General features: G+C 53.2%; 62 protein-coding genes, 2 tRNA genes and 6 pseudogenes (2 of these 70 running past the window's edge). 16 read left to right on the top strand and 54 right to left on the bottom strand.

Annotated elements, in window-relative coordinates; translation table 11 throughout:
- From SYMBAF_RS02375 to SYMBAF_RS02260, 24 genes are all read right to left on the bottom strand, one after another.
- On the bottom strand, positions 1–11 hold the 5' portion of the coding sequence (locus SYMBAF_RS02375; protein ID WP_040264937.1) for a DUF935 domain-containing protein. The gene continues 1,570 nt to the left of window position 1, outside the view; only the first 11 of its 1,581 coding nucleotides appear in the window; the start codon lies at positions 9–11; its stop codon lies off the left edge, out of view.
- A complete protein-coding gene (terL, locus tag SYMBAF_RS02370; protein WP_040264936.1) occupies positions 11–1,651 on the bottom strand; it encodes a phage terminase large subunit in 1,641 nt (546 codons plus the stop codon). The genes SYMBAF_RS02375 and terL overlap by 1 nt, the downstream gene beginning before the upstream one ends.
- Before the next feature lie 30 nt (positions 1,652–1,681).
- The gene (locus SYMBAF_RS02365) at positions 1,682–1,900 is read right to left on the bottom strand and encodes a hypothetical protein (RefSeq protein ID WP_040264935.1); all 219 of its coding nucleotides are present in this window, start codon (positions 1,898–1,900) and stop codon (positions 1,682–1,684) included.
- On the bottom strand, positions 1,897–2,097 hold the full coding sequence (locus tag SYMBAF_RS02360; RefSeq protein ID WP_040264934.1) for a hypothetical protein: 201 nt from the start codon (positions 2,095–2,097) through the stop codon (positions 1,897–1,899). The genes SYMBAF_RS02365 and SYMBAF_RS02360 overlap by 4 nt, the downstream gene beginning before the upstream one ends.
- Positions 2,090–2,590, bottom strand: a complete 501-nt coding sequence (locus SYMBAF_RS02355) for a DUF1804 family protein (RefSeq protein ID WP_040264713.1) — start codon at positions 2,588–2,590, stop codon at positions 2,090–2,092. The genes SYMBAF_RS02360 and SYMBAF_RS02355 overlap by 8 nt, the downstream gene beginning before the upstream one ends.
- Entirely contained in the window at positions 2,590–2,817 is a 228-nt protein-coding gene (locus SYMBAF_RS02350; RefSeq protein ID WP_040264712.1) for a hypothetical protein, read from the bottom strand. Before SYMBAF_RS02350 ends, SYMBAF_RS02355 begins: the two co-directional genes overlap by 1 nt.
- An 11-nt stretch (positions 2,818–2,828) precedes the next feature.
- The gene (locus tag SYMBAF_RS02345; RefSeq protein WP_040264933.1) at positions 2,829–3,071 is read right to left on the bottom strand and encodes a hypothetical protein; all 243 of its coding nucleotides are present in this window, start codon (positions 3,069–3,071) and stop codon (positions 2,829–2,831) included.
- The gene (locus tag SYMBAF_RS17470; protein WP_052447691.1) at positions 3,061–3,678 is read right to left on the bottom strand and encodes a hypothetical protein; all 618 of its coding nucleotides are present in this window, start codon (positions 3,676–3,678) and stop codon (positions 3,061–3,063) included. Before SYMBAF_RS17470 ends, SYMBAF_RS02345 begins: the two co-directional genes overlap by 11 nt.
- Entirely contained in the window at positions 3,650–3,907 is a 258-nt protein-coding gene (locus SYMBAF_RS02335; protein WP_040264711.1) for a hypothetical protein, read from the bottom strand. The genes SYMBAF_RS17470 and SYMBAF_RS02335 overlap by 29 nt, the downstream gene beginning before the upstream one ends.
- The gene (locus tag SYMBAF_RS02330; protein ID WP_040264710.1) at positions 3,907–4,380 is read right to left on the bottom strand and encodes an N-acetylmuramoyl-L-alanine amidase; all 474 of its coding nucleotides are present in this window, start codon (positions 4,378–4,380) and stop codon (positions 3,907–3,909) included. Before SYMBAF_RS02330 ends, SYMBAF_RS02335 begins: the two co-directional genes overlap by 1 nt.
- An 84-nt stretch (positions 4,381–4,464) precedes the next feature.
- A complete protein-coding gene (locus SYMBAF_RS02325; RefSeq protein WP_040264709.1) occupies positions 4,465–4,914 on the bottom strand; it encodes a hypothetical protein in 450 nt (149 codons plus the stop codon).
- A gap of 1 nt (position 4,915) precedes the next feature.
- Complete coding sequence (locus SYMBAF_RS02320) at positions 4,916–5,311, bottom strand: gp16 family protein (RefSeq protein ID WP_040264708.1); 396 nt, start codon at positions 5,309–5,311, stop codon at positions 4,916–4,918.
- 9 nt (positions 5,312–5,320) lie between these two features.
- Positions 5,321–5,587, bottom strand: coding sequence for a hypothetical protein (locus SYMBAF_RS02315; protein ID WP_040264707.1), 267 nt, complete (start codon positions 5,585–5,587; stop codon positions 5,321–5,323).
- Between the two features lie 67 nt (positions 5,588–5,654).
- The gene (locus tag SYMBAF_RS02310) at positions 5,655–6,146 is read right to left on the bottom strand and encodes a DUF4406 domain-containing protein (RefSeq protein ID WP_040264706.1); all 492 of its coding nucleotides are present in this window, start codon (positions 6,144–6,146) and stop codon (positions 5,655–5,657) included.
- A complete protein-coding gene (locus tag SYMBAF_RS02305; protein WP_006709448.1) occupies positions 6,143–6,361 on the bottom strand; it encodes a hypothetical protein in 219 nt (72 codons plus the stop codon). Before SYMBAF_RS02305 ends, SYMBAF_RS02310 begins: the two co-directional genes overlap by 4 nt.
- A 5-nt stretch (positions 6,362–6,366) precedes the next feature.
- Positions 6,367–7,068, bottom strand: coding sequence for a DUF7168 domain-containing protein (locus SYMBAF_RS02300; protein WP_040264705.1), 702 nt, complete (start codon positions 7,066–7,068; stop codon positions 6,367–6,369).
- 92 nt (positions 7,069–7,160) lie between these two features.
- On the bottom strand, positions 7,161–7,352 hold the full coding sequence (locus tag SYMBAF_RS02295; protein ID WP_040264704.1) for a hypothetical protein: 192 nt from the start codon (positions 7,350–7,352) through the stop codon (positions 7,161–7,163).
- Positions 7,349–7,561: an ANR family transcriptional regulator gene (locus SYMBAF_RS02290; RefSeq protein ID WP_040264703.1), complete on the bottom strand. Its 213-nt coding sequence runs from the start codon at positions 7,559–7,561 to the stop codon at positions 7,349–7,351. Before SYMBAF_RS02290 ends, SYMBAF_RS02295 begins: the two co-directional genes overlap by 4 nt.
- 1 nt (position 7,562) lies before the next feature.
- Positions 7,563–8,192 (bottom strand): DUF3164 family protein, encoded by a 630-nt coding sequence (locus SYMBAF_RS02285; RefSeq protein WP_040264702.1) that lies wholly within the window; start codon positions 8,190–8,192, stop codon positions 7,563–7,565.
- Entirely contained in the window at positions 8,182–8,466 is a 285-nt protein-coding gene (locus tag SYMBAF_RS02280) for a hypothetical protein (RefSeq protein WP_040264701.1), read from the bottom strand. The genes SYMBAF_RS02285 and SYMBAF_RS02280 overlap by 11 nt, the downstream gene beginning before the upstream one ends.
- An 11-nt stretch (positions 8,467–8,477) precedes the next feature.
- A complete protein-coding gene (locus tag SYMBAF_RS02275; protein WP_082026896.1) occupies positions 8,478–8,768 on the bottom strand; it encodes a hypothetical protein in 291 nt (96 codons plus the stop codon).
- A gap of 14 nt (positions 8,769–8,782) precedes the next feature.
- Entirely contained in the window at positions 8,783–9,706 is a 924-nt protein-coding gene (locus SYMBAF_RS02270) for an AAA family ATPase (protein ID WP_040264700.1), read from the bottom strand.
- A 9-nt stretch (positions 9,707–9,715) separates the two neighbouring features.
- Positions 9,716–11,764 (bottom strand): Mu transposase C-terminal domain-containing protein, encoded by a 2,049-nt coding sequence (locus tag SYMBAF_RS02265; protein WP_040264699.1) that lies wholly within the window; start codon positions 11,762–11,764, stop codon positions 9,716–9,718.
- A gap of 2 nt (positions 11,765–11,766) precedes the next feature.
- A complete protein-coding gene (locus SYMBAF_RS02260) occupies positions 11,767–12,003 on the bottom strand; it encodes a helix-turn-helix domain-containing protein (RefSeq protein ID WP_040264725.1) in 237 nt (78 codons plus the stop codon).
- A 183-nt stretch (positions 12,004–12,186) separates the two neighbouring features.
- Here SYMBAF_RS02260 and SYMBAF_RS02255 point away from each other — a divergent pair, with 183 nt between their 5' ends.
- The 3 genes and pseudogenes from SYMBAF_RS02255 to SYMBAF_RS02245 all read left to right on the top strand — a co-directional run.
- Entirely contained in the window at positions 12,187–12,744 is a 558-nt protein-coding gene (locus SYMBAF_RS02255; RefSeq protein WP_040264698.1) for a hypothetical protein, read from the top strand.
- 215 nt (positions 12,745–12,959) lie between these two features.
- Positions 12,960–13,888 (top strand): annotated as a pseudogene (locus SYMBAF_RS02250) (IS256 family transposase); the annotation flags it as partial.
- Positions 13,889–14,368: 480 nt separating this feature from the next.
- Positions 14,369–14,857 (top strand): annotated as a pseudogene (locus tag SYMBAF_RS02245) (reverse transcriptase domain-containing protein); the annotation flags it as partial.
- A gap of 112 nt (positions 14,858–14,969) precedes the next feature.
- On the opposite strand, the gene cysQ reads toward SYMBAF_RS02245, so the two are convergent.
- Both cysQ and SYMBAF_RS02235 read right to left on the bottom strand, forming a co-directional pair.
- Positions 14,970–15,710, bottom strand: coding sequence for a 3'(2'),5'-bisphosphate nucleotidase CysQ (gene cysQ, locus SYMBAF_RS02240; protein ID WP_040264724.1), 741 nt, complete (start codon positions 15,708–15,710; stop codon positions 14,970–14,972).
- A gap of 337 nt (positions 15,711–16,047) precedes the next feature.
- Complete coding sequence (locus tag SYMBAF_RS02235) at positions 16,048–16,668, bottom strand: BamJ family beta-barrel-assembly machinery protein (RefSeq protein WP_040264697.1); 621 nt, start codon at positions 16,666–16,668, stop codon at positions 16,048–16,050.
- Between the two features lie 440 nt (positions 16,669–17,108).
- Here SYMBAF_RS02235 and SYMBAF_RS18270 point away from each other — a divergent pair, with 440 nt between their 5' ends.
- Positions 17,109–17,243 carry a hypothetical protein gene (locus SYMBAF_RS18270; RefSeq protein WP_404829913.1) on the top strand — a complete coding sequence of 45 codons (135 nt, stop codon included), beginning with the start codon at positions 17,109–17,111 and terminating at the stop codon, positions 17,241–17,243.
- 132 nt (positions 17,244–17,375) lie between these two features.
- Here SYMBAF_RS18270 and rplI read toward each other — a convergent pair whose 3' ends face one another.
- The 20 genes from rplI to orn form a co-directional block, all read right to left on the bottom strand.
- A complete protein-coding gene (rplI, locus tag SYMBAF_RS02225; RefSeq protein WP_040264696.1) occupies positions 17,376–17,828 on the bottom strand; it encodes a 50S ribosomal protein L9 in 453 nt (150 codons plus the stop codon).
- 39 nt (positions 17,829–17,867) lie between these two features.
- Positions 17,868–18,095 (bottom strand): 30S ribosomal protein S18, encoded by a 228-nt coding sequence (gene rpsR, locus SYMBAF_RS02220; protein WP_000135199.1) that lies wholly within the window; start codon positions 18,093–18,095, stop codon positions 17,868–17,870.
- A gap of 4 nt (positions 18,096–18,099) precedes the next feature.
- Complete coding sequence (gene priB, locus SYMBAF_RS02215; protein ID WP_071837559.1) at positions 18,100–18,417, bottom strand: primosomal replication protein N; 318 nt, start codon at positions 18,415–18,417, stop codon at positions 18,100–18,102.
- Positions 18,418–18,425: 8 nt separating this feature from the next.
- Positions 18,426–18,824, bottom strand: a complete 399-nt coding sequence (rpsF, locus tag SYMBAF_RS02210; RefSeq protein WP_040264695.1) for a 30S ribosomal protein S6 — start codon at positions 18,822–18,824, stop codon at positions 18,426–18,428.
- 209 nt (positions 18,825–19,033) lie between these two features.
- A complete protein-coding gene (gene rlmB, locus SYMBAF_RS02205) occupies positions 19,034–19,801 on the bottom strand; it encodes a 23S rRNA (guanosine(2251)-2'-O)-methyltransferase RlmB (protein ID WP_040264694.1) in 768 nt (255 codons plus the stop codon).
- A gap of 65 nt (positions 19,802–19,866) precedes the next feature.
- Positions 19,867–22,353, bottom strand: coding sequence for a ribonuclease R (rnr, locus tag SYMBAF_RS02200; protein WP_040264693.1), 2,487 nt, complete (start codon positions 22,351–22,353; stop codon positions 19,867–19,869).
- Positions 22,354–22,411: 58 nt separating this feature from the next.
- Positions 22,412–22,837 (bottom strand): nitric oxide-sensing transcriptional repressor NsrR, encoded by a 426-nt coding sequence (gene nsrR, locus SYMBAF_RS02195; RefSeq protein ID WP_006708858.1) that lies wholly within the window; start codon positions 22,835–22,837, stop codon positions 22,412–22,414.
- Between the two features lie 258 nt (positions 22,838–23,095).
- Positions 23,096–24,394 (bottom strand): adenylosuccinate synthase, encoded by a 1,299-nt coding sequence (locus SYMBAF_RS02190; protein ID WP_040264692.1) that lies wholly within the window; start codon positions 24,392–24,394, stop codon positions 23,096–23,098.
- A 98-nt stretch (positions 24,395–24,492) separates the two neighbouring features.
- Positions 24,493–24,693 carry a DUF2065 domain-containing protein gene (locus SYMBAF_RS02185; RefSeq protein WP_082026895.1) on the bottom strand — a complete coding sequence of 67 codons (201 nt, stop codon included), beginning with the start codon at positions 24,691–24,693 and terminating at the stop codon, positions 24,493–24,495.
- Between the two features lie 62 nt (positions 24,694–24,755).
- On the bottom strand, positions 24,756–25,760 hold the full coding sequence (hflC, locus tag SYMBAF_RS02180; RefSeq protein ID WP_006708861.1) for a protease modulator HflC: 1,005 nt from the start codon (positions 25,758–25,760) through the stop codon (positions 24,756–24,758).
- A 3-nt stretch (positions 25,761–25,763) separates the two neighbouring features.
- Positions 25,764–27,023, bottom strand: coding sequence for an FtsH protease activity modulator HflK (hflK, locus tag SYMBAF_RS02175; protein ID WP_040264691.1), 1,260 nt, complete (start codon positions 27,021–27,023; stop codon positions 25,764–25,766).
- 82 nt (positions 27,024–27,105) lie between these two features.
- On the bottom strand, positions 27,106–28,386 hold the full coding sequence (gene hflX, locus SYMBAF_RS02170; protein ID WP_040264690.1) for a ribosome rescue GTPase HflX: 1,281 nt from the start codon (positions 28,384–28,386) through the stop codon (positions 27,106–27,108).
- Between the two features lie 98 nt (positions 28,387–28,484).
- On the bottom strand, positions 28,485–28,793 hold the full coding sequence (hfq, locus tag SYMBAF_RS02165) for an RNA chaperone Hfq (RefSeq protein WP_006708864.1): 309 nt from the start codon (positions 28,791–28,793) through the stop codon (positions 28,485–28,487).
- 115 nt (positions 28,794–28,908) lie between these two features.
- Positions 28,909–29,844 carry a tRNA (adenosine(37)-N6)-dimethylallyltransferase MiaA gene (gene miaA / locus SYMBAF_RS02160; RefSeq protein WP_040264688.1) on the bottom strand — a complete coding sequence of 312 codons (936 nt, stop codon included), beginning with the start codon at positions 29,842–29,844 and terminating at the stop codon, positions 28,909–28,911.
- On the bottom strand, positions 29,837–31,699 hold the full coding sequence (gene mutL, locus SYMBAF_RS02155) for a DNA mismatch repair endonuclease MutL (RefSeq protein ID WP_040264687.1): 1,863 nt from the start codon (positions 31,697–31,699) through the stop codon (positions 29,837–29,839). Before mutL ends, miaA begins: the two co-directional genes overlap by 8 nt.
- A 22-nt stretch (positions 31,700–31,721) precedes the next feature.
- Positions 31,722–33,422, bottom strand: a complete 1,701-nt coding sequence (gene amiB, locus SYMBAF_RS02150) for an N-acetylmuramoyl-L-alanine amidase AmiB (protein ID WP_040264686.1) — start codon at positions 33,420–33,422, stop codon at positions 31,722–31,724.
- A 13-nt stretch (positions 33,423–33,435) separates the two neighbouring features.
- Positions 33,436–33,900 carry a tRNA (adenosine(37)-N6)-threonylcarbamoyltransferase complex ATPase subunit type 1 TsaE gene (tsaE, locus tag SYMBAF_RS02145; RefSeq protein ID WP_040264685.1) on the bottom strand — a complete coding sequence of 155 codons (465 nt, stop codon included), beginning with the start codon at positions 33,898–33,900 and terminating at the stop codon, positions 33,436–33,438.
- A gap of 639 nt (positions 33,901–34,539) precedes the next feature.
- Positions 34,540–34,615: transfer RNA gene (locus SYMBAF_RS02140), tRNA-Gly, on the bottom strand.
- Positions 34,616–34,668: 53 nt separating this feature from the next.
- A tRNA-Gly gene (locus SYMBAF_RS02135) sits at positions 34,669–34,744 on the bottom strand.
- A gap of 188 nt (positions 34,745–34,932) precedes the next feature.
- A complete protein-coding gene (gene orn / locus SYMBAF_RS02130; protein ID WP_006708869.1) occupies positions 34,933–35,478 on the bottom strand; it encodes an oligoribonuclease in 546 nt (181 codons plus the stop codon).
- A gap of 284 nt (positions 35,479–35,762) precedes the next feature.
- On the opposite strand from orn, the gene rsgA reads away from it, so the two are divergent.
- From rsgA to mscM, 3 genes are all read left to right on the top strand, one after another.
- The gene (gene rsgA / locus SYMBAF_RS02125; protein ID WP_040264684.1) at positions 35,763–36,812 is read left to right on the top strand and encodes a small ribosomal subunit biogenesis GTPase RsgA; all 1,050 of its coding nucleotides are present in this window, start codon (positions 35,763–35,765) and stop codon (positions 36,810–36,812) included.
- Between the two features lie 72 nt (positions 36,813–36,884).
- Positions 36,885–37,781 carry an archaetidylserine decarboxylase gene (gene asd, locus SYMBAF_RS02120; RefSeq protein WP_040264683.1) on the top strand — a complete coding sequence of 299 codons (897 nt, stop codon included), beginning with the start codon at positions 36,885–36,887 and terminating at the stop codon, positions 37,779–37,781.
- Positions 37,782–37,794: 13 nt separating this feature from the next.
- Positions 37,795–41,133, top strand: a complete 3,339-nt coding sequence (mscM, locus tag SYMBAF_RS02115) for a miniconductance mechanosensitive channel MscM (protein ID WP_040264682.1) — start codon at positions 37,795–37,797, stop codon at positions 41,131–41,133.
- 176 nt (positions 41,134–41,309) lie between these two features.
- On the opposite strand, the gene epmA is transcribed toward mscM, so the two are convergent.
- Positions 41,310–42,287, bottom strand: coding sequence for an elongation factor P--(R)-beta-lysine ligase (gene epmA, locus SYMBAF_RS02110; protein WP_040264681.1), 978 nt, complete (start codon positions 42,285–42,287; stop codon positions 41,310–41,312).
- A 325-nt stretch (positions 42,288–42,612) separates the two neighbouring features.
- Here epmA and frdA point away from each other — a divergent pair.
- The 4 genes and pseudogenes from frdA to frdD all read left to right on the top strand — a co-directional run.
- Positions 42,613–44,396, top strand: a pseudogene (gene frdA, locus SYMBAF_RS02105) (fumarate reductase (quinol) flavoprotein subunit).
- Entirely contained in the window at positions 44,389–45,123 is a 735-nt protein-coding gene (locus tag SYMBAF_RS02100) for a succinate dehydrogenase/fumarate reductase iron-sulfur subunit (protein WP_040264680.1), read from the top strand. Before frdA ends, SYMBAF_RS02100 begins: the two are co-directional and overlap by 8 nt.
- Positions 45,124–45,138: 15 nt before the next feature.
- The gene (gene frdC / locus SYMBAF_RS02095) at positions 45,139–45,531 is read left to right on the top strand and encodes a fumarate reductase subunit FrdC (RefSeq protein WP_040264679.1); all 393 of its coding nucleotides are present in this window, start codon (positions 45,139–45,141) and stop codon (positions 45,529–45,531) included.
- Between the two features lie 12 nt (positions 45,532–45,543).
- A pseudogene (gene frdD, locus SYMBAF_RS02090) lies at positions 45,544–45,741 on the top strand (fumarate reductase subunit FrdD); the annotation flags it as partial.
- Between the two features lie 10 nt (positions 45,742–45,751).
- On the opposite strand, the gene sugE reads toward frdD, so the two are convergent.
- Together sugE and efp are read right to left on the bottom strand one after the other, a co-directional pair.
- On the bottom strand, positions 45,752–46,069 hold the full coding sequence (gene sugE / locus SYMBAF_RS02085) for a quaternary ammonium compound efflux SMR transporter SugE (RefSeq protein WP_040264678.1): 318 nt from the start codon (positions 46,067–46,069) through the stop codon (positions 45,752–45,754).
- Positions 46,070–46,648: 579 nt separating this feature from the next.
- Positions 46,649–47,215 (bottom strand): elongation factor P, encoded by a 567-nt coding sequence (gene efp / locus SYMBAF_RS02080; protein ID WP_040264677.1) that lies wholly within the window; start codon positions 47,213–47,215, stop codon positions 46,649–46,651.
- A gap of 41 nt (positions 47,216–47,256) precedes the next feature.
- On the opposite strand from efp, the gene epmB reads away from it, so the two are divergent.
- Positions 47,257–48,285, top strand: a complete 1,029-nt coding sequence (epmB, locus tag SYMBAF_RS02075; protein ID WP_040264676.1) for an EF-P beta-lysylation protein EpmB — start codon at positions 47,257–47,259, stop codon at positions 48,283–48,285.
- A 219-nt stretch (positions 48,286–48,504) separates the two neighbouring features.
- Here epmB and SYMBAF_RS02070 read toward each other — a convergent pair whose 3' ends face one another.
- From SYMBAF_RS02070 to SYMBAF_RS02055, 4 genes are all read right to left on the bottom strand, one after another.
- Complete coding sequence (locus tag SYMBAF_RS02070; protein WP_040264675.1) at positions 48,505–48,849, bottom strand: DUF4156 domain-containing protein; 345 nt, start codon at positions 48,847–48,849, stop codon at positions 48,505–48,507.
- Positions 48,850–49,127: 278 nt separating this feature from the next.
- Positions 49,128–50,783, bottom strand: a complete 1,656-nt coding sequence (groL, locus tag SYMBAF_RS02065) for a chaperonin GroEL (protein ID WP_040264674.1) — start codon at positions 50,781–50,783, stop codon at positions 49,128–49,130.
- A gap of 44 nt (positions 50,784–50,827) precedes the next feature.
- Positions 50,828–51,121, bottom strand: a complete 294-nt coding sequence (locus SYMBAF_RS02060; protein ID WP_006708881.1) for a co-chaperone GroES — start codon at positions 51,119–51,121, stop codon at positions 50,828–50,830.
- Between the two features lie 193 nt (positions 51,122–51,314).
- Entirely contained in the window at positions 51,315–51,806 is a 492-nt protein-coding gene (locus SYMBAF_RS02055) for an FxsA family protein (RefSeq protein WP_040264673.1), read from the bottom strand.
- A 366-nt stretch (positions 51,807–52,172) separates the two neighbouring features.
- Between SYMBAF_RS02055 and SYMBAF_RS02050 the strand changes: the two are divergent.
- Positions 52,173–52,496, top strand: a pseudogene (locus SYMBAF_RS02050) (lyase family protein); the annotation flags it as partial.
- 6 nt (positions 52,497–52,502) lie between these two features.
- On the opposite strand, the gene SYMBAF_RS02045 reads toward SYMBAF_RS02050, so the two are convergent.
- A protein-coding gene (locus SYMBAF_RS02045) for an IS3 family transposase (protein WP_152609075.1) occupies positions 52,503–53,671 on the bottom strand; the annotation gives its coding sequence in 2 pieces (ribosomal slippage) (positions 52,503–53,422 and positions 53,422–53,671; 1,170 coding nt in all).
- A 74-nt stretch (positions 53,672–53,745) separates the two neighbouring features.
- Between SYMBAF_RS02045 and aspA the strand changes: the two are divergent.
- From aspA to SYMBAF_RS02030, 3 genes and pseudogenes are all read left to right on the top strand, one after another.
- Positions 53,746–53,895: pseudogene (gene aspA, locus SYMBAF_RS02040) on the top strand (aspartate ammonia-lyase); the annotation flags it as partial.
- Positions 53,896–54,172: 277 nt separating this feature from the next.
- The gene (locus SYMBAF_RS02035) at positions 54,173–54,373 is read left to right on the top strand and encodes a divalent-cation tolerance protein CutA (RefSeq protein WP_006708884.1); all 201 of its coding nucleotides are present in this window, start codon (positions 54,173–54,175) and stop codon (positions 54,371–54,373) included.
- A gap of 71 nt (positions 54,374–54,444) precedes the next feature.
- Positions 54,445–55,829, top strand: partial view of a protein-disulfide reductase DsbD gene (locus SYMBAF_RS02030; RefSeq protein WP_040264671.1) — the 5' portion only. It continues 307 nt past the right edge of the window; 1,385 of the gene's 1,692 nt are visible here — the first part of the coding sequence; the start codon lies at positions 54,445–54,447; its stop codon lies off the right edge, out of view.

Below are 55,829 nucleotides of genomic sequence, written 5' to 3'. Positions count from 1 at the left end.
AATGTAGGCATCACCAGCCTCCTTTAGAAAAACCACCGCGCCCACGACGGCCACGGGATGAAGTAGCGGAACGGTACTCAAATGACGGTGTACTGCTGACCGCCAGGCTCCACAGCATATGCAGGGCATCCGGGCCGTCGTCATGGTCTGCTTTGGGAAAATGGCGCAACTGCTGGATCAGCGTGTTCTGCGTGGCGTGCAGGCGGATCAAGCCGTTCTCCATATGGGGTTGCAGGGTCTCGATACGCAGCAGCTTATCCGCGTGGGGAATGATGGCCCGCGCCGGAACGGGATACCCCAGCGCCGCCGAACGCTTGACCAGCTCGGTGCGCAGGAACTCCTGGAACTGCACCGATTCGATGCCCCAGACCAGGCAGCGGTATTCGATGTGCAGGTCGATGATGTCGCTGATTATCTTGTCCGGCAGACGTTTGCGGATTTGGGCTTCGACCACGTCCAGAATGCCGGTCGCGCGGTTGAAACCGCCCACCAGAAGCGCCGACGGGTCACGGCTGGCACCGGCCTTGCCCAGGCTGGGGTCGCATACGCCGTAAAACAGCCATTCGTTGAGCCGGTTAACCCAGAATTGAAGGCAATGGGCAAATATCGCCCCTTCACCACTGACCGGGTCGTTCTGGTACTCGGCGTCAAAGGTGCCGTGGCCATCACGGGCGCGGATAAGCATCAACGCCAGCAGCGGACGCGCCGACCAGGACACCACCGCGCCTTCGGTCATTTCCGCCTGGTGCAGCGTATAGAAGTCGTTGGCGGCATCGTCGCCGTCGTTACGCAGGATCTCTTCCCAGGTATCCCACAGCGACATATTGGCGGGCCACTGGCGCAGAGCTTTAAACCGCGCGTGACGCCACAGCGGATTGCGCAAGGTGCGGGAGAGCACCGAATCGTAATGCAGGATAGTGCCGATATAGACGACGTCCATTTTGGCACCGGCACCGCCCAGCGGCAGCACGGTCTTTTTTAACCAGTTCTCGACCTTGTCACGCTGGTCGGGGTTGCGGACTTGCTCGTCGTTCTCGATATCATCAAGTACCACCAGATCGGGACGGTATGGGCCGTGACGCAGGCCGCGCAGCTTTTTGCCGCTACCGGCGACCTGTACCTTGATGTCGTTGCGCGTCAGGATGGTGCCCATCTGCCAGACACGGCCCGCGCCGCACGCCTCTGGAAAATCGGCCAGCAGACGCGGGTTAAACTCCAGCTCCGCCTTGATCGCCTCCAGCATCGGATACGCCTGGTCGATACTGTCCATAATGATGACCAGATAGCGTTTGATAGCGCGAATAATGCACCACAATACAAACAACTGACTGACCAGCGTCGACTTTGCCTCGCCACGGGGGGCGGCGATGGCGTCCTGCTCGCCCTTGCGACTGGCCACGATTTGCGGCAGACGGCTAAACAGGTACAGATGCAGCTCGCTGGGGTCAGCATGGCGGACATAGTGCGGGAAGTAGGTTTGCACGAAATAGCGGTAGCCGTTCTGCGGATCGGCAACCAGTTGGCGTCGCTGTGCCATGGCCGCCGCGCCGGTATCGAAGCCGATGCACTCCGCTTCAATCGTCCGGCGCAGGCTGGAGGCCAGCTCCGCCAGCGATTTCTGGAACTCACGGATGGAAAATTTAGCCGCCATATCTCGCCCTGAATACCCTGTAAATACGCTTTAAACGCCGTTGTAGCGGTCGGCCATCACGGCATTGATGCGAGCCGTCATTGCCTGGGCCAGAACATCCGCACCGGCACCGTTCTCACAGCGCACGAGAAGCGGCTGCGAAATTCCACGCAGCAGGATGCACACGCGTCCCTGGCGTTCTGCCATAACGGCGCTGACCTCGGCAGGATCGACATATACGCCGTTCCCGGCATCAATCAGTTGTTTCATGCCAGCGCCGCCTCTATCTGGGCTTTGATACGCGCTGACGCCTGGAAAGGGGTTTCACCGTACTGGCGATCGACGGTGTGGATTGCGCTGTCGCGCAGTTTGGCAAAGACGTCGCCGTCGTTGCTGACCCAGACCCTGGTTATCTCGTCAGCCCGGACAGTGGTCTCTGCCGTCAGCGCAATCAGTTTATTAGCCATAGTTTTTCTCCAATACTGGCCCGAAGGCTTCCAGCACCTCGACGAACGCCGTCAAATGCTGAGGGTAATGTTCCTGGATGAAGGTGGAAAACAGCTTCATGGTTTCCATCGACGTCGCCAACTGGCTGGTCTCCGGCAAAATCTTCTTGCTTGCTGCAATGGCCTTGCTGTAGCCATCGGTCAACGATGCCAGCAGCGTGACGCGCTCCTGGGCCGGGATGTCGTCGGCGGTGTTGACCTTCTCCAGCGTGACCTGGAACTGGGTCATCAGGCTGGCCAGGATGGAGCGCGCCACATCTTCCGGCGCGCCGCTGGCCAGCATGTTGGCGCTGCGGATCACGTCCCAGTCATCACCGTTTTCTTTGGCCTCTTTCTTCCAGCGTCCTGCCGTAGCAAAGCTGACGCCGCACTGGATAGCCGCCAGCTCCAGAGACAGGGTGCTGAACACATAAGCCCTGCGCAGGGCGTCACGGGTTTCCTTTGGATGTGCCATTAAAACCCCAATCGAGCCTTGATCATGGCAAGACCGGCAGCCACGATGCCGCCTGTGACCGCGCCCGCCGCCGCACCGGCAATGGCACCGCTTTTCACGGCGGCGTTCTGCATGGTGTCCAGGCGCAGCTCGATGCTGTCGAGCTGGGTGCTGATTTTTCGCAGTTCGGCCAGTTCGGGCGCGATGCGGTTGCAACGGGTACGGCGGGTACTGTGTTTTCTGGCCATGGCTTTCTCGTTTATTTGTCGGCCTTGCGGTCGAGTTTGTTTTCTATGCGTTGCACGCTGTTCTTGATGTCCTGCATCATGCCGGTGACTAACGTCATGTCCCGCTGGGCGTCTTCTCGGCGCTGGTAGTCCTGCCGGACATTCATCAAATCACCGCGCACACCCTTGATATCTTCCTGCAGGGTGCGCACCCATAACCCGCCCAAAAACGCGATGATCCCGATAGCAAGGTTGAACGCCATATCAATGGTCATTGGGGGCGCTCCCAGGGGTGTAAAAGGCATTCAAGGCTTCCAGTTTATTGCGTAGCGTCAGGCACCAGGCACCGTACTCGGTCGCATGGTCAAGCAAGGGGCCAGGACTTATTCCCCCGGCGGTGCGGGCATCGGCGGAATGCTCAGCAGCGCCACCGGTGGTGTTTGACACACCTGCAGCACCGGTGTTGGGGTAGCCAAGGACGGCGCGGTAGAGCCGCAGGCTGTCAGGGCCAAGACCAGTAAAATGGTGACCATCGGTTTGTACGGCATGGGCGATCCTCTTTTTAAGCTGTTGTTGGGTGGTGGCTAACTGGCGCTGCGTAGCCTCCAGGCTCAGGCTCAACAATCGCGCCTGCTCGGCCAGCTCCGCCTGTTTGGCCAGCGCCGCCTGCAGCACCGCCTGATTTTTCTCGGCACGCTGGCGGCGTTCGATATCCCAGTCGGACTGCTGTTGGCTTAATTTGACCTGATAGTGGAGTTCGGCCTGGTTATAGCCCTGCCCATAGCCCTGGTGGTGAAGGAACCACCCGGCAGTGCCCAGCGCCAAACATCCCGCAATACCAGGAGTCAGGCGCTTAATCAGTGTTGTCAGGACGATTGCCATCTTTGGGCACCTCTCGGTCACGTTTCAGGGCGGCAAACTTCGACGCCTGGTTCTGCGCCACCCAGGCCGCCAGATACGCCCCAAACAGCAGGTCATTAATCTGGCGGGTAAAGGCGCACCACAGTAGCACCAGGGAACTGACGATAAAGGCACCCACCACCGTGGTGTCCGACGTCGAGATCCGCCCGTGCGGATTGCTGATAAGCTCCAGCAGGCGCAGTAAGGTCATCACAGCGGATCGACGATATGACCCGGCAGCGGCGCAAACTCGCCATCGACCCAGTCAGGCACGTGGAAACCGGGGCAAATCTTGTTGGAGAATTGGTTATGGCCGCAGATCTCCGCGTTACGGTATTTGTCACGCAGGCGAAGAATGGTGCTTTTGAGCGTCGCCCACTGGGCCGGTGTGAAGCTGTCGGTGCCGACCATGCAGACGCCGATCGAGGTGGCATTGTGCCCGGCGACGTGTGCGCCGACCTCCGACTCATCGCGCCCGGTCAGCAAGGTGCCGTCGGTGTCGATCACACAGTGGTAGCCGATGCTGGTCAGCCCGTTGCTGTTGCCTGGCGAGGCGCGGTGGAAGCCGCGCTCTTTGTGCCAACGGTCGATAACCTGGGCGGCGTTCTCTTTGGCGTTACCCAGGGCTTTGCCGTTCGCGGTGGCGGCGCAGTGCACGATCAGGAGATTGATTAAGCGAGACATAAAAATAACCCTCATCTGTTGATGAGGGTTATTGTGGGGAAAGTGGCTGTCGCTAACCCGTTACGGGGGCGTAGTGGGTACTTTTCATAATAGGGAGGGCTGTTCGCTATCGCATGAAGAATGGCGGGGGCGCAGCAGTTCCCAGGCACGAGTGGCGGCGATGCCGTACTTAGGGCAGAGCAATGTCAACGCCATCGTGAGGGACTCACCCTCGGCTTTCAACTGCTCAACCTCCGCCAGAAAGCAGCGGTTACGCCATGCTCGCCAGGCATCCTGGCAGCGAGGGATATACAGGTCTTCACCGCTGAAATGCTGCATCAGCAGCGCGACCTGCTCCGGCGTCAGCGTCTCCTGCAGTAACGCAATGCGGCGCTGGCCGGAGCTGCGCAAACCCTTGCCAATCCGAAACTGGACGCCTCCAAACTGTTGGATCAGCTTACTGGTTGCGGGAAAGCCTATCAGACTGGCAATCTGTTGAACAGATTCCGGCAATAAATCCTGCACCTGCTCATAGTCAGGGTGGAGGGTCTGCATGCTAGAGCCTCCCGTGCCGTTTGGCGTCGATAATCAACATCTGCAGCACCTTGCGCACCTGCTCGTCGTTCTGCCACGCCAGCGGCTTCACTTCGCCCAGCATCCGCTTGATGATGCCGTCCAGATATGACCAGGGGCGATTGGCCTCGGCCAGCAACGCCTCCATCTTGTTGACCATGGCTTTACGCCCTGCAGCCACGTTTGGCTTTTTGCCGTGACTGGCAACCGGGGCAAAGCCCTGCGAACGCATATACCGCACCATGCGCTCCAGCTCGGCATCGCTACAGTCACGGGCGCTGCGCTTGCCGGTCTCCCGCGCCAGCACGGCACGGTAGGTCTCGTCGTCCCAACCGAGAAAATTTTTGCCGGTGTAAATAATGCGCATCAGGTTACTCATCGGTACTCCTCAGGATCGTATCGCAGTGGTATCTATCGGTAGCCAACGTATGACATGCTGCGTGATGACGACATTGGTGTTACGGCAGATCATCTCCCCTGTGGGGACATCGATAAACGCCGAGACAAGCAAGGGCCATCCCTGAGCTTGAAGCTCTTTATCCACCTCGGCGATCACGCCTATGGCGGGACCTGCTCCAAAGTCATAGCTGAACTGCATCACTTTCTCAGGGATGAGATTACCCACGATCCAGTCAAAGGATTGCCTGTTATTCATATATCATCCTCGCTGGAAAACCCCATCAGGCTCATGTGCATCCCTACGATAGAGGTCATTTTACCCATTAGTAATGCCTCGGTAGTATTTGTTCCGTTTGGTGGTGCCCATAGTCGTGCTCCCCCGGTTGTGTAGGTTTATGCAGAATGCCCCCTACATCAAAAGCGCCACCTGTTGCACCCGTCGGCACAGTGGACACTGGGCGATGAGTCGCTGCAGCCCACAGTACGTCCCAGGATTGCCCCAGGAACATCAGATTCAGCTCCCTGGCGCGGATCACTTCTGCCTGTGCGCCGACGCTGTTCTCCCAGTCCTCCAGCAGATATATGGCATCGGCCTGCTCCAGCATCACCAGCGTCATTGCCAGGTACTGGTGATGCGCCAGGCCATCCGGGAAAATAGCCGGGTTCAGCACGGTGAAACCGAAATGCCGCAGCTGGTTGGCCTCTTGGTGAAAGACATCCCGGTTGTAGTTATCAATCCCCGTCATGGGGCCGGAGATAAAGACCACTGGCTTACGCTTACCTGACTGGGGTAGCGCATTAGTCGACGTTTTCATCGTATACCTCGCTGTTTCTTGTGACGTTCGACAGCACTTCTCATCGCGGCTTTGGCCTGATTGGTATAGACGGTACGATTGTGGCCGTCATAGAACCTAAAGCGTAATTTGCCTGGAAGTGCAGGACACTCAACCACCATGCTGGTATTGTTCAGGTGGTAAATACGCCGGCTGCCGTTATCCAGGTATTCGCAACCGCTGACGCAAAGATACATAGACCTTACCTCCCAATCTGCAGAGGTTCTTGCTCGGCGCTGGAGCTGCCATCCACACCATGACTCAGCCTGGCGTTCGTGCCAGCAACATAGCCTGCTCCACGCGCATCCTCATCACCGCGCACTTTTTTAGCGGGACGATGCGCCACCGTGACAAAATTGCGGCTGATTTTTTTGTAGTAAGCTTCCATCAGGCCTTTTTCGGCAGGTGTCACAGCAAATGCGTCAATAACCTGGTACGCGCCATGCACCCATGCCTCACAAAATGCATCAGCCCGCCCTGTCTTGGTGGTTCGCTTGACACTCCTGCGCTGACCCGCGCTGAACTCACGGCGGGCGGACATCATCTGGCGCGTCAACACGTCAAAAGCATAGGCCGCGACTTGCGGACGTTCATCAGGCCCATAAAACACCACCGTGCGCTTGCTGATACGCCATGCGAGATAACTCTGTACGCCAAAAGCCTGGCGAATAATCTCAATAAGCATGGACATGTAGCGGGGCGTTTTATTGGCATTGGAGGGGGCACCTTCACTGCTGGCCTCGCTGATTTCCGTCAACGCCACGTCAGTCTCAGTCACCCGATGTTCGCGCATCATTTTTTGCGCCCGCTCCAGCGCCAGCGACGCCTCATGCGAATTGGTATTTTTACGCGCAAGATTCAACAGCTTTTTAATTTTGGCGAGAAGTTTGTCATTATTTTCCATACGGGGTTTTCCTGAATTTGGCGCAAGCCTGCCCCTGCGGGTTTACGCCATGATTAAAAGAAAATTAATGTCGGGTTAAATTGAAATTAAGTTCAGCCTGTCGGCGTCAATGAATCCACATTGGCGAAATAAGGTTCAACATGAATTTCCACAACCGTTGCCGTTTTCAAGTCTCGCGCCACATCGACGGTCTTTACTGCTTTACCGCCAAATTGCGTTTTACAAGGACGAAAAATAAAGTGGCTACCAACGGCATAACGCTGGTTGAACTCCTTAGCTTTCATGCCTTACCCCATCGATGTGCTGCAGCGTTGACGCAGAAGGCCATGCGTACTTCTGCCCAATGTCGGCCACGGCGGCTGCGGGCGCTGGCCAGCGCCTTACGCCATAACTCTGCCGCTTTATTCCAGTTCTGCTCGCGCTCGGCGCGACCTGCCCCCACCGCATACAGACCGTAATGATTGCGGGCACTGTTTTCAGCAATCATATTCATGTCACACCCCGGCAATATCTAACGAAATTGGTACATACTGGTCAGTATCGCCGACGCGCTCATAAAGACGGATATAGCTTTTACTGCTGACCACCTGGACAGCTTCGGCAAGCGCATCCATCGCGCGTAACCAACGTGGATCAGTAATATCATGACGGCGCAGCTGCAATACGCGGCCAGGGTTGATCTCACCTTCTTTATCGGTGGAGAATGCGCGGTCAATGATGGCCAGCAGTTCTGGGCGAGCGCCCTGAGTCCACTCAGCCACACAGGCATCAATCAGCTCTTTAGCGGCCTGGATACGTTCATCAAAGGCGATGCGGTCTTGCATGGCTCGCTGAACCTTAAACTGGCCATCATAGTTGTACAGGGTGACATTGCCTTTTTTGCCGCCAATGGTCGCCCCGTACTGCTCCGCAGAAAGGTCAACCAGCGCCTGAATATCGGCAAAGGTATCCTGTTTAAAGTCTCGCAATGCCTGCTGCAGTGGCTTGGCGCGTTCAACAATGGCTTTAACCAGCGCATCACGCTCTTTATCTACCGGTTTAATCAGGCTTTCCGGGGTAAGGATGCCACGTGCATCTTTCCAGTAACCCGCTGGAATGGTATTTTCAGTAGTATTAGTGGACATTTTTATCTCCTTGCTGCTCATTAACGTTGAATAACGCGGCGTTGACTTCAATATTGCCAGAACCCTTTAATTTCATAATGTAAATTTCCTTTATTATCATGAGAATGTCAGCGGCATTTTGTTTCATGATTAACGCCAGGCATTCAGAATGCCCAGGCCGCCCATCATTAAGCCCTTCAATACCTACACTGATGGTGACTGGGACAGATATGTGCCCGGATTTATCAGTAGGTACAGCATCATTCTCAGTAATATCAAAAATAACCTTTGCCATATATTCCCCTGTTAATGTAATGACTCAGACCAAATAATCCGGCATCCGTCCTGAACGAATACCCCTTGTTTAAAATCGCCCTGGCGACCATGACCAAATTGCAGGTAACTGGCTTTTCCTGTGCGAGTCATATACTCACAATATGCATGACGGTTGATGCGAATGACCGGTTTACCGCCATGAAACATAATGCTTTGAACCGTGATACCACGTGCCGTTAAAGACAGAATGACGGACTCAGCGCGTACCATCGCAGAGATCAATGACGTGTTGGCGTTATTATCAAAATCGCTGGCTTGCATAGCCCCTCCCATTATCAATTAATTAACATGCTGGAATATTCTTCAACCAGGGCCACCGAAATACCCTGATCACCGATACCGCTGGCGCGGACTACACCCCGCGCCAATTTAAATAAACGGCGGTAATTCCCCTTTGAGGCCTTATAAAAGGCATCAGCTAACTCAGGTAGCATTTTGATATTGCTTTCATCGTCATTAGTGGGTAATAAACTCACCAGAATGCGATCAAAGTCGGTTCGGTCATGCTTTGCTTTTTCTCTATCCAGATCGATAGCCATACCCACGCGGCTATAAAGTTGGGCATATTCACCCCGGCGACCCTTGAGGTTGAGTAGCAGGCGTGGCATACCAGCCAGCACGACACCAGCACCCGCCCGGTCATGGATACGCCGCATCGCTTCCAGGGCGCGGTAAGGCAACAACTCAGCCTCATCAATAAGCACCAACCAGCCCGTATCATGTAACGCGGTGATACAGTTCTCACTGAGGTCGTGGATATTGCCGCGCTTGTTGACCCCCAAACGGTCACATAACTCCTGCAGCAGCACCTTGGTGGTATAGCCAGGGTCAGCCTCAATTAAAATCACGTCGTTATAGCTGCTGGCGTATTGACGCAATACCATGCTCTTGCCCAACCCTGCGTTGCCATAAATTACACCGATATCGGCATCCAGATGGGTGTTTCTCAGCAAGGTCAGGCATTTACTGGATAATTGCGTTTTAACAAAACACGCTTTGACCTCACGGTTTTTCTCTTTATCTCCCTCACGGGTAATAAAGTTATTAATCGCCGCTTCAACGTTATCTATATTGCCGTTATAAACGCCTTTCAAATATTGCGAGATAACAGCAGGACTCAAGCCAGTTTTCGCTGCAACCTTGCTTTGGGTGTAACACTTCCTCGCCATCAGGCGATTTAAATTATCAATCACAGTCATTTTTAAGCCTTAACGGTAATTACCGTACTTTTTTAAATCATCTTCATATTCGGATTCGAATAAATAGGGTCTACTGCTTATGCGATCCGGTTTTGACTCCATCGGAATGAATTTGCTGAAATCAGTGTCGGCTTTATGCTCCAGCGCGGGACGCAACTCGTCTTCCGCATCCTGAATTTTGGTCTCTGCCAGTTTAATTTTACGCTTCGCGCGCTCTTCCAGGGCTTTCTGGACTCTGGCCACCGGCACTGGCGATGCGGTATTACCATTCCAGATGGCGGTACAAACATAGGTGCCATCCATTTGGCGAACAATGACTTCAGTCGGATCATGGATATCAAAGGCCACCCGGACTTCCTGCCGGTCAACAGTAATCAGTTCTTTCGAAAAATACTGGTTATTCTCCAAGGCTATCCAGCCACGCTGCGCAACACGTTTAACTTCCGGCATAAACATTTCGCGCAATTCACCGTCCGTCATGTATTCGATGTCGTCACCTTCCTGCTCCAGTACCCACTGGCGGTAAGCTGCTGGCGACATCCATTTCCCATTAACCTTGGGTAATTCGCTATGCCCGTGGTGATTGTTGTAGTCGTCTATTTCCTCCTGTACGGCGTCAATCAATTGCCGCCAGGTGGGCAGGATCTTCAACGTTTTCTTATTCTGCGCGGTCAGTTCGCGCCCATCCCGCAAGGCGTTTGACAGACTGAGTATCTGTTGCCCCCGAATACGGACAGCGTTAGGATCGGCTCCGATGCCGTTGTAGGTCAGGAACCGCTTGGCCAGTCGGTCAGGCATTACACCGTTCAACCGTTCAATGATGCCGCGCGCCTGCGGATTACCGGGAATACCGGTCATGTGCTCGATGTGCAAGCGCGGAAAAATACCGGTAATGTCCGCATCCAGCATTTTGTTGGTTTCCCCGCCGCCGTTATCGGAATACACGAACAGTGGCTTGCCGTGATGTTTCATGCCATGCCGGTAGGCATCGGCCACCGCAATGGCATTCTCCGCCAGGGAAACGCTCCAGCCAACGATATAGCGTGTACGGCCGTCAATAACCAGCGTCAGCTCCGGCGTGAAAGGTCTGCCATGGATAGGATGCGCCACTTTTAGATTCAGCGACTTGCCATCCGAAATCCAGCACCCGTTCACCGGCATTTGTGACCAGTCACGCTGCAGATAAACTTCAAAGGCTTTTGCCGCTGACCCCGACACGCGTCCGCGCATACGCTCCCGCAATGGCAGCTTATCCACCAAACGTATTACCGCGTCATACGATGGCAGGGCCATCAGCATGGCGGGTTGGTCGCTGTACGTCTCGTACCAGTCGCGCTTGAACGAGCGGTATGCCTCTTTGACGCTGGGGCCGTTCTGGTTGCTGTAGTGTGGCCAGAACATGCCGAAGAACCAGACCACGTCTTCCGGGCGTTTGCGTTTGGGCTGACCGGGTGCCAATAACGCCAACCGCTCCAGGCCTGGCTTGGTAGTCAGATAGAGGGTCAGCCACGCCTGCAGGCAGCTCTTGCTGACGCCAATACGACTTGAGCCTTTGCGGGCGTTGGCCAACCCAGCCGCTACCATGACCCGCGCGGGCAGCGTTCCCTGGCGAGAACCGTCGGCGATGAATGTTACCGCCGCAATTCGGGACATACCGGCAGCGCGCAGTTTCTCCACCTCCTGAGCCAGCAGGGCGCGCGCATCGGCCACTTTTTTCTGGTCGTCGGTCAGTGTGGCGACCTCGCGCTCCACCAGTGCCGGGCACTGACGCATGATCTCCAGTTCTTCACGCGGTTTAACCAAGGAATTGCGCTTGATCGGCAGGCCGTCAGACTTGCAACCTGACTGCTCAAGCACCGATTTAAAGTGGCGCTGGCGAACGGCCTCTTGGGTATCAGCAGGGAGGCAGTCGATATGGTATTCAAATGCCTTGCTACCTTCACGCTTGCGCACCAAATCTGGCGCAGTCCCGGCGCGTTTCTTTAAAGCCAGGCGTAGCCCTTGCGCAGTGCCAGGTAATCCCGGCATTCCCACTAATTCATTTACACTAAAAAACATATTCACGACGCCTTACGGATATAACGGCTGGGCCAGATATGTGTTGGTTCTGTTCCTAACGCTTTCGCTATGATGCGTTCCCCTTTGGGATAAGCGCGAGATAGTGCATTTTTCAATGTATCCGGCTTTAGACCCGCTTCAACGGAGAGAGCACGCATGGTGAGACCCTCTTTATGAAGGGCGGCAACAATATCAATACGATGCCAATCCTGTTCAGGTGTTACTTCATTTCTACTCATCATTCGATTACCCTGTAAAGTTAACCGCGCGGATAATCCCGTGGGGTTATCCGTTGGAATAGAGTATTGATCCAAATTTGAGTGAGGTAAAGCAAATTTACCACTTTCTTTTGCGGTTTTTACATTATCTTGATTTAAATTTGACTTTTTCAATTAATATCAAAAGGTTACAAGGAAAAGAAAATGGGTTACCGAAAAGCTAATGAATTTGCTTTTGACGAGACTCGAAAGGAAAGCTTTCGCTCCCGTCTTAAGAAGCTAATAGGAGTGCGCAGCGTTCGCGGTGCCGCAAAGGATTGGGGGCTTTCGTTCTCTACCTTAAACAACTACCTTACTCGTGGCACTGAGCCGTCATTCGTGGCAATGATAGCTGTTGCTAGTAAAGAGAAGGTAAGTCTTGATTGGATAGCTTTTGGAACTTCAAATGTCAAATCAGAATCAATTGAGTGCAGCGTGTTAAATGAGAGTCAGGTCATTGACCCGCTAGCAATGGCTTGGAACATGATTTTTTCATCGCTCAACCGGCATGATATCGAGGCGCTCATAAGTTTGATTCATAGGGAGGGCGCTAGAGGCATCCTATCTACAACAGAAGCCCCAGGTAATTTAGACCAGCTTTTACTAGGACTTCCTAAAGAGGAAAAAGAAAGGTTACTTGCATTACATGAAGCCAAAAAAGGGGCACTTGAGGAGCGTCAAGAAAATGACTTAACTCACCCTGTGAGTAAGCAAGCCGGGTGATTGGGAAGTGGAGCTTTAATCACCCATCAAAGAGCGTTTAAACATTCTTAAACTCCTATCATAAGAATCCAGAATAGAACGCAGTTTTATCGTTTTTTACTCATTTTTCCGAGCATAGTCCAGAATCTCTTAACCATCCATGAACCCGCACAATACAAGGCTTGCGGGCTTATCTCAGACCTCCCTAACTAGTCCGGAAATGATTGCCACCCCACAAGAAAAACCAGACGCGTATTACGCAGATGGACAGCCAGATTTATCTCTGTACGCCAAAGGCATGACCACGCGTGAAATCGTCGCCACCTTCAAAGAGATGTACGACGCCGATGTGTCACCCACGCTGATATCTAAGGTCACCGACGCCGTAAAAGAGCAGGTTGCTGAGTGGCAAAACCGGCAGCTGGATACGCTGTATCCCATTGTTTATCTGGACTGTATTGTCATAAAAGTCCGCCAGAATGGCAGCGTAATAAACAAAGCCGTTTTCCTGGCACTGGGTATCAACACTGAAGGCCGGAAAGAGTTGCTGGGGATGTGGCTAGCCGAAAATGAAGGCGCAAAGTTCTGGCTGAATGTGCTGGCGGAGCTGAAAAATCGTGGCCTTCAGGACATACTGATTGCCTGCGTGGACGGTCTGAAGGGCTTCCCGGATGCGATAAACAGCGTCTATCCGCAGACACATATCCAGCTGTGCATCATCCATAGGGTGCGTAACAGCCTGAAATACGTGGCGTGGAAAGACTACAAAGCCGTCACAGGCGGGCTGAAAACGGTTTACCAGGCACCGACTGAAGCGGCTGCGCTGATGGCACTGGATAAGTTCGCGGAGGCCTGGGACGACAGATACCCGCAAATCAGCAAAAGCTGGCGTGCACACTGGGAAAATCTCAATACGTTCTTTAGCTATCCACCCGATATACGCAAGGCAATCTACACGACGAATGCCATCGAATCGCTGAACAGCGTGATCCGCGCAGCTATCAAGAAGCGCAAAGTGTTCCCGACAGACGACTCGGTGCGAAAAGTGATTTATCTGGCAATCAAGGATGCGTCAAAAAAATGGAGTATACCGATCCAGAACTGGCGGCTGGCGATGAGTCGTTTTATTATCGAGTTCGGTGACCGCCTGAGCGATCACCTTTAATACGCTGGCAGTTACACAGAATTATTTACAGGGTCAAGATATTTCTGGAAAGACACGCTTTGATATTTTTCCGTATTTCCAACCATTTTTATGGAACCACATCCATAAAATGGATGTGGAAAGTAAGACTCGCATTAGCTAAAGAATCTATCGACCTTGCTCCAGAGTGATCTTTAACGGACATCAGTTATGCCTGTGAATTTTCCTCTCTGCCACATTTTTCACGGATTTTTAGTCTTGCATATCACCAAACACCAATGAAGTTCAAGAAAAATGCACGCGGAAAAATAATTACTGAAACCAAAATAAAAAACAGAGAATTAGATGCAATCTTTGGCGTAAAAAATAGTTTTTTAAAGAACGTACTTATCAACAACCTGCATTTAATATAATTAAACTTCAGATATAACCTGGCAGAAATTTACTATGTCAGGTTATATTTTCGCCTTCGTGAACATATGAAAACAGACTATCGAATGTCGATGGCAACCCGACGTTGCCTACTGCCGGTATGCCGATGACTTCGCACTCATCGTCAAAGGCACCAAGTCACAGGCGGAAGCCATCAGGGAGGAGTGCTGAAGCGTACTCGAGGAGAGCCTGAAACTCAGATTGAACATGGAGAAAACCAAAATTACCCATGTCAATGATGGATTTGTCTTTCTGGGCCATCGGATCATTCGTAAACGTTGCCACTACGGCAATATGCGAGTGGTCTCGACGATCCCGCGCGCCAAAGCCAGAAACTTCGCAGCGTTACTGACGGCAGTGTTATCAGGCAATTACAGTGAAAGTAGAATCGACAGGGTAGAGATGCTCAACCGGAAATTAAAAGGCTGGACTGTGTTCTATCAGTTTGTTGATTTTAAAGCCAAAGTGTACAGCTATATTGATTGTGTCGTGTTCTGAAAACTGGCCCACTGGCTGGCCCGCAAATACCGTACAGGTCTCAACCCCCTGATGCGCCGGTGATGCAAGGTGCCAAAACCCGGCCAGAGCACTCCAACTGGCTAAATATGAAACCATGACGCCGGAAGCGGTGCAGCAAAGGGTAATATGCACTCGCTTTTGGCGGATTAACTCAGAACAGCGATACCCGAAAGCCGGGGTTAAGAAGGGATTCTCGCGGGGCATAGATCAAAGGTTTACCCTGCCAATCGTGGATTTGCGCCCCAGCGGCGGCGGCAACCGCGTGGCCTGCAGCAGTATCCCAGATATTGGTCGGCCCAAAGCGTGGGTAGAGCTGCGCCTTACCTTCCGCCACCAAGCAAAACTTTAGCGATGAACCGACGGCAATGGTCTGATGCTCACCAAGCTGATTCAGATAGTCCTTCAATTCATCATCAATATGCGAGCGGCTCACTACCACCAGCGGCGGCTGGGCATTACTAACAGTAATCGGCTTACGCTGCCCTTTCTCTTCTTTCCAGGCGTTGTTACCTTCCGCCAGATACAGCACGTCGATCGCCGGCGCATACACCACCCCCATCACCGCTTCACCATGTTCAATCAACGCGATATTAACGGTGAATTCGCCGTTGCGGTGCAGAAACTCCTTGGTGCCGTCCAACGGATCAACCAGCCAGTAACGCGCCCAGTTCTGGCGCTCTTCCCAAGCTGGCGGATCTTCTTCCGACAGCAAAGGCACCTCTGGCGTCAACGCTGCTAGGCCGCATTTGATGATGTGATGTGCTGCCAAATCGGCCGTGGTGACCGGTGAATGGTCTTTTTTTTGTTCAATATTAAGCGGTTGTTCACCGTCATATACCGCCATAATCGCCGCCCCCGCCGCGCGGGACAGTTGGCAAATTTGCGCCAGCATCATGCACCTCAGATAAGCAGTTCAATGGGAAATGTTCCTTTGTCTCTGTTAGCAGACTAGTTTTTTTTACGCCAAATATCCATCCCAATCAGCTCACCCACGGTAAAATCGTATACAGCGAGAAATTCCTCCACCGGCAAACACAGCATGCCCTGCCGCTAAATTTCTGCCACTGCGCATCGATGGCCGCTTTCCATTCAAGGGGCCATGAGGTCATTTTGTCTACAGAATATATTTATTACCCGCTTCATGATGCTCATTTTGAAGAACGCGCGTTGACGGCCCACCGGGTAAAAAGAAGGCGCTGAAAAGTACCCTTGATCAAGGCTGTAACGAATTACAGAATTTCCAGCAGTTCGACGTCAAAAACTAGCGTGCTGAAGGGCGGAATGGATGCGCCAGCACCACGTTCGCCGTAGGCTAGGGTGTGCGGGATATAGAGCTGCCATTTGGAGCCGACCGGCATCAGAGTCAACGCTTCGATCCAGCCTGGAATCACGCCGCTGACCGGGAATTCCGCTGGCTGGCCACGTTCAATGGAGCTGTCAAATACATCGCCATTGGTCAGACGACCGGTGTAATGCACACGCACGCGATCCTGACGGGATGGGATCGGGCCATTGCCCTGCTGCAATACGGAAAACTGCAAACCGGATTCGGTCAGCGTCACGTCATCACGCTTGGCGTTTTCATCCAGAAACTGCTGGCCTTCAGCGGCCATTGTCTGCTGGCGTTCACAGCGCACAGCGTCCGCACGTTCGTGGATTTCACGCAGCGCACGGTGCACTACGTCAACCGGAACAACCGGAACATTCCCTTCTAGCGCGTCACGCAAACCCGCCAACAAAGCTTCTGGTTGTAAACCTTCCAAACCGGACTCTTGCAACTGCTGGCCGACCTGTAAACCAATCCCGTAACTTGCTTGCGTCTCAACGCTGTCAAAAGAAGGGGTTGTCATGGGGTTTTCCTCAAGTCTGTAAAAAGTCGAGAACGCAGCATAACAGCGCAGGAAAGCTGGGTAAATCTTGTATGGCGAATGTTGTCTTTTGCCGTAAAACAGGAAACCGTGACTTTTTGTTAGCCCAGAACCTGCGGTAATCAACCTTCCACTTTAGAACCTATCCCAGTAGGCGTACATTGTTACAGCCAGTTAGGCCCAGGACAGCACGCAACAACTGGAGCCTTAAAGGGAGTACGTAAGGACGGTGAGCACTGCCCAGGTTCAAAATGGCAATTAAAACAGCCTAAGGAGATAGGTTCTAAGCCTATTGGCACCAGGCAGCGTTACTCTATTCATCCCGGCCAAACGCTGGCGTAACTATTCCGCAACAACAAGCTGCCAGTGAATGAAGTGTTCGCTATGGCCAAGTGAAAGGCAACGACAAGCCACTCAGCAATATGCAAGCTGTCCAGGAAGCGCGTATCGAACGTGACGCCCACGGCACGAGCAACACGCTGTCCGTCACCATTGCGGGCAACAGACTGGCGCTGTTCCGTTGGCAGGCCGGCAACAGCGGCCACCACGAACGCTAAAGCAAGTCACGCAACACCACATGATATGCAGCTCTCGTGCACATCCAGCCACAGAGTAAGGTGTTTTTCCGGGTGCAGAAAAGCAAAACGCCAGCGCAAGGCTGGCGTTTTAACTGGGTTACAGCCGCGTTATTACGCTTCCGCAACCACTACTACATTCAGTTGTGCGAACACGTCGCTGTGTACTTGGAAGTGCACTTCGTGCTCGCCAGTAGTACGCAGAACGCCGTTCGGCAGACGAACTTCGCTCTTGGCTACTTCAACGCCAGCCGCAGTCACTGCGTCAGCAATGTCGCGGGTGCCGATAGAGCCGAACAACTTACCTTCTTCGCCTGCTTTAGACGCGATAGTGACTGTTAACAGTTCGTTGATCTTGGTTGCACGAACAACAGCGGCGGCCATAACGTCAGCCAGTTTGGCTTCCAATTCAGCACGGCGTGCTTCGAAGAACTCTACGTTTTTCTTGGTAGCAGGAACAGCTTTGCCCTGTGGTACCAGGAAGTTACGGGCATAGCCCGCTTTAACGTTAACTTGATCACCCAGGCTGCCCAGGTTTGCTACTTTATCAAGCAGAATAACTTGCATTACCTTATCCTCTCAAAGTCGTTAATGGACAGTGGCCGATTACTGATGACGATCAGTGTACGGCAACAAAGACAGGTAGCGTGCGCGCTTGATAGCACGGGCCAACTGGCGCTGATATTTTGCACGAGTACCGGTGATACGGCTCGGTACAATTTTACCACTTTCAGTGATGTAGTTTTTCAGCGTAGCGATGTCTTTATAGTCAATCTCTTGAACGCCTTCCGCAGTAAAACGGCAGAACTTGCGACGACGGAAATAACGTGCCATGTGGCTAGTCTCCAGAATCTATCAATTCAATCTGCTCGGCATGCAGAACCAGTTTGCTTAGCCCGTTGCGACCTTGATGGCAACTAACAAAGCCTTGCACAGTGACCTGACTGCCGACCGTTAATCTTTGAGTTAATGCTTGTGACGGGTGTCCGCTGACAACCACGGGCATTCGGCACCATGCTTGCCTGCTAAATCCGGCTTCCCTCTGCTGCGAACGGTGCTCCAGCACAAATTGGCAGTGTGGTATCCCAGAAGGGCTTACTTTTCGAACTGGCACTAGGCACACAGTACCCGATAAAACCAGACGATTGGCCGTCACGGTGGCAATTACTCTTCAGAATCCCCAGCATCTACATCATCTGCGGTTTCATTAGCGAAGTCTTCGCGGCGGTCGCCACGACGTTCATCTTTCGCTTTCACCATCGGAGATGCTTCAGTTACCGCGTGCTTAACGCGCATAACCATGCTGCGGATAACGGCGTCGTTGAAGCGGAAGTTAGTTTCCAGCTCATCGATCGCTTCCTGCGGAGCTTCAACGTTCAGCAGAACGTAGTGAGCTTTGTGCAGTTTGTTGATCGGGTAAGCCAGTTGACGGCGGCCCCAGTCTTCCAGACGGTGAACCTGACCTTGCGCGTTAGTGATGGTAGCACTGTAACGCTCGATCATGCCCGGAACCTGTTCGCTTTGGTCAGGATGGACCATAAAAACGATTTCGTAATGACGCATCGAATTGCTCCTTACGGATTATTCAGCCTCCTGTCAGGGTCAGCCGCAGCCCATGGAAGCAAGGAACGTGTTTAGTGTACGGCTGAAAAATGACGCGTAATCATACTGGCGTAGGATAAGAAACTCAAGAACCGCGTGGGATTTATTCATCGGAATGGGAGTAAATGGTAGAAAGTGCGCCATTTGCTGTCTCCCTCCCACCTTTGATTTTACGGTTTTTCACCAACCTTAAGGCCGCCAGGGGAGCAAAGGCGCTGGCGCACCGCTTCAAACAGGCAGATGCCGGTAGCGACCGAGACGTTCAGTGAGGAGACCATGCCAGCCATTGGAATACTGATCAACTCGTCGCAGTGCTCACGCGTCAGACGGCGCATGCCTTCGCCTTCCGCCCCCATCACCAGCGCCATCGGGCCGGTCATTTTACTCTGATACAGCGTATGGTCGGCTTCGCCAGCGGTGCCTACGACCCATACGTTCATTTCCTGTAGCAAACGCAGGGTGCGCACCAAGTTGGTGACGCGGATCAGCGGCACGTTCTCTGCTGCGCCGCAAGCCACTTTTTTGGCAGTAGCATTCAATTGGGCGGAACGGTCACGCGGCACAATCACCGCATGCACGCCAGCGGCATCAGCGCTGCGTAGGCAAGCCCCGAGGTTATGTGGGTCGGTCACGCCGTCCAGCACCAGCAAGAATGGCGTATCAACGCTTTCCAACAACGCTGGCAGGTCGTTTTCTTGTGGCTTCCGCCCTTCGCGCACCCTGGCGATAATCCCCTGATGCACTGCGCCCTCAACCTTCTCATCCAACCACTGGCGGCTCGCTACCTGAACGGCAAGGCCTGTCGTTTCCAGCTCAGTGATCAGTGGTTGTAGACGACGGTCACCACGTCCTTTGAGGATGAACACTTCCAGAAAGCGTTGCGGGTCGCGCTCCAACAGGGCTTTAACAGCGTGGATGCCGTAAATAATTTCGCTCATGATGATCTTTTCACTGTGCGGCTGGCATACGCCAGCCGATGATAATGAGGTGCGATAGGTTAAACCTATTCGGCACCTTTCTTCTTGGTCGCTCGCTTGGCTTTGGTCGCCGCCGCTATTTTCCGGGTTTTGTCCGACGCTTTCTTGACCTTGGTCTTTTTGTCCTTCTTCACTGTGTCGGCGGGCTTGTCGCCGTCTTTGCGGAAGGTGCTGTCCGGCTCAAAGTTGGCCGGCGGTTTGCCGCCACGACGTTTGCGCTGCGTTTGAGCACGCACTGCGCCAGCCCCAGTACCATCGCGCAGAGTGCGTTGGCCGCCGTTCTTGGCACGATCGCGTTCGGTTTTGCCAGCGCCACGGGGTTTGCGGCTGCTGGAGACCAGTGCGAAATCGATCTTGCGTTCGTCCATATGCACCGCTTCAACACGGATTTCCACCGTATCACCCAGACGGTAAACCACGCCAGAGGATTCGCCGATAAGACGTTGGCCGATATTATCGTAGCGATAATAATCATTATCCAGCGACGATACGTGTACCAGGCCATCGATGAACAGATCGTTTAGGCGCACAAAGAAACCGAAGCCGGTTACGCTGGCGATGATGCCACTGAACACGGCACCAACGTGATCCTGCATATAGTCGCACTTCAGCCAGTCGGCAACGTTGCGCGTTGCTTCGTCTGCACGACGTTCGGCCATTGAGCAATGCGCACCTAACTGCAACATCTCTTCAAATTCGCTGTGCCAGCCGCCAGTTGGTGTCCAACGCTCTTTCAATTCACCATGCTCTTTGGCCAACTGGTATTTGATAGCACGGTGTAACGCCAAATCCGGGTAACGGCGGATTGGCGAGGTAAAGTGGCCGTAAGAAGCCAGCGCCAAACCAAAGTGACCACGGTTTTCCGGATCATAAATCGCCTGTTTCATCGAACGCAGTAACATGGTTTGCAGCATTTCATGATCGGGACGTTCGGCAACTTCATCCATCAATGTGGCGTAATCTTTCGGCTGCGGTTTATTGCCGCCACCCAGCGTCAGCCCCAGTTCGCTCAGCACACTGCGCAATGCGGAGATGTGATCGTCGCTTGGGCGATCGTGGACGCGGAACAGCGCTGGCTCGTTATGCTTCTCGACAAAGCGCGCAGCGGCAACGTTAGCCATGATCATGCATTCTTCGATCAACTTGTGGGCATCGTTACGCACTGTCGGCTCAACGCGTTCAATGCGGCGTTCGGCATTGAAGATGAACTTGGCTTCTTCGGTTTCGAAGGCGATGCCGCCGCGCTCAGCGCGCGCCTGATCCAACACGTGGTACATCGCATACAATTCTTCCAGATGTTTGACCAGCGGATGATAATGCTCACGCAGTGCCTGATCGCCCTGCAAAATGCGCCAGACCTTGTTGTAGGTTAAACGCGCGTGGGAACTCATCACCGCTTCGTAGAACTTGGCCGTCGAAAGCCGCCCTTGGGCGGAAAGGGTCATCTCGCACACCATGCACAAGCGATCGACCTGTGGGTTGAGGGAGCATAGCCCGTTGGACAGCACCTCCGGCAGCATCGGGATCACCTGCGATGGAAAGTATACCGATGTGGCGCGGTTGCGCGCCTCATCATCCAGCGCGGTGCGCGGACGCACATAATAGCTAACATCGGCAATCGCCACCCATAAGCGCCAGCCGCCGCCGCGTTTCTTCTCGCAGTAAACCGCATCATCAAAGTCGCGTGCATCTTCACCATCAATGGTAACCAATGGCAGCTTACGTAGATCAACCCGGCCTTTCTTGGCCACTTCCGGCACCTGTTCGCTGAGATCAGCCACCTGTGCTGCTACCTGAGGGGGCCAATTATGCGGGATCTCATGGGTGCGCAGTGCGATGTCCACCACCATGCTGGTACCCATCTTATCACCGAGGATCTCAACGATCTTACCCACTGCCTTGGTGCGGCGGGTCGGGCGTTGGGTCAGCTCTACCACTACCATGTAGCCCATACGTGCGCCGTTGACAGCATCGGCCGGAACCAGAATATCGAAACTCAGGCGGCTGTCGTCCGGCACCACGAACCCGGTACCAGCGTCCACGAAGAAACGACCAACAATCTGGCTCGTTTTCGGCACCAGCACGCGCACGATACGCGCCTCGCGGCGGCCTTTGCGATCGGCACCCAGCGCCTGCGCCAACACTACATCGCCGTGAATCGCCATCTTCATCTGCTCGGCAGAAAGGTACAAGTCATCCTTGCTGCCTTCGATACGCAGGAAGCCGTAGCCATCGCGGTGGCCAATAACGGTGCCGCGCAGCAAGTCCAGACGTTCTGGCAACGCATAGCACTGACGGCGGGTAAATATCAATTGGCCGTCACGCTCCATCGCACGCAGGCGACGGCGCAAGGCTTCCAACTGTTCTTCTCCAGTTAAATCCAGCTCTTTGGACAGCGCTTCGCGGCTGGCTGGCGTTTCTCGTTTCGCCAGATGAGCCAGAATATATTCTCGGCTAGGGATCGGGGATTCATATTTTTCTGCTTCTCGTTCCAGAAATGGATCTTGTGACATTGCGGTACCTCCGTTGTCATCAGCAGGATATCGCTGAATTTTGTCTCTCAACGACGTTTTATTCGACAAGCAGCAGCTTGTAGAGTAGGGAATTGCCTTCGACCATATCGGCTAGGGTGTGATTATTCAGTTCTTCAAGGAAATTTTGTACGCCCTGATGGAGCACCTGATTCAAGCGGCAGGCAGGACTTATGTGGCAGAAATCACTGTGGCAGTTGACCAATGAAAGCGGTTCCAGCGCTCTCACCACATCACCGAGGCGAATAGTTTCGCCTGGTTTACTCAAACGGATGCCGCCGTTTTTCCCGCGTATCGCAGTGACAAAGCCAACACGGCTTAGCTGATTGATTATCTTAACCATATGGTTGCGAGACACGCCGTAGACCTCGGTCACTTGCGATATACTGGTCATTTTGTCCGGTGGCAGTGAGGCCATGTAGATTAGCGCCCGCAAGCCATAATCAGTGAAACTCGTTAACTGCACATCTACCTCTAGGTATCACGTTACCCGTCTTGATAGGCCGCTTTGCGGCTTTATTTAGAAGATGACTCCTTGGATAATAAACCAGCCAGAGAGTTCGTAGCTAATTATTTAGCGTGTCTCAAGTTTTGGAGCAGGTATTAAAAAAGATTTTTTGCTGTGGATCCGCAACCGAGGAGAGTAAACAGGATAAAGAACGGGAAGGAACACGCCCAGATTAAACAGGCCGCACCCCGCAATCGTGGTACAGCCCTGGACTGATTATGCGTCGAACGGGTCACGCAAGATCATGGTTTCGCTACGGTCTGGGCCGGTGGAGATGATATCTACAGGTACGCCGGTCAGTTCTTCAATGCGCTTGATGTAGTCCAGCGCCGCCTGTGGCAGTTTGCTGTGCTCTTTCACACCAAAGGTGCTTTCGCTCCAACCCGGCATACTTTCGTAGATGGGTTCGATACCTTCCCAGTCTTCTGCCGCCAGCGGGGTGGTGGTCATTTCGCGACCGTCAGGCATGCGATAGCCCACGCAGATCTTCACTTCCTTCAAGCCGTCCAGCACATCTAACTTGGTCAGGCAAAAGCCGGACAAGGAGTTAATCTGTACTGCGCGGCGTACCGCAACCGCGTCCAGCCAGCCGGTACGGCGGCGGCGGCCAGTAGTGGCACCGAATTCGTTACCCTGCTTACACAGATATTCGCCAGTCTCATCGAACAGTTCGGTTGGGAAAGGGCCGGCACCCACACGGGTGGAGTAGGCTTTGACAATACCCAGCACATAATCCACGTACCGAGGACCAATACCTGACCCCGTAGCCACGCCGCCAGCGGTAGTGTTAGAAGAGGTCACATACGGATAGGTTCCGTGATCAATATCCAGTAGAGTACCCTGAGCACCTTCGAACATAATCAGCTCACCACGCTTACGCGCATTGTCCAGCAGTTCGGAAACGTCAACCACCATGGCGGTCAGGATGTCGGCGATGGACAGCACATAATCCAGCGTTGCCTGGTAATCAACGGCTTCAGCTTTGTAGTAGTTGACCAACTGGAAGTTATGATAATCAACAACTTCCTTCAACTTAACGGCGAAGGTTTCTTTGTTGAACAGGTCGCTGACGCGCAAACCACGGCGCGCCACTTTATCTTCGTAAGCCGGGCCGATGCCGCGACCAGTGGTACCGATGGCTTTCGCGCCGCGCGCTTTCTCACGCGCGTTATCCAGCACCACATGGTAAGGCAGGATCAATGGGCAAGCCTCGGACAGTAACAGACGTTCGCGTACCGGGATGCCACGCGCTTCGAGTTCCCCCATTTCTTTCATTAAAGCATCGGGAGCCAGAACAACACCGTTGCCGATGATGCTGGTGACATTTTCACGCAGGATGCCAGAAGGAATTAAATGAAGGACGGTTTTTTCACCGTTAATAACCAGAGTATGGCCAGCGTTATGACCACCTTGATAGCGCACAACATATTGAGCCCGTTCAGTCAGCAGGTCTACGACCTTGCCCTTACCTTCGTCACCCCATTGGGTGCCCAGTACGACGACGTTCTTACCCATTTTTCAAAATCACCGGTTGCTTAAAAATGGATTCTACCACCGTAATTTTCGATTTTCAGCACTTTTAGCATGCAATTGCGCATTTTTTAGACTAAGTTTTATCCCTCTGCATGGCTGCACAAAAGGTAATAGATCACACAACCCGCAACCACTATTCCACCGCCAAATCGCCGCAGCCTAGTATCAGGCAACTGAGTCATCACCAATATCATTCGGCGCCAGGCTTGTGGAAACAGCATCGGCCCTAGCCCTTCCAGCACTAAAACCAACCCCAGCGCCAACCAGATTGTTGAATTCATGCATCCCCCAAATAAGAAAAGGCCCGCGATTAAACGGACCCCTGATAATTTAGCTGTTGCGATTACTTACGCGTGGAGTCAGGCGACTTCATATAGCGAAAGAAATCGCTATCTGGGCTGAGTACCATCACGTCCTGATTGTTGCTGAAGCTGGCTTCATAAGCACGCAAACTACGGATAAAGGCGTAGAAGTCTGGAGCCTGGCTGAACGCGCTAGCGAACAACTTAGCCGATTCGGCATCGCCTTCACCACGAGTGATTCGCGCCTGACGCTCAGCTTCCGCCAAGGTACGCGTCACTTCGTAGTCCGCACTGGCACGCAGCTTCTCCGCTTCTTCCTGGCCCTGCGAACGCAAACGGCGGGCTACCGCTTCACGTTCAGCGCGCATACGCTGGTAGATAGCGTCAGACACTTCGGCCGGCAGGTTGATCTGCTTGATACGCACGTCGATCACTTCGATGCCCAGCGCTGCCATGCTGTTCGAGTTAAGCGGCGGCTGTTTGCCGGTGGTTTCCCGCTCAACGCGCGCCGCTGCGGAGGCAATAGCGTCATCGGCCCCACTGGCCGCCACTTCTTCGCCATCATCCACAGTGCCGGTATTCAGTGCAGTGCGCACGTCTGACATCAACTTTCCACGCGAGTCGGTCACGATTTCCTTCACGTCCAGACGGCCGATCTCGGAACGCAAACGGTCACTGAATTTACGTTTTAACAGCACTTCTGCCTGAGAGACATCGCCGCCGCCAGTCGCCAGATAGTAACGGCTGAAATCGCTGATACGCCACTTCAGGTAGGAGTCAACGATCAGGTCTTTCTTTTCACTGGTGACGAAACGATCGGCCTGGTTGTCCATAGTCTGGATACGCGCATCCAGGCTCTTCACGGTTTCAATAAACGGGATCTTGAAGTGCATACCCGGTGCATACACCAGCGGTTTGTTTTCACTGTCGCGCAGCACCTTGCCAAAGCGCAGCACAATGCCACGCTGACCTTCCTGCACCACAAACAGTGAAGTGTATAGCGCCATCAGCACCGCGAGGACGATAACTACAAAAGACTTACGCATTGATTACTCTCTCCCTACGCGAGTGGTGTTGTCGCGCTGCGCATTTGCCTGGCGTTGGTTCATGCTCGAACCTCTGCGGGTTTGCTGGCTGTTGGAACTACTGCCGCCGTTGGCAGAGGGAACAGGGGTGAGACGAATCAGGCTGGTGTCTTTGTCGCTACTGTCCGCCGGAACATTAGCGTGGCCGCGTAGCATTTGATCCAGCGGTAACACCATCAGATTATTGCCTTTATCACTGACCAGCACCTTACGGGTATGACTCAAGACTTTTTCCATGGTTTCGATATACAGACGCTCACGGGTAATGTCTGGGGCTGATTTGTATTCCGGCAGCAGCTTGGCGAAGCGAGCTACCTCACCCTGGGCTTCCAAAACGGTACGATCTTTGTATGCCTTGGCGTCTTCCAACAAGCGCTGCGCCTGACCGTTGGCACGCGGCTGCACCTCGTTAGCGTAGGCTTCCGCTTCACGAATGTACTGCTGCTCGTTCTCACGCGCAGCGATAGCGTCATCGAACGATGCTTTAACTTCCTCCGGCGGACGCGCAGCCTGGAAGTTGACGTCCAGCAGCGTGATACCCATGTTGTAAGGACGGATGGTCTCTTCTAACATGCGTTGAGTATCGTTACGCACCACGGTACGGCCTTCGGTCAGGATACGATCCATCGAGTATTTGCCGATCACGCCGCGCAGGGCGCTGTCAGTCGCTTGACTCAGGCTGTCGTCGGCATTCACCACGCTAAACAGATAGGTTTCTGGATTGGTCACACGGTACTGTACGTTCATTTCTACGCGCACCACATTTTCATCGGAAGTCAACATCACGCCAGAGGCCGCCAGTTCACGCACAGACTCTACGTTAACCGGGCGCACTTCGTCGATGAAAGTCGGCTTCCAATTCAGACCCGGCTGTACCAGATGGCTGAACTTACCGAAGCGAGTCACTACACCGCGTTCGGCCTCCTTGATGGTGTAAAAGCCGCTGGCGGCCCAGATCACCACTACGGCAACCGCCGCGATACAGATGATACGGCCGCTATAGCCTGGATCTGAGGTGTCGGTGCCGCCGCTATTGCTGTTGGAGCGTTTACTCACCCCCAAACTGCTCAATTTCTTGCTCAGTTTGCGAAAGACATCGTCCAAATCAGGTGGCCCTTGGTCACGACCACCTTTGTTGTTACCGCCGGAGTTGCCGCCATTATTTTTGCCGCTCCCCCACGGGTCGCGGTTCTGTCCGTTATTACCGGGCTGATTCCACGCCATGTTTAGCTCCATATTTTGTGATTTAGGTACTTCAGGCTGACACTTACTAGTACAGCAGGTTATCAAATGTAACAGGAGATGATCATACGATAAAGTGAATCAGGCTCTGTTCCTGTTTGCAGAGGCGATGCCACTCAACGCTAGTCATACGTACCACCACGCCAATACTGCCATCTTTCTCGTTCCACTCTTTCTCAATTGCCTGAAGCTGGTAAAAACGGCTGCGAAGACGGCCTGCCTGTGGCGGTAAACGCAGCTCATAATGCGCGATTTCCCCCGATAAGCGCTCCGTCAACGCCTGATATAGCAACGAGAGACCTTCACCACTGGCGGCGGACAGCCACACCCGGATCGGTAAGTTTTCATCGTTGCGATCGATACGCGGAACAAAATCATCCAACATATCTATTTTGTTCATCACTAACAGTGTAGGGATCTCATCCGAGTCAATCTCCGCCAGCACGGTGTTAACCGCTTCCATGTTTTCATTGACGCGGATATCTACGGCATCGATAACATGTAACAGCAAAGACGCCTGACGCGTTTCCTGTAGTGTCGCCTTAAAGGCAGCCACCAGATCGTGCGGCAAGTGCCGGATAAAGCCTACGGTATCCGCCAACACAGTATCGCCCACATCCGCCACACTAATACGCCGCAGAGTGGGATCCAAGGTGGCAAATAGCTGGTCTGCTGCGTACACCCCGGCAGATGTCATTCGGTTAAATAAGGTGGACTTGCCAGCGTTGGTGTAACCCACCAGCGACACGGTAGGCACATCAGCACGGGTTCGCGCCCGTCGGCCTTGTTCACGCTGCTTTTCAACCCGCCCCAGACGGCGCAAAATCAAGCTGATGCGATCACGCAACAAACGACGGTCAGTTTCTAACTGAGTTTCGCCCGGCCCACGCAGGCCAATCCCCCCTTTTTGGCGCTCCAGATGCGTCCAACCACGCACCAAGCGTGTGGCGATATGGCGCAACTGCGCCAGCTCTACCTGCAACTTACCTTCATGGGTGCGAGCGCGTTGGGCAAAGATGTCTAAAATCAACCCGGTGCGATCAATCACCCGGCATTCACACCGACGCTCAAGGTTTCTCTCCTGCGCCGGGGAGAGGGAGTGATTAAACAGAACAACAGATGCGCCGCTGGCTTTTACTACATCGGCGATTTCTTCGGCCTTTCCTTCGCCGACAAAGTACTTAGGATGTGGAGCTTTGCGGCTTCCTGTCACCACTTGCAAAGCTTCGACACCCGCCGAGGACACCAAGGATTCGAACTCGCTGAAATCTTCAGTATCTTTGTCTTGCGAGAAGTAAATATGAACCAAGACGGCCTGCTCACCGGTTTTATAACGGTCAAACAAGCGTGCAACCTCTCAAACAGACATAAACAACAAGGTTAAGGAACATAAACAGCTGTGCGCTGTTTATGTTCTCCGCCATGGCGGGCTGACAAAGCGCTTCATTCAGCTTCATCACTTTCCTGCGGTGGCTGCTGCGGCGCAGACGGACTGTTAACATGGTGATGATTACTGGTACCGCCATTCGGATTATTACTATGGTGTGAAATCGGACGTGACGGAACAACCGTAGAAATAGCATGCTTATAAACCATCTGGCTTACGGTGTTTTTCAACAGGATGACAAACTGGTCAAAAGACTCAATCTGGCCTTGCAGCTTAATACCATTTACCAAATAAATAGAAACCTGAACCCGTTCACGACGCAATGCGTTCAGGAACGGATCTTGCAAAGATTGCCCCTTAGCCATTCTATCTTTTCCTTATATGCTTGTTGTTTGTAAATAAGAGCCTGCTGGCTCTATAAAATAAACGATGCAAAAATTTGCGCGCTGAATACTCATCAATTGTACACAATCACTCAACCTATGCACTAACAACCTGTATTACCGCGTTCAAAGCCTCTCCCTGCTTCTCACTGTCCAGCCAATGCACCGAATTCCAGCCGCGTAACCAGGTCATTTGGCGTTTGGCTAGCTGACGCGTTGCGCAAATACCACGATAAACCATCTCATCGTAACTCATTTCGCCAGACAAATATGACCACATCTGGCGGTAGCCAACACTGCGAATGGAAGGCAAATCTATATGCAAATCATCCCGTGCAAAAAGTGCGCGCGCTTCCGCCTCAAAACCCGCCGCCAACATTTGCTGGTACCGCAGCTCAATGCGTTGATGAATCAACGCACGGCTGGACGGCGCTATCGCAAATTGGTGGACATGATACGGCAACGATTCACCCGAAATTTTAATCATTTCCGTTAAAGTTTTACCTGAAATAAAAAAAACTTCCAGTGCTCTGGAGAGTCTCTGCGGATCATTCGGATGAATTCTTAATGCCGCAACCGGGTCGATTTCCTGCAACTGGCGGTGCAAAGCCTTCCACCCTTGTTCCACCGCCTGCTGTTCTATACACTCGCGTACCGACGGATCGGCGGGAGGCAGCGGCGATAACCCTGCTAACAGCGCCTTATAATACAGCATGGTGCCACCCACTAGCAGCGGAATGCGCCCAGCGGAGGTGATGTCAGCCATCTCTTTTAACGCGTCGGCGCGAAAATCCGCCGCTGAGTAGATTTGCGCCGGATCGCGGATATCAATTAGCCGATGCGGTGCCTGCGCCAGCTCTCCGGCGCTTGGCTTGGCGGTGCCGATATCCATACCGCGATAAATTAATGCGGAATCCACGCTGATCAGTTCCACAGGCAGGCGCTGCCGCAGCGCGATCGCTAGCTCAGTTTTGCCCGAAGCAGTCGGCCCCATGATAAAAATAGCCGGGGGACGTGGTGTTATTTCAGTCATGCTTAAGAGCCGCCAGTGCGGCCTGGAGATCAACGGGTTGTAAAAGCCCACTCGGTGGCGATTTGACCAACTGCGGGCAGAGTCGTTCAACATCGGTCAGCAATTGTATCGCTTGCGAGGAGTTCCACTGTTGATGCTCACTGCCTAAACGTTGAGCGAGCCAAATGGCCAACATTGTAGGTGACATTTCCTGGTGCCCGGCCAGATAGCCTAACAGCTCAGGAATGAGTTTTTGTAAATTTTGTTGACGCAATGGTAAAGGCACTGCCCGTAGCATCACATGGCCGTGATCCGCCTGCAAATCCAACCCCATTTTCACCAACAGCGCCTGATGGCGCACTATCGCCGTCGCTTCATTTTTGCTCAACACCAGCTTGATCGGAACCAGCAGCGGCTGTGAGCGCAACCCTTCTTCCGGCGGGTTGAGCTGTGTCTGACGCAGCCAGCGCTCCGCCACCAGCAGGTTGAGTAAAGCGGGCTGATGCTGCCAGTCAATCAGTGCGTAACACGGCGGATGGATCATCATTACCCGACCAAAACTGTGCGAGTTGCTTGCTGGCAGCGCTTCCTGCGCGGACTTTACCGGTGGAAATAGCGGTTGCTTTGACATTTCGTCCTGGGGCTTGGCAGCTTGCAACAGCTTGCCGTACAACTCACCTTCACGCTTTTGGTAGCCGCTGCCCGAATGATAGGCTGGCTGTGGTGCGCGTCCGCGAGCGGACGCTGGTGGTGAAGACGGTGTTTTTTCGCAACACGGTGTAGGCTGAGAGAAGTGGTTGCCGCCAGCGGCGATGCGATTTTCCGGCTGCCAGGTCGGTGTTTCCTTTTCGGCCGGTTCCTCCGCCAGCAGCGCAGAGCCAGCCTGCTGCAACACCCGGGTTACCGCCTGATAAATAAAATCGTGCACCAGACGCGCCTGATGGAAGCGCACCTCATGCTTAGCTGGGTGAACATTTACGTCCACTTGATGCGGATCTACCTCAAGATACAGCACATAAGCGGGCTGCTGATTGTCTTTGAGCTGATCCTGATAGGCTTGGCGGATCGCGTGGTTAATCAAGCGATCGCGCATCATGCGGCTGTTAACGTAGCAGTACTGAATTTCACCCAGTTGTCGTGCGCCAGCGGGATCGGCCACCCAACCACAGATTGACAACTCGCCATGCTGCCAGGAAAGGTTCAGTGCATGCTGCAAAAAAGCTAAACCGCAAATGCTGCTCAGCCGGCGCTCATGCTGGTTTTTCTCTTTCGCCGCGCGGTACTGACGAATCAGCTTGCCATTATGGCTAAGGTTGATCGCTACATCGAAGCGTGCCAACGCTATACGCCGCACTACTTCATCAATATGACCAAATTCGGTTTTCTCAGTACGCATGAACTTGCGGCGTGCCGGGGTATTGTAAAACAGATCCAGCACTGCCAGCGTACTGCCGACCGGATGCGCAGCGGGTTTGACCGTCACCGTCTGATCGCAGCCTTCAACATAAGCTTGCCAGGCTTCGCTCTGTTCGGCGGTACGTGAGGTAAGGCTCAAACGGGAAACAGAGCTGATGCTGGCCAGTGCTTCGCCGCGAAAACCAAGGCTGACGATGGCTTCCAGATCGTCGAGGGTGCTTATTTTACTGGTGGCATGGCGCGCCAAAGCCAGCGCAAGGTCATCTTTGCCAATGCCACAGCCGTTATCACGAATGCGGATCAACTTGGCACCGCCGCGTTCGATATCGATATCAATGCAAGTTGCCCCAGCATCCAAGCTGTTTTCCACCAGTTCCTTCACCACAGATGCTGGCCGTTCGACCACTTCTCCGGCAGCGATCTGGTTGGCAAGTTGTGGCGGTAACACCTGGATAGGCATGTTGACTCCTATGATGATGACGCTAGGCCTGCGGAATAGTCAGCGTCCGACCCAGCGGCGCAACGTCCGATTTCAATTTATTCACCTGCTTCAGGGTGTTGACGCTAATACCATAACGCGTAGCTATAGATGACAGCGTATCACCCTGGGTCACCTTATGTTTAACGGTTTTTTGCGCCAGCGTTTTCGCCTTGGTGATAGAGGTAACGGTAGCCGCAGTTTTATCGGCCGGCACTTTAAGGCGTTGACCAACCCACACGCCATCCTTTTTCAGTTTGTTCAATTCGCGTAACACAGCCAGGGTGGTGCCGTAGCTGTCGGCGATACCAGACAGCGTTTCCGAGCGCTTAACCACATGTATCTGGGTCTTGCCACCTACGCGGCGACTGGTGCCAGCCACATTGTCCAACGGTCGGCTTTCCATCTTTGGATCGGCTTGTAGCGGATGCACCAAGAAATAATCGCGTAGGCCATTATAGATGGCCCCAGCAATTTTATCCTGATACGCGCTACTGCCTAGCAGCCGCTCCTCCTTGCTATTACTGATAAATCCTGTTTCCACCAACAGCGATGGAATATCCGGCGAGCGTAACACACCAAGGCTGGCGTGCTCTGGCCGACGCTTGTGCAGCGAACCTACGCGCTGCAACTGTTGCAGCACCTTCAGCGCCACGTCGTAACCCACGCGCTGCGAATGACCAAATTGCAGATCCAGCACTGCTTGGCTTAGATAAGGATCGGCCTGGCTATTGGCCAGCATATCGCCAGCGCCACCGAGCAGTTCAGACTGTTTCTCGTGTTGCTCAAGCCAGCCGGCCATCTCGCTGTTGGCACGGCGGTTGGACAACACCCAGACTGATGCGCCGTTGGCGCTGCGATTAGGTGCAGCATCAGCGTGGATCGAAACCAACACGTTGGCACCCTGTTTGCGTGCCACATCGGAACGCCCCATCACCGAGATAAAGTAATCGCCGTTACGCGTCAACACCGGTTTGAACTGCGGATCATCATGCAGCAACGCCTGCAAACGGCGCGCGACAGCGATGGTAACGTTCTTTTCTTTCAGACCATTCGGGCCAATGGCACCCGGATCTTGCCCGCCGTGTCCGGCGTCGATTGCCACCACGACCCGGTCGCCAGAACCAGCGGAAACGCGACTGCTGCGCGGTGTGACTCCCGTTGTGATACCCGCCACCATGCTAGGCTTATTGGTAAAAGGATTAGCGCCGCTTGGCGCTAGCCGCATCGGCTGCGGTTGGCTTATCGTCACCGGAGCAGCCACCGCAGCCTTACGTACCAAAGTCGCGTTAGCGCCGCCCTCAGCGACAAGGGTGAACACCAGGATATGCACCCCACCGTTCTGGCGCTCAGCCACGCGGATCTTGGCGCGCTGGGTCAAATCGAACACCAGACGCACACTCTGATTATCTTTTGGCGCGCTGGAGCGAATGCTTCTCACCAGATTTTGGCCGCTGAAGTTCAGCGGCAGGCCACCGACCTTACCCTTCTGGTTCACGTCCAGCACCACACGTTCCGGCCCATGCAGCGAGAAAAAAGCATAGCTTGGTGGGCCATTAAAGCTCACCGAAACTGTTGCTTCGCGCGGGGTACTGGACACGTTGATGTGGGATAACGCAGACGCCTCCAGCGCACTGACCGCACCCAATGAACCCAGCACGGCGATCAAGGCGATTAAGACGAGTTTTCTCAACGCATACATCATTACGGCGTCATTCCTATTGCCCGTGAATACGCTCTAGAAGCTGGCTACCATAAGCGGAAACCGCCTGAATCTTTGCTGCTCTCCCCTGATTATGATAGCTGAGATACAGCACCAGATCCGCTTCCGGCAGCACGCCGCTGCCCTGCTGTGGCCATTCAACCAGGCAAATGGCATCCTGAACAAAATAATCGCGAATGCCCATAAATTCGAGTTCTTCTGGATCGGCCAATCGATACAGATCAAAGTGATAAACCGTCAGCGGATGCAGCGCATACGGTTCCACCAGCGTGAAAGTAGGGCTTTTTACCTTCCCCTGATGACCCAAGCCCTGTAAAAAACCACGGCAGAAGGTGGTTTTACCTGCGCCCAGATCACCGTAAAGATAAATTACGCTAGCGCGATCACAGGCTTTGGCCAAGGCGGCACCTATTGCGACAGTCGCTGCCTCATCCGGCAGAGGTAAAACATGTTCTTTCATGTGATAAAGTCTATTTTGCCCACTCAGGATTAACGAAATGAAGGATGTGCGGCAATAAATCTGTTGCCAACCTGTTCCTTATTCTTTGTATTCACGCCTTGCGAAACGGTAGCAGGTACTGCGATATCCTAACAAGCGCAGCCTTCCTCAGAATGCACAGTGATCACGGGATTCTGACGCTTCTCAGGATTTAATGCCAGCAAGTTCAGTGCATCAATTGTCGGTGGATAACGCGCAAGGTGCGCATGTCCCCGCACAAAGCTTAGAGCCTAGGGGGCCGACGGCATGAAAAACGCTTGATACGGGCTGTGGAAAAGGTATCGGGATGCTTAAAGCCAATGGCAGACCTATAAACCGGGAGGCCAAGTCTGTTTATGGATTTGTGGATAAAAATAAAAATGCGTTGTCTTTCAACTGTAAAAAAAAGAGCAAGTGATCGAGGTAATGTTTTTATATAAAAAAGATCGTTATAAATCAATTTAATAAACACCCTGCTTGCACAGTATTGATTTTTTAGACTAGGGCGTTATATAGACGAACTGTGGATAAGTCTGTTCACAACACTTATACCAAGTGTGTAAATGCAACAAAGCACCGCCCTAGAACAGGCGCTGAACGGAGCTAGAAAAAAGAGAAAACTGGAGCGGGAAACGAGATTCGAACTCGCGACCCCGACCTTGGCAAGGTCGTGCTCTACCAACTGAGCTATTCCCGCATTGAGGTACTTTTGACATCCACCCATCAAACAATAGCATGGATTTTGAATTTTGGAGCGGGAAACGAGACTCGAACTCGCGACCCCGACCTTGGCAAGGTCGTGCTCTACCAACTGAGCTATTCCCGCACAGCGTATCGATGTTGAAAGCTTAACGAATTCTTCATCGGCACGGGGTGCGCATTATACGAGAAATCCTTTTAGCCGCAAGCCCTAAAAAGCAAAAAAATGCCTTTTTTGTCTGACTGCCGCATAAAGCATCAAGTCAGTAAATTAAGCGGCAGAAATGGGCGTTTTCAGCGCAAATATTGGAGCCGTTATAGCTGAATAAAATGCTCGCGATAATACGCCAGTTCAGCGACCGATTCGCGGATGTCATCCATCGCCTGATGGGTACTCTGCTTCTTGCAGCCGTTGAGAATTTCCGGCTTCCAACGGCGCGCCAGCTCTTTCAAGGTGCTGACATCCAGATAACGATAGTGGAAGTAAGCCTCCAGTTCAGGCATGTAGCGGAACAGAAAACGTCGATCCTGGCCCACGCTGTTCCCGCAGATAGGCGATTTACCGGCTGGTACCCACTGCCGCAGGAAAGCGATGGTGGCCATCTCTGCGGCACGATCGTCAAGATGGCTAGCCTTCACCCGTGCCACCAGCCCACTGCCCATGTGAGTGCGCACATTCCAGTCATCCATCAGCCCAAGTTGTTCGTCAGACTGATGCACAGCGATCACTGGCCCTTCGGCCAAAATGTTCAAATTGGCATCGGTGACCAACGTGGCGATCTCAATGATACGGTCACGTTCTGGATCTAGCCCAGTCATCTCCAGATCGATCCAAATCAGGTTGCTTTCGTTTCCTGTCATGATATTTCCTGCCTAAAAGCCGAAAGATAAACAATACGCGGGCGGTGCCACCCCTTCGCCAAACATGGCGGCTGACAACGGTTATTTAATATAAAATAGTGTGTATCATAGTCTTTTTGGTCGCCATCGGCGATATATACCCAATAGATTCTAGGCTACGGCAAGGTGGCGAACGTGCAAATCCCTAGGAGCTTGGTCAACCCAGTGACTAGAGTGAGCAAGGGAAGCCAACGCCGCTGCGGCCTGAAATATGAAGGCTATAAAGCGGATCCAAGTGAGGCGCAGTGAGCAAGAACAAACTGTCCAAAGGTCAACAACGCCGCGTTCAGGCGAACCATCAGCGTCGCCTAAAGCGCGCTGATAACAAACCAGAGTTGGATGATTCCCAACTGGGGGAACCGCAGGACGGCAGGGTGATCAGCCGTTTTGGGATGCACGCCGACGTTGAAGCGAGAGATGGCACCCAGCACCGCTGCAACATCCGCCGCACGTTGCGATCGCTGGTTACCGGTGACCGTGTCGTGTGGCGTCCCGGCGTCGGTACCCATGAAGGGGTGAAAGGCATTGTGGAAGCAGTGCACGAACGCACTTCCGTGCTAACGCGCCCAGACTTTTATGACGGCGTGAAACCGATCGCCGCCAATATCGATCAGATCGTTATCGTTTCGGCGATCCTGCCCGAGCTTTCGCTAAACATCATCGACCGTTATCTAGTAGCCTGTGAAACGCTGGGGGTTGAAGCCCTGATCGTGTTGAACAAGATCGACCTGCTAGACACCGCCGCACGCCAGCGGATTGACGGCATGATGGAGACCTACCGCAGGATTGGCTATCGGGTGCTGGAAGTATCCTGCCAGACGCTCGAAGGCATGGCGGCGTTTGAACAGGCACTGGCCGGGCGCATTAGTATCTTCGCCGGTCAGTCCGGGGTCGGCAAGTCCAGCCTGCTGAACGCGCTGCTGCCACCGTCCAAACAGCAAATTCAGGTCAATCAGGTTTCCGAGGTGTCGGGCCTAGGGCAACATACCACCACCACCGCACGGCTATACCATTTCCCGCACGGCGGGGATGTGATCGATTCCCCAGGAGTACGCGAGTTTGGCCTGTGGCATCTGGAGCCGGAACAAATCACTCAAGGTTTTGTCGAATTCCGTAATTACTTAGGCGCTTGCAAATTCCGCGACTGCCGCCACGACACCGATCCGGGCTGCGCCATCCGCGCGGCGATGGAGAAAGGCGATATCGCGGAAGAACGTTTTGACAATTATCACCGTATTCTGGAAAGCATGGCGCAGGTAAGGGGACGTAAAAACTTCACTGACGCGGCAGACTGATCATCGCGAGCAACATTGGCAGTGGGGTAACCCACATTACAATGCGTACCCTTTATTATTCAAGAGGTTAATGTGCTAGATAACATCAAGATTAAATTGCAGTATTGGTTGCCAAAACAGGCACTGACCCGTCTGGCTGGCTGGGGTGCGAGTAAACAAGCTGGCTGGCTGACCCAACTGGTAGTGAAAACCTTCACCCGCTACTACCGTGTAGATATGCAGACAGCACAAAATCCAGATCTGGCCTCCTACGTAACCTTTAACGATTTCTTCGTGCGTCCGCTGCGTGAAGGCGCGCGGCCAATCATCGGCGACACCAACTGGCTTGCCCTACCTGCCGATGGCACCATCAGCCAGCTCGGCCCGATCCGCGACGACCTGATTTTCCAGGCCAAAGGTCACCACTACAGCCTGGAAGCGCTGCTGGCCGGTAACTCTATGCTGGTTGAACCTTTCCGCAACGGCTTGTTTGCTACTACTTACCTGGCACCGCGCGACTATCACCGCGTGCATATGCCGTGCGCTGGCGTGCTGCGCGAAATGATCTACGTGCCCGGCGATTTGTTCTCGGTGAATCCGCTCACCGCCGCCCACGTGCCAAACCTGTTTGCGCGCAACGAACGCGTGATCTGCGTGTTTGATACCGCCATAGGTCCAATGGTGCAAATCCTGGTCGGTGCCACCATCGTCGGCAGCATCGAAACCGTCTGGGCTGGTACCGTCACACCACCACGCGAAGGTATCATCAAACGCTGGGCTTACCCTGCCACAGGTGAAGAAGGGGCGATTGCGTTGGAAAAAGGTGCCGAAATGGGCCGCTTCAAACTCGGTTCGACGGTGATCAACCTGTTTACCGCAGGCAGCGTGCAGTTCGCACCACAGTTGAATAACGGCAGCGTCACACGCATGGGCGAGGCTTTTGCCGAAATCCTAGCCGCAGTTGCCGCTGCTGAATCACCGCAGATCTGAAGGAATTAACGCTGTGCGCCTGATTATTACGCTACTGCTCGGCTATTTACTATTCCAACCGGTGCTGGCCGCCACGGTACCCACTGAAGCTCAGCTCCAGCAAGAGTTGAAACAGGCCGAGGGTAATAAGAACACGCCTAATCAGGTGGAAACCATTGAGACGCTGCATAGCGCCCTCAACTGGCTCTCGGAGCGTAAGGAGTCGATGGCACGTTCCGAACAGTATCAGCGGGTAATCGATGACTTCCCGCAGATGATGCTGGAATTGCGCCATCAGTTAGCGCAGGAAAACAGCAAAATCCTACCCAATAGCGACAATCTACCGGCCAGCGTTCTGGAACAGCAGATCCTACAGACCAGCAGCCTACTGCTGGAACAGGCACGTCTGCTGCAACAGGAACAGGAACGTACACGGGAAATTAGCGATTCACTCGGCCAACAGTTGCAACAACAGACCGATGCTCGCCGGGCGCTGGCCGAAGTACAGCGCCGCCTGCAAGCGCAATCTACCACCGCATATACTCAAGCGGCGCTGGTGCTGTTACAGGCAGAAGCCGCAGCACGCAAAGCCAAGGTGGATGAGCTAGAACTGGCGCAACTGTCGGCCAACAACCGCCAGGAACTGGCGCGGATGCGCGCTGAGGTTTACAAAAAGCGCCACGAGAAATTTGACGTTCAGTTGCTGGCACTACGTAACAACCTCAACGCACAGCGCCAACGCGAAGCCGAACTGGCGTTGGAAAGAACCGAGCAGTTGGCGGAACAAAACGGCAATCTGCCAAAAAGCATCAGTGAACAGTTGCAGATTAACCGTGTCCTTTCTACTGCGCTGAACAACCAAGCACAGCGTATGGATTTGATCTCCTCCCAACAACGGCAGGCCGCAGTACAAACGTTACAGGTGCGTCAGGCGCTAAGCACCATCGTTGAGCAGGCACAATGGCTCGGTTCCTCGTCGGTGTTGGGTGAAACCCTGCGCGCCCAAGTAGCAACGCTGCCAGATATGCCCAAACCGCAGCAGTTAGACGGCGATATGGTTCAGTTACGCGTACAGCGTCTGCGGTTTGAAAATCAGTTGGAGAAACTGCCACAACACCAATTCAAGCGCGACGATGGCAGTGAACTGACCAACGCGGAGCGCCGCATCGCTGATGCGCAACTGCGCACTCAACGTGAATTGCTTAACTCGCTGCTATCCGGCTGCGATACCCAGATCATCGAACTGACCAAACTGAAAGTCGCCAACACTCAGTGGATTGAGGCCTTGAATGAAATCCGCGACGCCGCCCATCGTTATTTGTTCTGGGTGCCGAACGTCAATCCGATCACCCTGTCCTCCCCCCTTAACGTCGCGCACGATCTGACACGCTTGTTGTCGCTAGATACGCTGGCACAGCTTGGCGGTGCCTTTATGATGATGGTGACTAGCCGCGAAACGCTGATCCCGATCTTTGGTGCCCTACTGCTGGTGATTTTCAGCATCAGCTCACGCAAGCACTATCACGCCTTCCTGGCGCGCGCCAGCAGCCGAGTGGGCAAGGTCACGCAAGACGAGTTCTCCCTGACGCTGCGTACCGTATTCTGGTCGATTCTGGTGGCGCTACCGTTGCCAGTGCTATGGGCAGCGCTCGGCTTTGGCTTGCAGAGCGCCTGGAACTACCCGGTGGCAGAAGCGATCGGCAAGGGGGTCACTGCCACACTACCGATCCTGTGGGTATGCATGATCTGCGCCGCCTTCGCCCATCCGCAAGGACTTTTTATCGTGCACTTCCGCTGGCCAGTGAAACAGGTTTCATTGGCCATGCGCTACTACAAGATGTCGATCTGGCTGATCGTGCCATTACTCATGGCGTTGATCACCTTTGACAGCCTGAAAGAACGTGAATTTGCCAATACTCTGGGCCGGCTGTGCTTCATCCTGCTGTGCCTGGCACTGGCCATCGTCACCAACAGCCTGAAACGCGCTGGCATCCCGCTGCATCTCGACAAAAAAGGCTCCGGCGACAACATGGTCAACAGCGCGCTGTGGGGGCTACTGCTGTCAGCACCCTTGCTGGCGGCACTGGCCGCCAGCGTTGGCTACCTGGCCACCTCACAGGCATTGCTGGCACGGTTAGAAACCTCGGTCGCGATCTGGTTCTTCCTACTGGTGGTTTATCACATTATTCGTCGCTGGATGCTGATCCAGCGACGGCGCATCGCCTTTGACCGTGCCAAGCAGCGCCGTGCCGACATTCTGGCGCAGCGCACCCGTGGCGAAGAAGAAACGCCGCATACACCGAACAGTATCGAAGGCTCGATGGATATGGATGATTCAGAGATCAATCTGGACGCCATCAGCGCCCAATCGTTGCAGTTGGTGCGCTCGATCCTGACGATGATCGCGTTGATGTCGGTGATCGTGTTGTGGTCAGAGATCCACTCCGCCTTTGCCTTCCTGGGAAACATCTCCCTATGGGACGTTACCTCGATGGTCAATGGCGTGGAAACCACGCACCCAATCACCTTGGGTGCCGTGCTGATCGCCATTCTAGTGTTGATCATCACCATGCAGTTGGTGCGCAACCTACCGGCACTATTGGAACTGGCGGTGCTGCAACATCTGGATCTGACGCCAGGTACCGGATACGCCATTACCACCATCACCAAGTATCTGCTGCTGCTGTTTGGTGCAGTGCTCAGCTTCTCCTGGATTGGCATCGAATGGTCGAAACTGCAATGGGTGGTCACTGCGCTCAGTCTGGGGTTGGGCTTCGGTATGCAGGAAATCTTCTCCAACTTTATCTCCGGCCTGATTATCCTGTTTGAGAAACCGATCCGCATCGGCGATACGGTAACGATCCGCAATCTGACTGGCAGCGTTACCAAGATCAACACCCGTGCCACCACTATTTCGGATTGGGATCGCAAGGAGATCATCGTGCCAAACAAGGCATTCATCACCGAGCAATTCATCAACTGGTCGCTATCGGACACCCTGACTCGTGTGGTGCTGACCGTACCAGCCCCAGCCGATGCCAACAGCGAAGAGGTGACCAAGATCCTGACCAACGCCGCCGAGCGCTGTTCGCTGGTGTTGGACAACCCGGCACCAGAGGTTTATCTGGTCGATCTGCAACAGGGCATTCAGATCTTCGAACTGCGCATCTACGCCGCCGAGATGGGTCACCGCATGCCGCTGCGCCATGAAATTCACCAATTGATCCTTTCCGGCTACCGCCAGCATGGCATTACCCTACCATACCCGCCATTCCAGGTACGCAGCGAGACACTATCGCGGCTGACCAACAATGGCCGCATACCACCTTCCACGCCGCCGCATAACACCAAACGCGAATCCGGTAGCCTGTAGCCAATGGAGCAGTAAAAAAGGGTTCAGTAAGATAATACCGGATGGCGTCGAGTTTGAACTGGAGTGAATACTTGATAAAAACTGCACCTCTCCAGGCCCCTTGAATTTACCCCGTCCAACTTCCGGGGGGCAGTTCATGCAATGCGAACCCTTTTGCTATTCAGAGAAGCGGATGTTTACGCGCGCCCTACCGGGAAGGCCAGCACATCACTCAGGCTCTCGGCACCTAGCGCCAACATCACCAACCGATCGACGCCCAACGCCACTCCGGAGCAGGCGGGTATGCCATGTTGCAGGGCATCCAGCAAATTGTTGTCGATCGGGTGCTGCGGCAAGCCGCGCTGCGCACGTTTACGGTTGTCCTGCTCAAAACGTTGACGCTGTTCGCTGCCATCGGTCAGTTCACGGAAGCCATTCGCCAGTTCGATACCTTTGAAGTACACCTCAAAACGCTCCGCCACTCGGTGGTCTTCGGTGCTGATCTCCGCCAATGCCGCCTGGCTGGCCGGGAAGTGGTACACAAAAGCAGGCTTTTCACGGCCAATGAGTGGCTCCACCCCAATGGTGAACAACAGTTGCAGCAAGGTGTCACGATCTTCTTCGCTATCGGCAACATTGCTCAGATCGAGCTTGGCTGCCACTTCGCGCAACTGTGCTTTCTCTGCCGACAGCGGATCGATATCCAAGTGGCGCAGGAACGCCTGCTGATAGGACAGGGTCTCCGCGCTAGCGCAATCCAACACCTGTTGCAGTAGATCGTCCACTTCATTCATCAGCCGGTACATGTCGTAGTGGGGGCGGTACCATTCCAGCATGGTGAATTCCGGGTTGTGATAGCGCCCAGCCTCTTCATTGCGGAAACTGCGGCCCAACTGATAAATCGAACCACTACCTGCGGCCAGCAAGCGTTTCATGTGGTATTCCGGGCTGGTCATCATATAAAGCGTCAGGCCGTCCGCCGCCCCCGGCCCGACGAAACGCGTCTGGAACGGAAACAGGTGAATATCGGTAACCGTCGCCTGACTCATGGTGGGCGTCTCAACTTCAAGCACGCCACGATCGGCGAAGAAACGCCGGATCTCAGCCAGGATTGCTGCGCGTTTCAACAAATTGGCGATGGGTGCACTTGGTTGCCAGCTTGCCGCTTCGCTCATGCTCAATACTCCGAAATCAAACAGGAGATGCAGTCTACTCGTATCCCATCACGCAAACAAATTCTTCACCTGCGGCGGAGTGATCACATTAAAAAGCCAAGAATAAAGGTGAAAGCGCGCTAAACACGCCGATGGGTAGTTAATCGACAAAACAATCGATTACAGCAAATTTCTCCTGCTGGGCTTTAGGTATAGTTAATTCCGCATAAACTGATGGGAGATAGCCAAAATTAACAAAAAAATAACAATGTTAATAAATTAACACCCAAAGAGTTTCACTAATTTTTAAATTTTACCGCTCTTAGCAGAACATTGGAGGAATGCAGTGCAAACTTTTAACGCCGATCTTGCCATTGTTGGAGCCGGGGGCGCTGGTTTACGTGCCGCAATAGCCGCAGCGGAAGCCAACCCCCAACTTAAAATCGCACTGATCTCTAAAGTTTACCCGATGCGCAGCCATACGGTCGCCGCTGAAGGGGGTTCCGCTGCTGTCACTCAGGATCACGATACCTTTGATTACCACTTCCATGATACCGTCGCTGGCGGCGATTGGTTGTGTGAGCAGGATGTAGTCGATCATTTCGTGCATCAATGCCCACGTAAAATGACCCAACTCGAACAATGGGGCTGCCCATGGAGCCGCAAACCGGACGGCTCAGTCAACGTGCGCCGTTTCGGCGGCATCAAGATTGAGCGCACCTGGTTCGCCGCCGACAAGACCGGCTTCCATATGCTGCATACCCTATTTCAGACCTCGCTAAAGTACCCGCAGATCCAGCGCTTCGACGAGCATTTTGTGCTGGATATCCTGGTGGATGAGGGGCAGGCACGCGGCCTAGTGGCGATGAATATGCTGGAAGGCACCCGTGTGCCGATCCATGCCAATGCTGTCATCATGGCCACCGGCGGTGCTGGGCGCGTTTATCGTTACAACACCAACGGCGGCATCGTCACCGGTGATGGCATGGGCATGGCGTTCCACCATGGCGTGCCATTGCGCGATATGGAATTCGTACAATATCACCCAACTGGCCTACCCGGCTCCGGTATCCTGATGACTGAAGGCTGCCGTGGTGAAGGTGGCATTCTGATCAACAAGGATGGCTACCGTTACCTACAGGATTACGGTATGGGGCCGGAAACACCAGTAGGCGAACCATGGAGCTTGGCCCACGCGACAAAGTCTCCCAGGCGTTCTGGCACGAATGGCGTGCTGGCCGCACCATCGCCACCTCACGCGGCGATCTAGTCTATCTTGATCTGCGCCATCTGGGTGAGAAAAAGCTACTGGAGCGGCTACCGTTCATCTGCGAGCTGGCCATAGACTACGTCGGCGTCGATCCCGTGCAGGAGCCGATCCCAGTACGCCCAACTGTGCACTACACCATGGGCGGCATTGAATCCAACCAGACCTGCGAAACCCGTATCAAGGGGTTATTCGCGGTTGGCGAGTGCTCTTCCGTTGGGCTGCATGGTGCCAACCGCCTCGGTTCCAATTCGCTGGCCGAGTTGGTGGTATTCGGGAAGGTAGCCGGTGAACACGCCGCACGATGGGCGCTGGAAAGCGGCCCGGCCAACAGTAGTGTACTTGAAGCCCAAGGACGCGATGTCGAGACCCGACTAAGCAGCCTGATGACACAAGAAGGCAACGAAAATTGGTCGAAGATCCGCGACGAAATGGGTCTATCGATGGAAGAAGGTTGCGGTATCTACCGTACGCCAGATCTGATGCAAAAAACCATCGATAAGCTGGCGGAACTGAAAGAACGCTTCAAACGGGTCAAAATCACCGACAACGCCAGCGTATTCAACACCGACCTGCTATACACCATCGAGCTGGGATACGGATTAGACGTTGCCGAATGCATGGCGCACTCCGCCATCAATCGCAAAGAATCACGCGGTGCACACCAGCGTTTGGACGAAGGCTGCACCGAACGTGACGATGTCAACTTTCTCAAGCACACGCTGACGTTTCATAACCCAAATGGCGCACCACACCTAGAGTACAGCGATGTGAAAATCACCAAACTGCCACCAGCGAAACGCGTTTACGGTGCTGAAGCCGATGCGCACGAGAAAAAGAATAAGGAGCAGGCCAATGACTGAGATGACCCCCCTGAAAATCGAAGTCATGCGCTACAACCCAGAATGCGATACCAAACCGTATTTCGAGACCTTCTCGGTGCCTTACGATGAGCAGACTTCGCTGCTCGACGCATTAGGTTACATCAAGGATAACTTGGCACCGGATCTTTCCTACCGCTGGTCTTGCCGCATGGCAATCTGCGGTTCATGCGGCATGATGGTCAACCAAGTGCCGAAGTTGGCCTGCAAAACCTTCTTGCGTGAATACAGCGACGGCATGAAGGCCGAAGCACTGGGCAACTTCCCGATCGAGCGCGATCTGGTGGTCGACATGACCCACTTTATTGAGAGCCTGGAGGCGATGAAGCCCTATATCATCGGCAACAACCGCAAACCGGAGGAAGGCGCGAACGTGCAAACCCCAGCACAAATGGCAAAGTATCACCAGTTTTCCGGCTGCATCAACTGTGGCCTGTGCTATGCCGCTTGCCCGCAGTTCGGCCTCAATCCGCAATTTATCGGCCCGGCGGCGATCACCTTGGCGCAGCGCTACAACCTGGATAACCGCGACCACGGCAAAAAAAAGCGCATGGTGCCGCTCAACGGCCAGAATGGCGTCTGGAGCTGTACCTTCGTCGGCTATTGTTCCGAAGTCTGTCCGAAACACGTCGATCCGGCCGCCGCCATTCAGCAAGGCAAAGTGGAAAGCACTAAAGACTTCATGATCACCATGCTGAAGCCGCAATAGGGGAGAAAATTTACCATGAAAACTCAACGTAAGCCCTATGTGCGCGCCATGACGCCGTCTTGGTGGCAAAAACTTGGCTTCTATCGCTTCTATATGCTGCGCGAAGGCACCTCGGTGCTGGCGGTATGGTTTAGCATCGTGCTGCTGTATGGCGTGTTCGCGCTGAAAGGCGGCGCGGACAACTGGGCCAATTTCGTCGGTTTCCTGCAAAACCCGTTGGTGCTACTGATTCATGTGGTCGCCCTGCTGGCAGCGATACTGCACACCAAAACTTGGTTCGATCTGGCACCAAAAGCCGCCAATATCGTGATTAACAGCGAAAGAATGGGGCCAATGCCGATCGTCATAGGACTATGGGCGGTCACCCTGGTAGTCAGTGTGATCATTCTGGCCGTGACCCTGATGTAATACGGAGGAAATATGATAAATCAAGCACCTGAACGCTCTGACGAACCAATTTTCTGGGGATTGTTCGGCGCTGGCGGCATGTGGAGTGCGATAGCCGCGCCAGCCATGGTGTTACTGGTCGGCATTCTGCTGCCGTTGGGACTGTTCCCCGGCGAAGCACTGAGCTATGAAAGAGTGCTGGCGTTCTGCCAAAGCCTGATCGGCCGCCTCTCCCAACTTCCTAATGACTGCTGAACTTCAGGCCAAGAATACCGATCACAATCAGGCACAGGCTGATAATACGAGCGATGTTGGTCGACTCGCCCAACAGTACCATCCCCATAATTGCCGCCCCTACCGCACCGATGCCAGTCCACACCGCATAGGCGGTGCCGGTAGGCAACGTTTTCATCGCATGCGCCAACAGCAACATGCTGATTACCATCGCGGCGATGGTGATGATGCTGGGGGTCAAACGGGTGAAACCCTGGGTGTATTTCAGACCAATAGCCCACACCACTTCGAGCAAACCAGCAATAAGCAAAACAATCCAGGCCATAAAACGGCCTCCATAAGTTTGGGGGCGTCCCAAAATAATGATGCGTAAACGGGTCGGCCCGTTCGCTTGATAACGGCCAAACAACAGCCCTTTAAGTGGGCAAGCCGCGTCCTAAACTGCGTAAAATTTAGTAAGGCTTGCGGTCTAATACCGCCTTTCTTCGCACGAATACATAACTATACCCTAAATCATTCGAGTGGCAGGAAGGCGGCAACGCAGTGACAAATCGGTTGGGAACTGATTTGAACAGCGCTGGCGTGGGCACCGGCTGAACCTCAGAGATGAGGTTGATTCGTCCCCAGGCGCTGACACCCGTCAGTGACTGGGGTGAGCGAAGAAAGCTCACGCATAGGCAACTCAATGTATGACGGGTATATATCTAGTGATCTTAGCTGGCTGTAAGCGATATAGCCTAAACATCTTCGCCAGAACCGCGAAACCTACTTACAACCGCTAAAGAACATCAGTAATCACAGGGTGACCACAGCCAACAGAGTTTTCTCCATCATGTGGAGTCTGCCAACGTGCAACGGGCAGGGATAAAACAGAGGAAGCACAGTGGCTCCTCTGCCTTGACAATTATTTAACGCGAGAGACGTACTCGCCAGAACGGGTGTCAACACGAACCACTTCGCCAATCTGTACGAACAATGGCACTTTAACCACAGCACCGGTACTCAGGGTTGCTGGCTTACCACCAGAACCTGCAGTATCACCTTTCAGCCCTGGATCGGTATCAGTGATTTCTGCTTCGATAAAGTTTGGTGGCTGAACAGCGATAGGACGGCCGTTCCACAGAGTGATAATACATTCCGCATTATCCTGGAGCCACTTTGCCGCATCAGAGACGGTTTTTGCTTCAACCTGATGCTGCTCAAAAGTCTCAGGGTGCATAAAGTGATAGAAATCACCGTCGCTGTACAGGTAGTTCATGTTGGTATCAATAACATCTGCGCCTTCACAAGAATCGGTAGATTTAAAAGTTTTTTCCACGCGGGTGCCAGTCAACAAACGGCGCATTTTTACGCGGGCAAACGCCTGGCCTTTACCAGGCTTAACGAACTCGCTTGACTCGACAGCGTAAGGTTCGCCCTCGAACATGATTTTAAGACCCGGACGGAAATCGTTGCTAGAATAAGTCGCCATGATGGCCCTCTAAATATTTGAACTGGTAGCTTAGCCAAAAAATGGCACACATTGTAACTCAAAATACAGCTTATAGAGAAGATTGGTTACATCAACTCGCCGATGTTATTACCAATCCTGATGAATTACTGCGGCTTTTGTCATTGAGTACACATCCAGAACTGTCACAGGGGCGCGATGCCCGTCGGCTGTTCGCGCTGCGGGTGCCGCGCGCTTTTGCTGCGCGCATGCGGCCCGGCGATGCCAATGACCCGCTGCTGCGCCAGGTGCTCACTGCCAAAGAAGAATTCATCAACGCCCCCGGTTTCACCACTGATCCGCTGGATGAACAGCGCAGCGTAGTGCCGGGCCTGCTGCACAAATACCACAATCGCGCGCTGCTACTAGTCAAGGGAGGGTGTGCAGTCAACTGTCGCTACTGCTTCCGCCGCCATTTCCCGTATCAGGACAATCAGGGCAACAAGGCTAACTGGCGTCAGGCGCTGGATTATATCCGCCAACATCCAGAACTGGATGAAATTATTTTCTCAGGCGGCGATCCGCTGATGGCGAAAGATCATGAGTTGGGCTGGCTGATCGGCGAGTTGGCGGCTATCCCGCACCTAAAGCGCCTGCGTATTCATACCCGCCTGCCGGTAGTGATCCCGGCACGCATTACACCCGAACTGTGCCGATGGCTATCAGCATCGCGTCTACAGGTGCTGATGGTCACCCATATCAACCATGCAAACGAGATTGACCGCGAACTGCAAGCGGCCATGGCACAGTTGCGTCTGGCCGGGGTGACGCTGCTCAACCAGAGTGTACTAATGCGTCGCATCAATGACGATGCCGACACGCTGGCGGCGCTAAGCAACGCGCTATTTGATGCCGGTATTCTGCCCTACTACATCCACATGCTGGACAAGGTACAGGGGGCAGCGCACTTCATGGTAAGCGACGACGAAGCACGCACCATTATGCAGGCGCTGCTGAGCAAAGTTTCCGGCTATCTGGTGCCGCGCCTGACGCGCGAAGTGGGCGGCAAACCGAGCAAAACGCCGCTCGACCTACATCTAATACAAGATTGAAGTACGCCGCAGAGGCAAAAAAAGAGAAATGCCTAGGTATTTTTTTCAGACTGCTGACAAAGTGTTTCTAGAACCGATGGCGATAATTGAACCACATCACCCGAGCACGATAAATCCATAGATTAAATATCATTAATTAAAAAAATAAACCCCAGAAAGACATCATCTGGGGTTTGTCATCAATCTGAGTCATATTTAGGCATTCCTCTTTTTTATTTATTAAGGGCATTTATAAACTTGCCCAACCATTTTACTATCCAGTGGAACGAAACTCGCCAGCAGGTTCTGGCTCGGGCTATTGGCACCGTAGATCATATTGCCTCCCATGGCCGCTGCCTTATTACGCAGATCGTTAGCTGCACCGCGTATTGAGCTACCTTCACCGCCGTTACCGGACAACCAATTGCTCTGAGTACCCGTCACTTCGCCAAGTAACTGGCATTCCGCCGCCTGTTTGCTATCAGTAAATGTGATCTGCTGACCTGCAGTAGTGAGTTTATGAGAAGTGCTGCAACCTGCCAGCAGTACAACGGTCAAGAGACCCAGCAAGGCTTTAATCCGCATTTTATTCCCCATATCATGTTGAAAATTAATAAAAAAATTGTTTTTAAACGTTGCTATCCCCTAAGCATCCGTTGCCTCAACTTTTGACCAACGCCTTAAGTGACCGTTGATGACTTTTCAGTTTACCAGCTAATGAGCATAACATTTTGCATGCTGTCCCGCAGAAAGAAAAACACCCTGTCAGCATACTGCTCACAGGGTGGAGTGACCATTTTATTCAACCCCGGCCAGTTTCACCGTTGACCGGGGTTTCATAGCACACGCAAGCGTGGGGGATATTACATCATGCCGCCCATACCACCCATACCGCCCATGCCACCCATACCGCCAGCACCGCCTAAATCAGGCGCATCACTTTTCGGCAGATCGGTAACCATGCATTCAGTGGTGATCATCAGACCAGCCACAGAAGCCGCATATTGCAGAGCAGAACGGGTTACTTTGGTCGGGTCCAGGATACCCATCGCGATCATGTCGCCATATTCTTCAGAGTAAGCATTGTAACCGTAGCTACCTTCGCCCGCTTTCACGTTGTTGGCGATCACAGAAGCTTCTTCACCGGCGTTAATCACTATCTGGCGCAGTGGAGATTCCATCGCACGCAGCGCAACTTTAATACCAACATTCTGATCTTCGTTGTCGCCTTTCAGGCTGCTAATTTTACCTGCCACGCGGATCAGCGCAACGCCACCACCAGCAACCACACCTTCTTCTACCGCAGCACGGGTTGCATGCAGGGCGTCTTCAACGCGGGCTTTCTTCTCTTTCATTTCAACTTCAGTCGCTGCACCAACTTTGATAACGGCAACGCCGCCAGCCAGTTTAGCTACGCGCTCCTGGAGTTTTTCACGATCGTAATCAGAGGTCGCTTCTTCGATCTGTTGACGGATCTGGGCAACGCGGCCTTTGATGGTCGCCTCATCTCCCACGCCATCAATGATGGTGGTAGTGTCTTTGTTGATCACCACGCGTTTAGCCTGGCCCAAGTCTTCCAGTGTGGTTTTTTCCAGTTCAAGACCGATCTCTTCAGAGATAACCGTACCGCCTGTCAGGGTTGCAATATCCTGCAACATGGCTTTACGACGATCGCCGAAGCCAGGTGCCTTAACCGCAGCCACTTTCACAATGCCACGCATCGTGTTAACTACCAGGGTCGCCAGTGCTTCGCCTTCAACATCTTCAGCGATAATCAGCAGTGGTTTTCCGGCTTTCGCCACGGCTTCCAACACCGGCAACATTTCACGGATGTTGGAGATTTTTTTGTCCGCCAACAGAATGAACGGACTTTCCAACTCTACAGAACCGGTTTCTGGCTTGTTGATGAAGTAAGGAGACAGGTAACCACGGTCAAACTGCATACCCTCTACCACATCCAGCTCATCTTGCAGACCGGTGCCTTCTTCAACAGTGATAACGCCTTCTTTACCCACTTTTTCCATCGCTTCTGCAATCAATTTACCCACGGTTTCGTCGGAGTTTGCAGAGATGGTGCCTACCTGAGCGATGGCTTTGGAGTCAGAGCAAGGTACGGACAGTTTTTTAAGCTCTTCAACCGCCGCAACAACTGCTTTGTCGATGCCACGCTTCAGATCCATCGGGTTCATGCCAGCGGCCACAGCCTTGAGGCCTTCGGTGATGATAGATTGTGCCAGTACGGTTGCTGTGGTGGTACCGTCGCCCGCAGCGTCGTTCGCTTTGGAAGCTACTTCTTTCACCATCTGCGCGCCCATGTTCTCGAATTTGTCTTCCAATTCGATTTCACGCGCAACGGATACCCCATCTTTGGTGATGGTAGGAGCGCCGAAGGATTTATCCAGCACTACGTTACGGCCTTTCGGGCCTAAGGTCACTTTTACTGCATCAGCGAGAACATTTACGCCGCGAAGCATTTTCACGCGAGCATCATTGCCAAATTTTACGTCTTTAGCTGCCATTAGTATTTCCCTTCAACTCGTTCAGTTCAGAAGATAAAGCGCAATTACGCTTCAACAATTGCCAGAATGTCGCTTTCGGACATGATCAACACGTCTTGATTGTCGATCTTTTCTACTTTCACACCGTAGCCATCATTGAAAATCACAGTATCGCCAACCTTCACATCCAACGGTTGGACGTTTCCGCTTTCCAACACACGTCCTTTCCCAACTGCTACCACTTCACCACGAGTAGATTTACCCGCTGCAGAGCCAGTCAGAACAATGCCGCCAGCAGATTTTGACTCAACTTCTTTGCGCTTGACGATAACACGGTCATGCAATGGACGAATACTCATTGAACGCTCTCCTGTAAGTAAGAAGGTTTCTATCGGATCTAGGGTTGTTCACCGGGTTTATTGTTATCACCGGCAACGTGGGATTTGAGATGGGGGCATTCCATCCCCCTTCAAGGGGTCGATCAAAAAAATTTTCGCTTTTAAGGATCATCCTTAGCAACTGAAACAAAAAACGCGGTTTAAGCCGCATTTTTTAGCAATCATTATGCTTGTCGTGATCATCTGGCCGCTGCTCCAGCATATAGCGCTCGTCGCCTTTGCGCTGGAATTCGCCATCAAAGGTGCTGCCAGTGGCGGCGTTACCACCTGGCCCCAAACCGCCAAAACGGTAAACGGACAGATGTGGCATCAGCCTCAGCGTCAGCAATTTCTGTACCGGTGGCAGCAGCAATAGCAGGCCGAGAAAATCGGTAAAAAAGCCCGGGATCATCAGCAAGAAGCCAGCGATCACCAGCGAGACACTTCTCACCATGTCCAGCGCTGGGCTTTCACCAGCAGACAACTTTTGCTGTATTTGTACGAAGGTTCTCATACCTTGGTTGCGCATCAGCGAAATGCCAACGCAAGAGGTGAAGATCACCAGCAACAAGGTAAAAGCCACACCAAGTACATCAGCAATATTGATAAATAAGGATATTTCTATATAAGCCAGCAGAAATATTAGCAGTATTGGTAACCAGCGCACCTGGTTCTCCTATCGATAAATAGAGCGCAACCGCTCTGAGGTGCCTAAGCGAAAAGGGCGGCTGTACAAGACTGATTGATACAATTGGGATATCCGCTGCCCATTTCAACTAACAACCTTTTTTCATTACTCAGGTTAGCAAACGTGAAAGGGATCACAGAACAAGAAAAGCATGATTTTATAAGCCTCATAAGGTGATCTGGCTTTAGTCATTTATTCCTATCCAACATATGATGCTGGACTACGATGGGCGTAGTGGTCAATCGTTTCATTCCCAAAGCTCCTAGCAACATAAATTTAGGCGGCATCTCAATAGCCTTTGGCCTGAAAATAATTAATTCAACAACATCATTAGAGAAGGTTCTCATGTCAAACAACATTCGTATCGAAGAAGACCTATTAGGGAAACGAGAAGTACCCGCAGAAGTCTACTATGGTATTCACACTCTGCGTGCAATTGAAAATTTTTATATCAGCAACAGTAATATCAGCGATGTTCCTGAGTTTGTCCGTGGCATGGTAATGGTGAAAAAAGCGGTAGCGATGGCGAATAAAGAACTCAAAACCATTCCACGCAACATCGCCGATACCATCATCCAAGCCTGTAACGAAGTGCTAGACAAGGGTAAATGCATGGATCAGTTCCCGGTAGACGTATTCCAAGGCGGTGCGGGTACTTCGCTGAACATGTAGTGGTCAACTAAAACTGGCCACCGCGTTAGAGTTTTTCCAGTATCGGTTTTCCGATTCGTTTGGTGGTAACCCACCGTTATATTCATGCGGCCTGAGCGCGCTGTAATACCCAACGATATAGTCCGTTATTGCGTGGGCTGCATCGCTGAAGTTTATGTAACCCGTCACCGGTACCCATTCGTTCTTCAGACTCCTGAAGAAGCGCTCCATTGGGCTATTATCCCAGCAGTTTCCACGCCGACTCATACTCTGTCTGATCCGATACCTCCACAGTGACTGCCGGAACTGTCTGCTTGTGTAATGGCTGCCCTGATCGCTGTGGAACATCACTCCGGCTGGTTTTCCCCGGGCCTCCCACGCCATCTCCAGCGCTTTGATGGTCAGCCTGCTGTCCGGTGAGAACGACATTGCCCAGCCCACCGGTTTTCTCGCGAACAGGTCGAGAACAACGGCGAGGTAGGCCCAGCGCCTGCCTGTCCAGATATAGGTCACATCGCCACACCACACCTGATTAGGCTCTGTCACTGCGAACTGCCGCTCAAGGTGATTCGGGATAGCGATGTGTTCAAGGCCACCGCATTTATACCGATGAGTGGGCTGTTGACAACTGACCAGCCCCAGCTCTTTCATGAGCCTGCCGGCGAGCCATCGTCCCATCCTGAAGCCCTTCATGGTTGCCATAGTTGAGATACTCCTTGCGCCAGCAGAGCCATGGCTGACGCTATGCAGTTCCAGTACCTGGCTGCGTAATACAGCTCGTCTGCCATCTGGTTTTTCAGGACGGTTTTTCCAGTATTTGTAGCTGCTGCGATGAACCCCGAACACGTGGCAGAGTGTGACCACCGGATAATGCGCTCTGAGTTTCCCGATTATCGAGAACTGTTCAGGGAGTCTGACATCAAGAGCGCGGTAGCCTTTTTTAATATTTCGTTTTCCATTTCAATACGTTGTATTTTTTTCCTCAGCTCACGTATTTCAATTTGTTCAGGAGTAATGGGAGAGGCTTTAGGTATTTTTCCCTGCCGCTCATCACGCAACTGCTTCACCCATCGCGTCATTGTGGAAAGGCCGACATCCATAGCACTGGCTGCATCTGCCACGGTGTAGTTCTGGTCAACGACCAGTTGAGCGGATTCGCGTTTGAACTCTGCACTGAAATTTCTTTTTTTCATTGAAGCACCTGTAATGTCCTGAGGTGAGCATATCACCTCTGTTCAGGTGGCCAAATTCAGTGTGCCACTACAGGAAAATCTGCGCCGAAACCGGCAAAAGTGTGCGCGAGGTGGTACTGGAACGCGGCCTGCTGACCAAAGCCGAGCTAGATGACATCTTCTCTGTGGAGAACTTGATGCACCCGGCATATAAAGCCAAACGCTGTACAGAGGAAAATGAATAATAACAGAAAAGGCTGGTAGCCCAAAAGGCATGCTAAATCTGCTAGATAGCGTGCCTTTTATTTTCCTACGCCCACAAAAATTAACGCTCAATCCTCATTTATTCTCATGGTCATATAATAGGTGCCAGGCTGGACAGTATTGAGTTCGCTGCTAGGTGCCTGTGCGCTTGGTGTTCAGCAGCACTGCGGCCCAATTTCCCCACGGGGAATAAACTTGGCTTCTAGCTAATCTCTCTTCAAGTTATAGTGCTCACACAATCCCATGAGAGGGCTGAAGATGCCAGATTGCGAAGCTGTCACCATACTCTGTAGCGCATCCGACCAAGCCAACGCTCAGCAACTGGCGGTACCAGTGGTGCTGAATGCCTGCATCGCGTTGCCGCACGATGTAAAGGCGGGGAACTGGAGCAAAAATACGACGTGCGGATGTTATTCAAACGCGATCATCGCCATCAAGACGCCTGACTCTGCCCCCTAAACTACATCGCCTGTACCAGACATCCGAACTACTGGTGCTGCCGTCGATAGCCGGAGATAAAGATTACCTTTATGGATCAACATATTATTAAACTGATTTTGCTGCTTTGCAGCCTATTTTTTTTGCCGCAGGCGGCGCAAGCTTCGTTGTTCGGCCAAAATGGCGGTAACCAGTTCGTTCCCGTTGATCAAGCTTTTGCCTTCGATTTTAAGCAGCAGGATCGCCAACTGACTCTTAACTGGCAAATTCGCCCCGGCTATTATCTCTATCGCCAGCAAATCAAACTGGTGCCTCAGCAGGTAACGCTGGGGGCTTTCACACTGCCAGAAGGGCTAAGCCATAAGGATGAGTTCTTTGGGGAAGTCGCCATTTTCAAACAACAGCTTAACCTAAGCATTCCACTAAAGCAGGCGGCATCCAATGCCAGCCTGAGCGTCACCTATCAGGGCTGTGCAGAAGCTGGCTTCTGCTATCCGCCGGAAACACGGCTTATCCCACTGGATGCCGTCACTGCTTTGCCGCTCGCTGCTCAAACAGAACCGGCCAGCCTGCCGTTCTCGCCGCTGTGGGCACTGTTGATCGGCATCGGCATCGCTTTCACCCCCTGTGTACTACCGATGTACCCACTAATTTCCGGCATCATTCTTGGCTACGAAAGACCGCACAATAGCGGGCGCATTCTGGCACTGGCGGTGGTATATGTGCAGGGCATGGCGTTGACCTATACCCTGTTGGGCCTGGTGGTCGCGGCTGCTGGGCTACAATTTCAGGCTGCGCTGCAACACCCTTACGTGCTGATCGGCCTATCGGTGTTGTTTTTCACTTTAGCGTTATCCATGTTCGGGTTGTATTCGTTGCAACTACCCTCTGCGCTGCAAACCCGGCTGGCAAACTGGAGCAACACCCAGCGTGGTGGCTCGTTGACCGGTGTGTTCCTAATGGGCGCGCTAGCTGGCTTGATTTGTTCTCCCTGCACCACCGCTCCGCTCAGTGCCATCCTGTTGTATATCGCTCAAAGCGGTAACATGTGGGCCGGCGGCGGCACACTGTATTTGTACGCGCTCGGAATGGGGATTCCACTGGTGATCGTCACCCTATTCGGTAACCACCTGCTGCCACGTAGCGGGCCGTGGATGCAGTATGTGAAAGAGGGCTTCGGCTTTGTGATCTTAGCGCTGCCTGTATTCCTGATGGAACGAGTGCTCGGCGATGTATGGGGACTACGCCTGTGGAGCCTACTCGGCCTGGCGTTCTTCGGCTGGGCGTTCACCCTGAGCCTAAAAGCCTCACGCGGCTGGGTGCAGGCACTGCAACTCCTGCTGTTGGCAGCAACCGTGATCACCGCCAGACCGTTACAGGATTGGGTCTTCGGCGCTGACAACACGCAGAAAGTTCATCAGGCTCACCTGAACTTCACCCACATCAATAGCATCAAGCAACTTGAGGTGGCACTGCA

Origin of the sequence: Serratia symbiotica (genome assembly GCF_000821185.2) — a bacterium.
GTDB lineage: Bacteria > Pseudomonadota > Gammaproteobacteria > Enterobacterales > Enterobacteriaceae > Serratia > Serratia symbiotica.
The sequence above is the reverse complement of the archived record's forward strand: the minus strand, read 5'-3'. Positions and strand labels throughout refer to the sequence as shown.

Coding starts and splice junctions, on each gene's coding strand:
- terL (WP_040264936.1), bottom strand. CDS start 1,651: ATGGCGGCTAAATTTTCCATCCGTGAGTTCCAGAAATCGCTGGCGGAG.
- SYMBAF_RS02365 (WP_040264935.1), bottom strand. CDS start 1,900: ATGAAACAACTGATTGATGCCGGGAACGGCGTATATGTCGATCCTGCC.
- SYMBAF_RS02360 (WP_040264934.1), bottom strand. CDS start 2,097: ATGGCTAATAAACTGATTGCGCTGACGGCAGAGACCACTGTCCGGGCT.
- SYMBAF_RS02355 (WP_040264713.1), bottom strand. CDS start 2,590: ATGGCACATCCAAAGGAAACCCGTGACGCCCTGCGCAGGGCTTATGTG.
- SYMBAF_RS02350 (WP_040264712.1), bottom strand. CDS start 2,817: ATGGCCAGAAAACACAGTACCCGCCGTACCCGTTGCAACCGCATCGCG.
- SYMBAF_RS02345 (WP_040264933.1), bottom strand. CDS start 3,071: ATGACCATTGATATGGCGTTCAACCTTGCTATCGGGATCATCGCGTTT.
- SYMBAF_RS17470 (WP_052447691.1), bottom strand. CDS start 3,678: ATGGCAATCGTCCTGACAACACTGATTAAGCGCCTGACTCCTGGTATT.
- SYMBAF_RS02335 (WP_040264711.1), bottom strand. CDS start 3,907: ATGACCTTACTGCGCCTGCTGGAGCTTATCAGCAATCCGCACGGGCGG.
- SYMBAF_RS02330 (WP_040264710.1), bottom strand. CDS start 4,380: ATGTCTCGCTTAATCAATCTCCTGATCGTGCACTGCGCCGCCACCGCG.
- SYMBAF_RS02325 (WP_040264709.1), bottom strand. CDS start 4,914: ATGCAGACCCTCCACCCTGACTATGAGCAGGTGCAGGATTTATTGCCG.
- SYMBAF_RS02320 (WP_040264708.1), bottom strand. CDS start 5,311: ATGAGTAACCTGATGCGCATTATTTACACCGGCAAAAATTTTCTCGGT.
- SYMBAF_RS02315 (WP_040264707.1), bottom strand. CDS start 5,587: ATGAATAACAGGCAATCCTTTGACTGGATCGTGGGTAATCTCATCCCT.
- SYMBAF_RS02310 (WP_040264706.1), bottom strand. CDS start 6,146: ATGAAAACGTCGACTAATGCGCTACCCCAGTCAGGTAAGCGTAAGCCA.
- SYMBAF_RS02305 (WP_006709448.1), bottom strand. CDS start 6,361: ATGTATCTTTGCGTCAGCGGTTGCGAATACCTGGATAACGGCAGCCGG.
- SYMBAF_RS02300 (WP_040264705.1), bottom strand. CDS start 7,068: ATGGAAAATAATGACAAACTTCTCGCCAAAATTAAAAAGCTGTTGAAT.
- SYMBAF_RS02295 (WP_040264704.1), bottom strand. CDS start 7,352: ATGAAAGCTAAGGAGTTCAACCAGCGTTATGCCGTTGGTAGCCACTTT.
- SYMBAF_RS02290 (WP_040264703.1), bottom strand. CDS start 7,561: ATGAATATGATTGCTGAAAACAGTGCCCGCAATCATTACGGTCTGTAT.
- SYMBAF_RS02285 (WP_040264702.1), bottom strand. CDS start 8,192: ATGTCCACTAATACTACTGAAAATACCATTCCAGCGGGTTACTGGAAA.
- SYMBAF_RS02280 (WP_040264701.1), bottom strand. CDS start 8,466: ATGGCAAAGGTTATTTTTGATATTACTGAGAATGATGCTGTACCTACT.
- SYMBAF_RS02275 (WP_082026896.1), bottom strand. CDS start 8,768: ATGCAAGCCAGCGATTTTGATAATAACGCCAACACGTCATTGATCTCT.
- SYMBAF_RS02270 (WP_040264700.1), bottom strand. CDS start 9,706: ATGACTGTGATTGATAATTTAAATCGCCTGATGGCGAGGAAGTGTTAC.
- SYMBAF_RS02265 (WP_040264699.1), bottom strand. CDS start 11,764: ATGTTTTTTAGTGTAAATGAATTAGTGGGAATGCCGGGATTACCTGGC.
- SYMBAF_RS02260 (WP_040264725.1), bottom strand. CDS start 12,003: ATGAGTAGAAATGAAGTAACACCTGAACAGGATTGGCATCGTATTGAT.
- SYMBAF_RS02255 (WP_040264698.1), top strand. CDS start 12,187: ATGGGTTACCGAAAAGCTAATGAATTTGCTTTTGACGAGACTCGAAAG.
- cysQ (WP_040264724.1), bottom strand. CDS start 15,710: ATGCTGGCGCAAATTTGCCAACTGTCCCGCGCGGCGGGGGCGGCGATT.
- SYMBAF_RS02235 (WP_040264697.1), bottom strand. CDS start 16,668: ATGACAACCCCTTCTTTTGACAGCGTTGAGACGCAAGCAAGTTACGGG.
- SYMBAF_RS18270 (WP_404829913.1), top strand. CDS start 17,109: ATGCAAGCTGTCCAGGAAGCGCGTATCGAACGTGACGCCCACGGCACG.
- rplI (WP_040264696.1), bottom strand. CDS start 17,828: ATGCAAGTTATTCTGCTTGATAAAGTAGCAAACCTGGGCAGCCTGGGT.
- rpsR (WP_000135199.1), bottom strand. CDS start 18,095: ATGGCACGTTATTTCCGTCGTCGCAAGTTCTGCCGTTTTACTGCGGAA.
- rpsF (WP_040264695.1), bottom strand. CDS start 18,824: ATGCGTCATTACGAAATCGTTTTTATGGTCCATCCTGACCAAAGCGAA.
- rlmB (WP_040264694.1), bottom strand. CDS start 19,801: ATGAGCGAAATTATTTACGGCATCCACGCTGTTAAAGCCCTGTTGGAG.
- rnr (WP_040264693.1), bottom strand. CDS start 22,353: ATGTCACAAGATCCATTTCTGGAACGAGAAGCAGAAAAATATGAATCC.
- SYMBAF_RS02190 (WP_040264692.1), bottom strand. CDS start 24,394: ATGGGTAAGAACGTCGTCGTACTGGGCACCCAATGGGGTGACGAAGGT.
- SYMBAF_RS02185 (WP_082026895.1), bottom strand. CDS start 24,693: ATGAATTCAACAATCTGGTTGGCGCTGGGGTTGGTTTTAGTGCTGGAA.
- hflC (WP_006708861.1), bottom strand. CDS start 25,760: ATGCGTAAGTCTTTTGTAGTTATCGTCCTCGCGGTGCTGATGGCGCTA.
- hflK (WP_040264691.1), bottom strand. CDS start 27,023: ATGGCGTGGAATCAGCCCGGTAATAACGGACAGAACCGCGACCCGTGG.
- hfq (WP_006708864.1), bottom strand. CDS start 28,793: ATGGCTAAGGGGCAATCTTTGCAAGATCCGTTCCTGAACGCATTGCGT.
- miaA (WP_040264688.1), bottom strand. CDS start 29,844: ATGACTGAAATAACACCACGTCCCCCGGCTATTTTTATCATGGGGCCG.
- mutL (WP_040264687.1), bottom strand. CDS start 31,699: ATGCCTATCCAGGTGTTACCGCCACAACTTGCCAACCAGATCGCTGCC.
- amiB (WP_040264686.1), bottom strand. CDS start 33,422: ATGATGTATGCGTTGAGAAAACTCGTCTTAATCGCCTTGATCGCCGTG.
- tsaE (WP_040264685.1), bottom strand. CDS start 33,900: ATGAAAGAACATGTTTTACCTCTGCCGGATGAGGCAGCGACTGTCGCA.
- orn (WP_006708869.1), bottom strand. CDS start 35,478: ATGACAGGAAACGAAAGCAACCTGATTTGGATCGATCTGGAGATGACT.
- epmA (WP_040264681.1), bottom strand. CDS start 42,287: ATGAGCGAAGCGGCAAGCTGGCAACCAAGTGCACCCATCGCCAATTTG.
- SYMBAF_RS02100 (WP_040264680.1), top strand. CDS start 44,389: ATGACTGAGATGACCCCCCTGAAAATCGAAGTCATGCGCTACAACCCA.
- frdC (WP_040264679.1), top strand. CDS start 45,139: ATGAAAACTCAACGTAAGCCCTATGTGCGCGCCATGACGCCGTCTTGG.
- sugE (WP_040264678.1), bottom strand. CDS start 46,069: ATGGCCTGGATTGTTTTGCTTATTGCTGGTTTGCTCGAAGTGGTGTGG.
- efp (WP_040264677.1), bottom strand. CDS start 47,215: ATGGCGACTTATTCTAGCAACGATTTCCGTCCGGGTCTTAAAATCATG.
- epmB (WP_040264676.1), top strand. CDS start 47,257: ATGGCACACATTGTAACTCAAAATACAGCTTATAGAGAAGATTGGTTA.
- SYMBAF_RS02070 (WP_040264675.1), bottom strand. CDS start 48,849: ATGCGGATTAAAGCCTTGCTGGGTCTCTTGACCGTTGTACTGCTGGCA.
- groL (WP_040264674.1), bottom strand. CDS start 50,783: ATGGCAGCTAAAGACGTAAAATTTGGCAATGATGCTCGCGTGAAAATG.
- SYMBAF_RS02060 (WP_006708881.1), bottom strand. CDS start 51,121: ATGAGTATTCGTCCATTGCATGACCGTGTTATCGTCAAGCGCAAAGAA.
- SYMBAF_RS02035 (WP_006708884.1), top strand. CDS start 54,173: ATGCCAGATTGCGAAGCTGTCACCATACTCTGTAGCGCATCCGACCAA.